This window comes from Phenylobacterium sp., from assembly GCF_046463815.1.
Lineage (GTDB): Bacteria > Pseudomonadota > Alphaproteobacteria > Caulobacterales > Caulobacteraceae > Phenylobacterium.
In genome coordinates this window covers 1-53,970 of sequence record NZ_JBKBRO010000019.1, presented here as the reverse complement: position 1 = coordinate 53,970, position 53,970 = coordinate 1, and the positions used below count along the sequence as shown (strand labels likewise).

The following is a 53,970-nucleotide window of genomic DNA, read 5'->3' as shown; positions in this document are numbered from 1 at the left end:
CGAGGGCAGCCGTCGTTCCGGCCTCGGGGGCTTGCGGCGCCTCGGGCGGAGCCAGCGGCTCCTCGGGCAGCGGCGGCTTCGGGGCGGGCTTCCTCGCCTTCGCCTTGCCTGGCTTGGCCGTCGTCTCGCTCATCGAAGCGGTCCTCCCGTGGACGAAAGACTTCTCACGCTCTTCCGCCTTTGGCGATCATCGCATAAGAGCGTGGACAATATGAATGCGCCGCGTCCGCTTTTTCCGAACGTCCGCAGCGCCGTCCGGCTCATCGCGGCCTGCGGCGCGGGCGCTCTGCTGTCCGGCTGCATCGGCAATCCACTGGTCGACGCCAAGGTGGACCCGGCCTCGCCGGTGGCCGCGGACGTCGCCCGCCTGACCCGCGCCAACCGCGACTACCCCAGCTTCCGCGACATCCCGAAGTCGCCGCAGGATCTGCGCCCGGTTGCGGCCTATGGCCGCGAGGCCGACGCCATCAAGCTGGCCGGGGACAAGCTGGTGCGCGAGACCGGCCCCGAGACATGGACCCTTGAGAACACCGAGGCCTTCGCCGCCAAGGCGCGGCGGGATTCGGGCCCCGACATCCAGCCGCCACAGCCGGGCGAGGCGGAAGCCTTCGCGCGCGAACTCCGGGAACGAGCTACCCCGCCTCCGCCGCGCTGAACGCGTGCGCGGAGGCGCAAAATTCCCGCAACCCGGCTTGGCGGACTCCGGCCCGGAGTCTATCGATGCCCGTTCCTCAGCTCACCATCCGGCCGCACCGGGCAGTTCGCGGCGCAAGAGCTTCCAGATGACTCCCGAGTTCCATCGCATCCGACGCCTTCCTCCCTACGTCTTCGAGGAAGTGAACCGCATCAAGGCCCGCCTGCGCGGGCAGGGCGTCGACATCATCGACTTCGGCATGGGCAACCCCGACATGCCGACTCCCAAGCACATCGTCGACAAGCTGATCGAGACGGCCCGCGACCCGAAGGCGGGCCGTTACTCCGCCTCCAAGGGCATCCCCGGCCTGCGCAAGGCCATGGCCAACTACTACGGCCGCCGCTTCGGCGTGAAGCTGAACCCCGACACCGAGGTGATCGCCACGCTGGGGTCTAAGGAAGGCTTCGCCAACCTCGCCCAGGCGCTGACCGCCCCGGGCGACGTTATCGTCTGCCCGAACCCGGCCTATCCGATCCACGCCTACGGCTTCATCATGGCCGGCGGCGTCATCCGCCATGTGCCGGCGCCGTCCCCCGAGGAATACCTGTCGGGCATCAGCCGGGCGGTGAAGCACTCGGCGCCGCCACCCAGCGTGCTGATCGTCAGCTATCCGTCGAACCCGACAGCCCAGTGGGTCGACCTCGACTTCTACAAGGAGGTCGTGGCGCTGGCGAAGAAGCACGACATGCTCGTGCTTTCGGACATCGCCTATTCCGAGATCTACTTCGACGACAACCCGCCGCCGTCGATCCTGCAGGTGGACGGGGCCAAGGACATCGCCGTCGAGGTCAATTCGCTGTCCAAGACCTACGCCATGGCCGGCTGGCGGGTCGGCATGGTGGTCGGCAACGAGCGCATGTGCGCGGCGCTCGCGCGGGTGAAGTCCTACCTCGACTACGGCGCCTACATGCCGATCCAGGTGGCGGCCGCCGCCGCGCTGAACGGGCCGCAGGACTGCGTCGACGAGATCCGGGCGATCTACAAAAGCCGCCGGGACACGCTGATCGACTCCATGCGCCGGGCCGGCTGGGACATCCCCGCGCCGCCGGCCTCGATGTTCGCCTGGGCGCCGCTGCCGGAGCAATATAAGGAAGCCGGCTCCATGCTGTTCTCCAAGCTCCTGGTCGAGGAAGCGGGCGTCGCGGTCGCGCCGGGCATGGCCTTCGGCGAGTACGGCGAGGGCTACGTGCGCATCGGCCTGGTCGAGAACGAACAGCGCATCCGCCAGGCGGCCCGCAACGTGAAGAAGTTCCTGACCAACGCCGACGAGATCCTGGCCCGGCACCACAACACGATGGCCGCCCAATGACCGGCCAGGTGACGGGCAAGACCTGGAAGATCGGCGTCGCGGGCCTCGGCACCGTCGGCGCGGGCCTGCTGAACTTCCTTTCGGAGCGCCCGGGCTTCGCGCCGGCCGGCGGGCGGGCCGTGGTGAGCGGCGTCTCGGCGCGCTCGCGCTCCCGGCCCCGGCCGTTCGACATCTCGAACCTGCCCTGGTTCGACGATCCGGTGGCGCTGGCCCAGAGTCCCGAGACGGACCTTTTCGTCGAGCTGATCGGCGGCTCGGACGGCCCCGCCAAAGCGGCGGTCGAGGCGGCGCTGGCCGCCGGCAAGCCGGTCGTCACCGCCAACAAGGCGCTGATCGCCGAGCACGGCGCGGAACTCGCGGCCCTGGCCGAGTCCAAGGGCGCGCCGCTGCTGTTCGAGGCCGCCGTCATGGGCGGCACGCCGGCGGTGAAGATGGTCCGCGAGGCCCTGGTCGGCGACGACATCAAGTCGGTGGCCGGCATCCTCAACGGCACCTGCAACTACATCCTGACCGAGATGGAGGCCACGGGCCGCTCGTTCGAGGAGGTGTTGGCCGAGGCCCAGCGCCTGGGCTACGCCGAGGCCGATCCCACCATGGACGTCGGCGGCTTCGACGCCGCCCACAAGATCACCATCCTGGCCGCGCTCGCCTTCGGCTGCGCGCCGAACTACGCGGCCGCCGAGGTCGAGGGCATCGATCAGATCGAGCTCCTGGACATCCAGCTCGCCAAGGACCTGGGCTACCGGATCAAGCTGGTGGCCTCGGCCGACCGCTCCGAGGACGGCGTCCTGGTCCGCGTGCACCCGTCGCTGGCCCCGCTGAACCATCCGCTGGCCCAGGCCGGCGGGGCGCTGAACGCGCTCTTCATCGAGGGGACCCGCGTTGGGCGAATCTTCGTGCAGGGCCCAGGCGCGGGCGCCGGTCCGACCGCGGCGGCCGTCGCCGCCGACATCGCCGACGTGATGACGGGGGCGGTGCGGCCCGTGTTCCAGGCGCCGGCCCAGACGCTGGCGCCCTTCGAGCCGGTGGAACCGTCGCGCAGCCTGAGCCGCGCCTACCTGCGCTTCCTGGTGAAGGACGAGCCGGGCGTCATCGCGGCGGTGTCGGAGACCCTGGCCGAGGCGGGCGTGTCGATCGAGAGCTTCCTGCAGAAGCCGGTCGAGAACGCGAGCGGCGTTCCGATCGTTCTGACAACCCACGCCGTGGCGGAATCGGTGCTGAACGCCGCCATCGAGCGCATCGCCGGGCTTTCGGCCGTGCTGGACAAACCCAGGATGTTGCGTATCGCGCGCATCTGACATTGACGATGGCCGCGCCTCTGGCTGGAGGCGCCGCCAAAATGGGCGGGAGACGCTGAAGAGATGAGTTCGCAAGGTCTGGATCGCGGTCTGGTGCTGGATGCGGCGCGGGTGACCGAGATCGCCGCGATCGCCGCCTGGAAGCTCGCCGGCCGCGGCGACGAGAAGGCCGCCGACCAGGCGGCCGTGGACGCCATGCGCACGGCGCTGAACGACCTTGAGATCGAGGGCGAGATCGTCATCGGCGAGGGCGAGCGCGACGAGGCGCCGATGCTCTACATCGGCGAGAAGGTTGGCCGGGGCGGCAAGGCGAAGATCGACATCGCCCTCGATCCTCTGGAAGGCACCACGCTCACCGCCAAGGCCATGGCCAACGCGCTCGCCGTGATGGCCTGGGCGCCGAAGGGGACGCTGCTGAATGCCCCCGACACCTACATGGACAAGATCGCCTGCGGTCCGGGCTACCCGGCGGGCGTCATCGACCTGGACGCCTCGCCCGCCGACAACGTCAAGGCGCTGGCGAAGGCCAAGGGGGTGAGCGCGGAGGAGATCACCGTCTGCGTGCTGGACCGACCCCGCCACGCCGAGATCATCGCCTCGTGCCGCGAGGTGGGCGCGCGCATCCACCTGATCACCGACGGCGACGTGGCCGGCGTGATGAACACCGCCGATCCCGACACCGGCATCGACCTCTACCTGGGCCAGGGCGGCGCGCCTGAAGGCGTGCTGGCCTGCGCGGCGCTGAAGTGCGTGGGCGGCCAGTTCCAGGGCCGGCTGGTGTTCCGCAACGCCGACGAGCGGGCCCGCGCCGCGCGGGTGGGGATCACCGACCTCGACAAGAAGTACGACCTGCACGAGATGGTCCGCGCCGACGCGATCTTCGCGGCCACGGGCGTGACCAAGGGCGCGCTGCTGGATGGCGTGCGGTTCCAGGGCGGCTTCGTCCACACCCACACCATCGTCATGGACAGCGCCTCCCAGACGGTGCGCGAACTGCGGATGAAGCGTCCCGCCTGACCGGCGTCCGCTCCTGACGTAGCCGGGAGGTAGCTGCGGCCTCGGACGGGTGGCGACTCAGGAAGCGCCGCCCGATACTCTGCCCGGAAGCGGAGGGGCGAAGCGCAGCATGGCGGAAGGCAGCGGTTACTCGGCCTATCTCGGGGTCAGCCGCTCGCTGAGCGGCCGCCAATGGCGCGCCCGGCCCGCCGACGCCGACATCGTGCGCCGCCACCAGCTCTCCCTCGGCCTCTCCGAGCCCCTGGCCCGGGCTCTGGCCTCGCGCGGCGTGGGCGAGGGGGAGGGGGAAACCTACCTCAATCCAACCCTCAAGGCGCTGTTCCCTGATCCATCGTGCTTCTCGGACATGGATCGGGCCGCCGAGATCCTCGTGGACGCGCTGGAGCGGCGCCGGCGCGTGGTCGTGTTCGCCGACTACGACGTGGATGGCGCGTCATCGGCGGCCCTGCTGGTGCGCTGGTTCCGGGCCATGGGCCTGGAGATCGCCATCTACGTCCCCGACCGGATCACCGAGGGCTATGGCCCGTCGCCGGCGGCTTTCCGCCGCCTGAAGGACGAGGGGGCCGAGCTGGTGGTCACGGTGGACTGCGGGGCCGCGGCGCACGACGCGCTCGCCTGCGCGGCGGAAATCGACCTTCCCGTGGTGGTCATCGACCATCACCTGATGCGGCCGGGCGAGATCCCGGAGGTCGCAGCCCTGGTGAATCCGAACCGCCCCGACTGCGTCTCGGGCCAGGGCCACCTGGCGGCGGCGGGGGTCACCTTCGTCCTGCTGGCCGCCCTGAACCGCGAGGCCCGGAGACGGGGCCTGAAATCCATGGGCGCGAGCGAACCCGACCTTCGCGCCTGGCTCGATCTGGCGGCCATGGGCGCCATCTGCGACGTGACGCGGCTCACGGGCTTCAACCGCGCGCTGACGGCCCAAGGGCTGAAGGTGATGTCCGGCTGGAAGAACCCCGGCCTCGCCGCCCTTATGCAGGTGGCCAAGGCGCAAGGGGCCGCCTCGACCTTCCACGTGGGCTTCCTGCTGGGCCCCCGGATCAACGCCGGCGGGCGGATCGGGCGCTCGGACCTGGGGGCCAGGCTCCTTTCCACGGACGATCCCGAGGAAGCCGCCGCGCTGGCCGCCGAGCTCGACGGGCTGAACGCGTCGCGCAAGGAGGTGGAGCGCGAGGTGCTGGAGGCCGCCGTGGCCAGCATCGAGCGGAGCAACGCCGCCGACGCGCCCTGCCTGATCGTCGCCGAGGACGACTGGCATCCTGGGGTCATCGGCATCGTCGCCGGCCGCCTGCGCGAACGCTACCGCAAGCCCTGCATCGTCATCGGCGTGGACCGCGCCGCCAATGTCGGCAAGGGCTCGGGCCGGTCCCAGCCGGGCGTGAACCTGGGCGCGGCCGTCCAGGCGGCTTTCGAGGAAGGGCTGCTGCTGGCCGGGGGCGGGCACGCCATGGCGGCGGGCCTGTCGGTGCGGCCGGACGCCATTCCCGAGCTGCGCGCCTTCCTGTGCGAGCGGCTGGCCGGAGAGCAAGCCCAGGCCGCCGCCGAGGACGCCCTGGAGATCGACGCCCTGGTCACCGCGCGCGGCTGCGATCGCACCCTCTGGGCCGAGTTCCAGCGACTCGCGCCGTTCGGTCCCGGCAACCCCGAGCCGACCTTCGCCGCGGCCGACGTCCGCATCGAGCGGCCGGTGGCGCTGAAGGGGGGCCACGTGCGCTGCACATTGGCCGATTCGTCCGGCGGGAAGCTCAAGGCCGTGGCGTGGCGGATGGCCGAGACGGACGCCGGCCGCAGGCTCCTGCAGGAGGGCGGCGCGGTGCATGTGGCAGGCCGCCTGAAGCCCGACGACTGGCAGGGCCGGGAGGGCGTCGAGCTCGAAATCGAGGACGTCGCCGATCCGCGCAGAATTTCGGAATAGGGCCTCTTGCGTGGGTGGGGGAGGGCGGATATAGAGCCGCCTCTCGCGCACGCGGTCCCTTCGTCTATCGGTTAGGACGCCAGGTTTTCAACCTGGAGAGAGGGGTTCGACTCCCCTAGGGACTGCCACGCGATCCCCCCCCCGACAGTTCGCACGCTCGACGCCCGCCCAGGTTGCGCGCGCGATTCCCCATTGACGCCGCTCAAGTTACAAGAACAGTGTTATAGTTGGCCTGAGCCGAATGTTTCGGGGGGTAGTGGGCCGAGGGGCGAATGGCTGGTTTCGAATTCGAGCAGGTTGAGGCGCCGCCGCCCGTGCGCATCAGCGGCCGGGTCAAGTGGTTCGACGCGGGCAAGGGCTACGGTTTCATCGTTCCCGACGACCCGTCCCAGACCGACCTGAAGGACGTGCTTCTGCACGTCACCAGCCTGCGCAATTCCGGCCGCGAGCACTGCCTGGAAGGCTCCGTCATCACCTGCGACGTCGTCCGCCGGCCCAAGGGCTGGCAGGTAGCCGAGGTGGTGGAGCTGGATGAGAGCACGGCCACGCCCGCCGAGCGGCCGCGCGTCGACGGCCACGCCCGACGGGAGAGCGGGGTCGCCGCCTCGCGCCCGCCGCGCCGCGCCCTGGAAGCCACGGGTCCCCTGGAGCAGGCCAAGGTGAAGTGGTTCAACCGCGCCAAGGGCTACGGCTTCGTGATCCGCGACAGCGAGCCGGGCGACATCTTTGTCCACATCGAGACCCTGCGCCGTTCCGGCATGGAGGACCTCCAGCCGGGTGAGAATGTCATGGTGCGGTTCGCCGAGGGGCCGAAGGGGCTCGTCGTCGCCGAGATCGAAGCGTCTGGCCTCGTCTGACGATTGGCCCGATAGTCGGCGGACGAACCACCCGGAGCTTATCGCACGTGTTTCCAGAGTTCTTTGGCCGGCGCGGCCTGCTCGCGCTGGGGGTCGCCCTCGCGCTCGCCGGCCAGGCGGCAGCCATCCCCCGGATGTCGCCTGACGCCTGCAAGGGCCAGCCCGAGCTGAAGCCGCTCCAGCCGCTGCAGGTCGTCACCGACAAGGGGGTGCACAGCTTCCAGGTGGAGGTTGCCGACAGCGCTCAGGAGCGGGAATACGGCCTCATGTGCCGAAAGAGCCTGGCGGCGGACCGCGGCATGCTCTTTGTTTTCCCCAAGGCGGACTATCAGGCGTTCTGGATGCGGAACACGCTGATCCCGCTCGACATCGTCTACATCGGCGCGGACGGGAAGGTGGTCTCGATCGTGCGCAACGCCCGGCCGCTGGACGAATCCCCGCTGCCGTCGAGCGGTCCGGCCCTGGGCGTGCTCGAACTGCCCGCCGGCCGTGCGGGCCAGATCGGCCTGCTGCCGGGTGACAGGATCATCCACCGGGCCTTCCCCAAATGACCGACGAAATCCCGGAGCCGCCGGAGGGCTTCGTCCGCTCGGAGGTCAGGGGACCGTTCTCCACCCACAACGGGCCCTATTTCCATCGCCCGGCCAGCGAGGACGGCACGGTGGGGCAGGCGTTCTACGCCTTGCCGCGCCACGCCAACGGCATCGGCTTGGTGCACGGCGGCATGCTCTCGGCGTTCATGGATGGCCTGCTGGCCCAGGCCGTGGGTCGCGGGACAGGCCTCGTGGGCGTCACCATCCACCTCTCCATCGACTTCCTGCACATGGCCCGGGAGGGCGACTGGATCGTCGGCGAAGCCAGGATGACCCGGGCGACCAGGGACGTCGCTTTCGTGGAAGGGGTGGCCCGGGCCCGCGGCGTCGACGTCGTGCGAGCCTCGGGCATATTCAAGCTGATGGCGAAGCGCCGCTGAGGCCTCGCAGCGTTTGCGGAAATCCCGAAACCCCCATATTGCAGGCCTCTCCGACGCGTCCGGGGCGTAGCGCAGCCTGGTAGCGCATCTGCTTTGGGAGCAGAGGGTCGCAGGTTCAAATCCTGCCGCCCCGACCAGCGTTGGGGCCGAAAGAGGAATTCGAGAGCATGCTCGCGCGCATCTTCCGCCCGTCCAAGACCGCCATGCAGTCCGGCCGCGCCAAGACCAACGAATGGGTCCTGGAGTTCGAGCCGAAGGACGCGCGCAGACCGGATCCCCTGATGGGTTGGACTCAGACCTCCGACACCGAAGGGCAGGTCCGCCTGCACTTCGACACCAAGGAAGAGGCCGTGCGCTACGCCGAGCACCACGGCATCGCCTTCCAGCTCGTCGACCCCAAGCCGGCCAAGCGGATCATCAAGGCCTACGCCGACAACTTCGCCTTCGGGCGCCGGATCCCCTGGACGCACTGATTTTCGGCGGGTCTTCGGCCTCCTGAACCGGTATGCAGGTCGTCCGAGGCCCTGACGGGCGCCCGTAGCTCAGCTGGATAGAGCACGTGCCTTCTAAGCATGTGGTCGCAGGTTCGAATCCTGCCGGGCGCGCCATCCCCAAATCCGAGAGGACGCCATGACCCGCCCCGAATCCGACCCGGACGCCGTGACCGTGGCCGAGACGGGGATCGGCAAGTTCCAGGTGGAGGTGCTGGCCGGCGGCGCGACCTTCATGGCCGACGAGCCGGTTGAGGCGGGCGGGCTGGATTCGGGACCCAATCCCTACGATCTGCTGGCCTCGGCGCTCGGAGCCTGCACCGCGATGACGCTCAGGCTCTACGCGGACCGCAAGGGCTGGCCGCTGACGCGAACGATCGTGCGCGTGCTGCATACGCGGACGGCCGACGGCCGCGACCGCTTCGCCCGGGAGATCACCCTTGAGGGCGCGCTCGACGACGACCAGCGCCGGCGTCTGCTGGAGATCGCCGAGCGCTGCCCCGTCCACAGGACTCTTGAGAAAGGGTCGGAGATCATCACGGTGCAGGCGTCGCCCCCGGACCTTGGCGCGCGGGAGCGCTCTGGCGTCTGTCACCTGGCGGCCATGACCGAGGCCTGCGAAGACTAGCCCACGAGATGGCCTGGACGCGCCGATACGACGGCCCCGAGCCGCAGCGGGTGAACAAGTGGCTCGCCCAGAGCGGGGTCTGCTCGCGCCGGGAGGCCGAGGGCCTGATCACCGACGGCCTCGTCAGCATCGACGGGGAGACGGTCGCGGACGCCGGCCGCAAGATCCTGCCCGGCCAGACCTTGACCCTCGCCGACCGGGCGGCGGTGGCGCTCGCCGGCTTCACCGCCGTGCTGAACAAGCCGGTCGGCTATGTTTCCGGCCAGCCGGAGCCTGGCCATGTCCCGGCCGTGCGGCTGCTGACCGGGGCGAACCTCCGGGGCGAGGGGAGCGCGCCCGATCCCAAGGCCAGCCTGCCGCCGCTGGGACGGCTCGACGAGGACAGCCGGGGCCTGCTGATCCTCTCGAACGACGGGGTGCTGGCGAAGGCCGTAATCGGGCCGGAATCCGACCTCGACAAGGAGTACGTGGTCCGCGTCGCCGGGCAGGTGGACGAGCGCAAGCTCGCCCGGCTGCGGCACGGCCTGGCGCTGGACGGCCGCAAGCTGAAGCCGGCCAAGGTGACCGTGATCGAGGGAAACACCCTGCGCTTCGTCCTGAAGGAGGGCCGCAAGCGTCAGATCCGCCGCATGTGCGACCTGGTGGGCCTCAGGGTCGTGGACCTGCTGCGCGTGCGGATCGGGCCGCTCAAGCTGGGCGACCTGCCCGAGGGGCGCTGGAGGCTGCTGAGCGCCGACGAGCGCGAGGCCATGATCCGGGCCTCTACGCCTTCCGATCCGCCTGGTCGATAAGGCCTACGTGCAACGGTCGGCGCTCGGGATCGAGTTCCACGACCATATCGGCGCGGGCCGGCATCTCCGCCAGTATCCAGCGGGTCAGGCGTTCGTAATGGGCGACGAAGCGCGCGAGTTCGGCCTCGCTCATGCCGCGGCCGGTGCGGGCGATGAGCTTGTGCTCCTGCTCCGCGCGCCAGGCCTGCACCACCTCGAAGCCCGGAGCCGCGAGCAGGGTCAGCATGTGCAGCCGCCCGAACAGGGCCTGATAGGGCCCGGCGAGCTGGGCGTTCACATAGGCCCGCCAGCGGCTGTCGGCGTCCGCTTCGGCCTCCAGGGCGTTGACGGGTTCGGCCAGCGCCGCCGCGGGCTGGGCCTTCGCGCCCACGCACCAGCCCTCAAAGATCACCACGTCGACGGGACGGTGGAGCGTCCGCCATTGCGATCTGGGCCGCCGCTCGTCCATCCCCTTGTCGAAGGCCGGCAGGGGCGTGGGCTCCGGCCGGGCCAGGTTGTCCAGGACTCCGCAGGCCAGGGCCACGTCGTGGGTCCCGGGCGGCCCGCGCGTGGCCAGCAGGGGATGGACCTTTCCCGCCAGCCAGGCCCGCGCCTCGCGGCCGAGATAGAAGTCGTCGAGGGAGAGGGCCACGGCAGAGCGCCCCTCGGCCTCCAGCAGGCGCACCGTGGCCGCGGCGATGGTGGACTTTCCGGACCCCTGCGCGCCGCACATGCCGATGACGGCCGTGCCGCGGACCTCAGCCAGCCGCGCGGCGCGATCGGCGAGGGGGCGGCAGACCCGCTCGACCGTCTCGGCGAAGCGTCCGGGCAGGCGCTCCGTCTCCAGGAACTGGTCGAGCCAGGCGGACATGTCGCCTGAACTAGCCAACCGCCTTTGCGTAGGCGTCGAGGCCCTTGCGCAGGTCGGCGATAAGGTCGTCCACCGGCTCCAGGCCGACATGCAGCCGGATCATCGGCCCGCCATAGTCGCGCTTCACGTGGCGGGGCCCCAACTGCTGGTCGCAGCCGATCGCCAGGCTCTCGAACCCGCCCCAGGAGAAACCCAGGCCGAAGACGTCGAGGGCGTCCAGGAAGGCGTCGACGGCGGCCTGGGGCGCGGGTTTCAAGGCGAAGGCGAAGAGGCCGCAGGCGCCGCTGTAGTCGCGCTTCCAGAGCGCGTGGTCCGGGCAGCCGGGCAGGGCCGGGTGGTGGAGCGCGGCCACCTCTGGCTGGTCGGCGAGCCAGGCGGCGACCTTCAGGCCGGCCTCGCCCTGGACCCTCAGGCGCGTGGGCAGGGTCCGGAGCCCCCGAAGCATCTGGTAGGCCTCGTCGGCCGAGACCGCCCAGCCCAGGTGGTCCACGCCGTCCAGGAGCCGGCGGACCAGGGCGGGATCACGCGCGGCGGCGGAGCCCATGAAGACGTCCGAATGGCCGCCCGCGTACTTGGTGAGCGCCTGGAGCGAGAGGTCGACGCCATGCTCCAGCGGCTTGAACAGGAAACCGGCCGCCCAGGTGTTGTCGACGGCGGTGAGGATGCCCCGCTCACGGGCCAGCTCGGCGAAGCGGGGGACATCCTGCATCTCGAAGGTGAGGGAGCCGGGAGATTCCAGGAGGATCAGGCGCGTCTTCCCCGAAGCCCGGCCGACAACCTCTTCGGGCGGCGTGCGCGGATCGAAATAGGCGACGCCCACGCCGAAGCGTTTGAGCACCTGGTCGCAGAACCGGCGGACGGGCTTGTAGATGTTGTCCACGACAAGGATCTCGTCGCCGGCCGCCAGCACCGCCAGCAGCGCGCCGGAGATGGCCGCCAGGCCCGACGGATAGAGCGCGACGCCCACGGCCCCCTCCATCGCCGCCAGCGCCTCCTGCAGCGCCTTCTGGGTGACGAGGCCCGCCCGGCCGTAGGTGGTGCAATGGTCGTTGTCGTACAACGAGGCGGCGTCCGGCAGCAGGACCGTCGAGCCCTTCTGGATGGGCGGCCCGACCGTGCGGCACAGGGGCTCGGGCTTGCTCCCGGCGTGGATCAGGCGGGTCTCTTCGGACATGCGGGGTTGCGGGCCCAGGCGACGCTGGCGAAAGTGCCTGTCGCACTTAGACCTTCGGGTTTCTCCGTTTCAAGGAGCTGGAATGAGAGCGCGCCTCGGGTTGGCGGCGGTGGTGGGCCTGTTGCTCGCGGGCTGCGGGGAACGGACGACGCCCGCGCCGGAACCTGCGCCGCCTCCGCCCAAGGCCGCGGTGACCGCGCCGCCGGCCTACAAGGCCACGCCCAGCCCGACGCTGGCCGCCGTCCGCAAGCGCGGCGTGCTCGCCTGCGGCGTTCACCCGGGGCTGCCGGGTTTCGCCTTCCCCGACGCGCGGGGACAGTGGCGCGGATTCGATGTGGACATCTGCCGGGCGGTGGCCGCCGCCACCCTGGGCGACGCGTCCAAGGTCAGGTTCGTCACCATCGACGCCAAGGACCGGTTCGGCGCGCTGAAGGCTGGGCGCATCGACATCCTGTCGCGCAACACCTCGCTCACGCTGTCCCGGGACGCCGGCCTTGGCCTGACCTTTCCGGCGACGACCTATTATGACGGCCAGGGCTTCCTCGTGCCGCGGGCCCTTGGTCTGAACAGCGCCGAGGAACTGGGGGGCGCGCGGGTCTGCGTCCAGGCGGGCACGGCCAGCGAGGCCAACCTCGCCGACTTCTTCCGGGTGAGGGGCCTGACCTACCGCCCGGTCGTCGCCGCCTCCGAGGAGGAGGCGCGACGGCTCTACGAGAGGGAGAACTGCGACGCCTTCTCGGCCGACGTCTCGGCGCTGGCGGCCTCGCGGTCGGTCATGACCAATCCGGGCGCCCACGAGATCCTGCCCAACGTGATCTCAAAGGAGCCGCTGGGGCCGGTCGTGCGCCAGGACGACCCCGCCTGGGCCGACATCGTGGCCTGGACCGTCCACGCCGTGGTGCTGGCCGAGGAGCTGGGGCTGTCGTCCCGCACGGTGGAGCAAGCCCGCGAAACGGCCACCGATCCCGAAACCCGGCGCCTGCTGGGCGTGGAGGGCGACCTGGGCGCCCTGCTGGGTCTGTCGCCGGACTGGGCCTATCAGGCGATCCGGCAGGTGGGCGCCTATCACGAGCTCTTCCGGAAGGACCTGGGCGCCGACTCCGCCCTCAAGCTGGACCGGGGGCTCAACGCGCTCTGGACCGCTCCCAAGCCGGGCCTGATGTACGCCCCGCCAGTGCGCTAGCCGGTGACGACCGCGGTGTCGGGGCGGCCGCCCCATTCGGTCCAGGAGCCGTCGTAGACCGCGACGTCCTCACGGCCCAGTCGGGCCAGCGCGAGCGCCAGGACGGCGGCCGTGACGCCCGAACCGCAGGTGGTGACGATCGGCTTCGTCAGGTCCACGCGGGCCTCCAGGAAGGCCTCGCGCAGCTCGCCTTCGGACTTCAGCGTGCCGTCGGGGTTCACGACCTGGTCGAAGGGCAGGTTGAGGGCGCCGGGCATGCGGCCCGAACGCAGGCCGGCGCGGGGTTCCGGCGTCTCGCCCCGGAACCGGCCGGCCGAGCGGGCGTCGACGAGCTGGGCGTCGCCGGCGGCGAGGTGGCCCTTCACCTGTTCGATGTCGCGCACCAGTTCGGGCCGGAACGCAGCGTCCACCGGAACGGGCGCGGGCTGCGGCGCCTCGACCGTGATGAGGCGATCCTCCTCGCGCCACTTCCGAAGACCTCCGTCGAGGACGAAGACCTTCGGGTAGCCCATGGTCCGGAGCGTCCACCACACCCGGGGGGCGGAATAGATTCCGTGGGCGTCATAGACGACGACAGTCGCGTCCCGGGACAGGCCGAGCTCCCGCGCCGCCTGGGCGAAGGCATTGGGCGAGGGCAGCATGTGAGGCAGGTCCGTGGCGAGGTCCGCGATCCCGTTGATGTCGAAAAACACCGCGCCCGGGATGTGGCCCTGCTCGTAGAAGTCGAGCCCCCGGCCGGGCTGACCCACCAGCGGCAGGGTGGCGTCCACGATCCGGACGTCCTCGTCGTAAAGGTGCTCGTCCAGCCAGTCTGTGGAGACCATCGGGTCCATGCGGTTACTCCAGCCAGCGCGGAACGGGCAGGCCCTTCTCGCGCAGGAAGGGCGGATTGAAGATCTTGGACTGATACCGCTGGCCGTGGTCGCAGAGCATGGTGACGACCGTGTGGCCGGGGCCCAGGTCCTTCGCCATGCGGATCGCGCCGGCTACGTTCACGCCCGACGAGCCGCCCATCACCAGGCCCTCGTACTCCATGAGGTCGAAGATGGCCTGCATCATCTCCTCGTCCGAGATGCGGTAGGCCTGGTCGATGTTCAACCCTTCGAGGTTGGCCGTGACCCGCCCCTGGCCGATGCCCTCGCTGATCGAGCTGCCCTCGGCCTTGAGTTCCCCGTCCGTGTAGTAGGCGAAGAGGGCCGAGCCGTGCGGGTCGGCCAGCCCGATCCTCACGTTCGGCTTCTTCGCGCGCAGCGCCTGGGCCACACCCGCCAGCGTGCCGCCCGAGCCCACGGCGCAGATGAAGGCGTCCACCTTCCCGTCGGTCTGGCGCCAGATCTCGGGGCCGGTGCCATGGACGTGGGCCTCGCGGTTGGCGACGTTGTCGAACTGGTTGGCCCAGACCGCGCCGGCCGGCTCCTTGGCGTCAAGTTCCGCCGCCAAGCGGCCGGAATAGCGAACATAATTGTTCTCGTTGGAGTAGGGAACGGCGTCCACCTCCACCAGTTCGGCCCCGTAGAGCCGGATGGCGTCCTTCTTCTCCTGGCTCTGGGTGCGGGGAATGACGATGGTCGACCGGTAGCCCAGCGCCTTGCCAACCATGGCCAGGCCGATGCCGGTGTTGCCGGCCGTGCCCTCCACGATCCGGCCGCCCGGGCGCAACAGGCCCTTCCGCTCGGCGTCGCGGACGATGTAGAGCGCGGCGCGGTCCTTCACCGACTGGCCCGGGTTCATGAACTCGGCCTTGGCCAGGATCTCGCAGCCGGTCATCGCGCTGGCGCGGCGCAGGCGGATGAGCGGGGTGTTCCCGATGGCGTCGAGAACGCTTTGGGCGACTTGCATGGGCGCTACTTAGGCAACCCCGACCGATTGCGACAGGGTCAGAAATCCTAAGCTCGGGACAAGCTGAGCTGAACCACGTCCGTGCGCGCCGTCCGGAAACCCGCCTCGCAGTAGCTGAGGTAGAACTTCCACAGCTTGCGGAACCGCTCGTCGAAGCCCAGGCGGCGGATGTCGTCCCAGGCGCCCTCGAAGCGCCTGGCCCATTCGGCGAGGGTGTCGGCGTAGTTCTGGCCGAAGCGGCTGATCCCCGCCCAGGACAGGCCCGCCCGGGCGGTCTCGGCCTTCAGTCGCGCCTCCGAGGGCAGCATGCCACCCGGGAAGATGTAGCGCTGGATGAAGTCGGCGTGGCGGCGGTAGTGGTCGAACAGCTCGTCGCGGATGGTGATGATCTGCAGGCCCGCGCGCCCGCCGGGTGTCAGGCTCTCGCGGATCTTGGCGAAGTAGGCGGGCCAATAGCGCTCGCCGACCGCCTCGAACATCTCGATGGAGGCCACCCGGTCGAAATGGCCGTCGACGTCGCGATAGTCGACGAGACGGATATCGGCCCGATCGGCCAGGCCCTGCCGGAACATCCGCTCCCTGGCGAACCGGTACTGCTCCTCGGAAATGGTGATGCCGGTGACGCGGGCGCCCACCTCGCGGGCGGCGTACTCGGCGAAGCCGCCCCAGCCGCAGCCGATCTCCAGCACGTGCTGGCCGGGCTTCAGGTCCATGCTTTCGGCGAGGGTGCGGTACTTGCGGCGCTGGGCCTCGGACAGTGGCTCCCCCGGCTTCTCGAACCGCGCCGCGGAGTAGGTCATGGTCGGGTCCAGCCAGCGGGAATAGAAGGCGTTCCCCAGGTCGTAGTGGGCGTGGATGTTGCGCTTCGATCCCGCCTTGGTGTTCCCCCGCAGCAGGTGCGCCAGATAGTGGATGGCGGCCATCAGCGGGTTGCCGGTGGCCACCCGGTCGATGTTGTTGAAGTTCAGGGCCAGGACCTCCAGCAGGGCTGAAAGGTCCGGGGTGTCCCATTCCCCCGCCATATAGCCCTCGGCGAAGCCGATGTCGCCCGAGGCCAGCACGCGGCGCATGAAGCGGTAGTCATGGACGACCAGTCGCCCGTCCGGCCCCGGCGCCTCGCCCTCCAGCCGCAGCTCGCGGCCGTCCGGCAGCGCGAAAGCCAGCGAGCCCGCCTGCCAGTTGCGGGCGATGAGCCGCGCGGCCGCCTTGAAGGCGGCGGGCGCGCCGGCGAGGTCCTGCACCTTTCGATCCAGGCTCATGGTCGCTTCCCCCTCAAGCTTCGCGGTCACGATAACACCGATCTCGCAACGCGCGAATCACGCCGGAAGGTACGGCCGCGCCGGGGCCGCGGATGCGCTGCGGGCTTGTGGAGTCGGCGCGCCCACGTCACTTAGGCGCCTCAGCCAAACGAGGAGACGTCATGGCCGTCCTGAAGCTCGACCGTTGGAACATCGCCATCGGCGACGGCCAGCCGCTGACGGTCATCGCCGGCCTGAACGTGCTGGAGGACGAGGCCCTGGCGCTCGATACCGGCCGGCGCCTGAAGGCGGTCTGCGAGGGACTGGGGCTGCCGTACGTCTTCAAGGCGAGCTTCGACAAGGCGAACCGCTCGTCCATCAACAGCTATCGGGGACCGGGCCTGGAGAAGGGCCTGGCCATGCTGCGGGCGGTGAAGGCCGAGCTGGACGTCCCGATCTGCACCGACATCCACGAACCCGATCAGGCCGAGCCCCTGGCCGAGATCGTGGACCTGTTGCAGATTCCCGCCTTCCTTTGCCGTCAGACCGATCTGGTGGTGGCCTCGGCCCGGGCGATCCAAGCCGCGGGCGGCCTGCTGCACGTCAAGAAGGGCCAGTTCCTGGCGCCCTGGGACGCCCGGAACATCGTCTCCAAGGTCAGGGAGGCGGTGGACGGCGCCGACATCACCATCCTCTGCGAACGCGGCGTCTCGTTCGGCTACAACAACCTCGTCGTGGACATGCTCGGCATCGGCGAGATGAAGAAGCTGGGCTGTCCCGTCACCATCGACGCCACCCACGCCGTCCAGCTCCCCGGCGCCGACCCGCGCACCGGCGGCGCCTCGACGGGCGGCCGCCGCGAAGGCGTGGCGGTGATCGCCAAGGCCGCCGTGGTCTCGGGCGCGGACGGGGTGTTCCTGGAGTTCCATCCGGACCCCGACAAGGCGCTGTGCGACGGCCCAAGTTGCCTGCCGCTGGACGGGGCCGAGGCCCTCCTGCGCCAGCTCAAGGCGCTGCACGAAGTCAGCCGGGCCGCTTGACCCGCCACCCAACGCGCCGCACAGGCTAGGGCCATGGATCTGGCGGCACTCCAGCACCTGCTCAACGAGCTTCCGGGCAAGCGCGTCGCCTGCGTCGGCGACCTGATGGTGGACCGGTTCGTCTACGGGACCGTCAACCGCGTCTCGCCCGAGGCGCCCATCCCGGTCCTGGCCCGCAGCCGCGAGACGGTGATGCTGGGCGCTGCCGGCAACGTGGCGCGGAACGTCGCCGCCCTCGGAGGCTCGGTGGCCTTGGTGGGCCTGATCGGCGGCGACGCCGAGGGCCATGAGGCGTCCCGGCTGGTGGGCGAGGAGACGGCCGTCGAGGGTTATCTCGTCACCGATCCCACGCGGCCGACGACGCTGAAGACCCGCTTCGTCTCGGGCGGCCAGCAGCTATTGCGGGTCGACCTGGAGGAGAGCCGTCCGGTCGAGGGCGAGTGCGAGCAGCGGCTGGTGCGCACGATCAAGGACGCCGCCAAGGGCGCGGGCGCGATCCTGCTGTCGGATTACGGCAAAGGCGTCGTGACCGATGCGGTGATCGCCGCCTGCCGCGCCGCGGCCGCCGAGACGGGCGCCAAGGTCGTGGTGGATTCCAAGGCGCGGTCCTTCTCGCGCTACGGCGAGGTGGACCTGATCAAGCCCAACGCCGCCGAACTGGCCCACGCCACCGACCTGCCCACCGAGACCGACGCCCAGGTTGAGACGGCGCTCAGGCGGGCGCTGGAGTTGTGGCCGGCCAGGGGCGTGCTGGTGACCCGCAGCGGCAAGGGCGTGTCGCTGGCGCTGCGCGGGGCGCCCGTGCGGCACTTCCCCACCGTGGCGCGCGAGGTGTTCGACGCCTCGGGCGCCGGCGACACGGCGCTGGCGGCCCTGGGCTTGGCGCTCGCCGCCGAAGCGGACCTGGAGGCGGCCATCGCCTTCGCCCAACTCGCCTCGGGCGTCGCGGTCGGCAAGGCCGGCACCGCGACCGTCAACCCGGAGGAAATGGTGGAGGCCGTCCTGACCGCCCACATGGCGCCGGCCGAGGCCAAGGTCGTGACGCCCCAGCGTATGGTCGAGGAGGTCGCCCGCTGGCGCGCACAGGGCCTGCGCGTGGGTTTCACCAACGGCTGTTTCGACATCTTGCACCGCGGCCACGTGGCCTATCTCACCCAGGCCAAGGCGTGGTGCGACCGGCTGATCGTGGGCCTGAACTCGGACGACTCGGTGAAGGCGCTGAAGGGCGAGGGCCGCCCGGTGAACGACCTGGAGAGCCGGGCCCTGGTGCTGGCGGGCCTTCAGAGCGTCGACCTCGTGGCGCCGTTCGAGGAGCTGACGCCCATCCGGCTGATCGAGGCCGCCAAGCCCGACGTGCTCATCAAGGGCGCGGACTACGCCGAGGACCAGGTGGTCGGCGGCGATCTGGTGAAGTCCTGGGGCGGGGAGGTGAGACTGGCCAACCTCGTGGATGGCTATTCCACCACGGCCGCCATCGCCCGGATGAAGAAAGAAAAGGCATGAACCGCAGGATCGTCTTCGTCACGGGCGGCGCGGGCTTCATCGGCTCGAACATCGCGGCCAGGCTGGCCGAGGACCGCACGCTGGACATCGTGGTCTGCGACCGCCTGCGCGAGGCCGAGCTCGGCAAGTGGCGCAACATCGCCAAGCATCCGATCGGCGACTTCGTGGCCCCCGAGAACATGTTCGACTGGCTGGAGAAGCGCTGGCGCGACGTGGAGGCGGTGATCCACATGGCGGCGGTGTCGTCAACGACCGAGCCGGACGCCGACAAGATCATCCACTCGAACTTCACGCTCAGCCGCGACCTGTTCCGCTGGTGCGCGGACCGCCAGCGGCGGCTGATCTACGCCTCCTCGGCGGCGACCTACGGGGCGGGCGAGCACGGCTTCGTGGACGATAATAGCTATGAGGCCCTGGCGAGGCTGCGGCCGCTCAACACCTATGGCTGGTCGAAGGCGTTGTTCGACCTCTTCGCCGTGCGCCAGGCGGCCCGCGACTACGCTCCGCCGCAGTGGGTGGGCCTGAAGTTCTTCAACGTCTATGGGCCGAACGAAGAGCACAAGCACAGCATGAAGTCCGTGGCGGCCCAGATCTGGCCGCAGGTCCGCGAGGGCCACGGGGTGCAGCTTTTCAAGAGCTACCGGTCCGACGTGCCCGACGGCGGCCAGAAGCGCGACTTCGTCTATGTGCGCGACGCCGCCGACGTCACCCGCTGGCTGGTCGACAATCCCCAGGTGAACGGCGTCTTCAACCTGGGCTCGGGCCAGGCGCGGACCTTCGAGGAGATGGCCCGCTGCGTCTTCGAGGCGGCCGGCAAGCCCGCCCAGATCGAATACACGCCCATGCCGCCGGCGATCCGCGACAAGTACCAGTATTTCACCCAGGCCCAGATGGACCGCCTCTACGAGGCCGGCTACCCGGCCGCCATGACGCCGCTGGAGGAGGGGATCACGGACTACGTGACGAACTATCTCGCCCAGCCGGACCCCTATCGCTGACCATGCCGGGGCCGGCGGCGCGCGCCCGGTGGCTGGTGGCGGCCCTCCTGGGGCTGGTCCTGCTGGTGGGCGCGGGCGTGGGCTACTACTGGGGCGACCTGGTGCGGACGGGACTCGATCCCAAGGTCCCGTTCCAGACCTATGAGCCGCCCCCCGCGCCCGACTATTCGAAGCCTGACGCGTGGGCGCTGCTGCCGCGCGACCACGTCCGGGCGAACCTGCCGGCGGACATCTTCTTCGTCGGGCCCACCACCTATGACGGCGGCCGGGACTGGAACGCCCCGATCGACGACGCCAAATCCAACGCCCAGTTCCGCGAGGTGATGGCCCCGAACTATGTGGGACCCTTCGTCAATGTCGGGCGGACCTATGCGCCCAGGTACCGGCAGGCCAGCCTCTATAGCCTGCTCACCCTGCGCGAGGACGCCCGCGAGGCGCGGCGGTTCGCGTACGGCGACGTCCAGGAGGCCTTCCGGACCTACGTCCAGCGCTACAACCGGGGCCGGCCGTTCTTCATCGTGGGCGTGGAGCAGGGCGGGACGCTGGCGCTGCGCCTGCTGGAGCAGGAGGTGGCGCGCGATCCGACCCTGCGCCCGCGGCTTGTCGCGGCCTATCTGATCGACACCGTCGCGCCCGCCGACCATCCGCCCGTGCAGCCATGCGTCCGCCGCGACGAGGCCGGGTGCCTGGCCGCGTGGAGCCGCGTCTACGAGGGCGAGTTCGACGCCGCCAAGCGCAAGCTGGACCGCGCGCTGGTCTGGAACGCCCGCGGCGACTTGGAGAACCTCCAACCCCGACCCGCCCTCTGCTTTAATCCCGTGCTGGGCGCGGTGACGGACGCGCCCGCACCGGCGCGCCTGCACATGGGTGCGGCCAATGCGACGGGCCTGGAATGGGGCGCGCGGCCGGCCTTCCTGGCCCGGCAGGTGGCGGTCCAATGCAAGGGCGGGGTGCTGCACGTCACCCGGCCCAAGTCCTCGGCGCTTCGCAAGACCGGGTCGTGGGTCGACCGGCGTAAGGTTCCGGGCTTCAACCTGTTCTACGCGGACCTGGAGGCCGACGCGAAGGCGCGCCTGGCGGCATACGTCGCCGGAACGGCGGCTAGAGCGCGTTAGGCGAAAGTGTGAGCGGTTTCGCCGCCAGAACGCGCTGTACACTTTTGAATCTAGAGCACGATTCAGCGGTCAGATGACTCCATCTGACCCCATCGTGCTCTAGCCCGCGTCCTTGAGGGCCATGCCGGCCTTCCAGTCGAACAGCTCCTGAAGCACCTGGAGGGCCTTGCCGCGCTCGGACGTGAGCTCGGGATCTCGCGTCACGATCAGGCGCGCGTCGTCGCCGGCCGCGGCGATCAGGTCGCGGTGGGCGAAGGGGTCGGCGAAGGCGTAGTCCGGGAACCCCGACTGGCGCAGGCCCAGCACGTCGCCGCCGCCGCGCAGCTCCAGGTCCTTCTCGGCGATGACGAAGCCGTCGTCGGTGCGGCGCAGGATGTCGAGGCGCTGCTGGGCGGTCTCGGACAGCGGCGGGTCGTAGAGCAGGACGCAGGCGCTCTCCCGCCGCCCCCGACCCACGCGCCCTCGGAGCTGGTGGAGCTGGGCCAGGCCGAAGCGTTCGGCCTGTTCGATGACCATGATGGTGGCGTTGGGCACGTTGACGCCGACCTCGACGACCGTGGTGGCGACCAGGACGGAAAGCCTACCCTCGGCGAACTCGGCCATCACCGCGTCCTTGGCCGCGGGCGGCAGGCGGCCATGGATCAGGCCGACGCCGGGGCCGATCCGCTCGGTCAGCTCGGCGGCCCGGCGCTCGGCGGCGGCAAGGTCGGTGGCCTCGGATTCCGCAACCAGCGGGCAGATCCAGAAGGCCTGGGCCCCGCCCTGGACAGCTTCGCGGAGGCGGGCCTCCACCTCATGCGCCCGGGTCATCGGCGCCGCGCGGGTCGCCACCGGCGTGCGGCCCGGCGGCTTCTCGTCGATTCGGCTCACGTCGAGGTCGCCGTAGACGGTGAGCTCCAGCGTCCGGGGGATCGGGGTCGCCGACATGGCGATCAGGTGGACGGCCTCGCCCTTGGCCTGCAGCCGCTGGCGCTCGGCCACCCCGAAGCGGTGCTGCTCGTCGATGACCACGAGCTGGAGCCGGTGGAACCCGACATCGTCCTGAAACAGCGCATGGGTGCCGACCGCCACCTTGGCCTCGCCCGAGGCGAGCTTCGCCAGCTTCTCGCGCCGCGCCGCGCCCTTGTCGCGCCCGGTCAGGAGGACGGCCTCGATCCCGTGGGCGGCGAGGGGGCCTGAGAGGGTTTCGTAATGCTGGCGGGCCAGGATCTCGGTCGGAGCCATCAGGGCGCTCTGGCCGCCGGCCGCGGCCACGTCGGCCATGGCGCACATGGCGACGACCGTCTTGCCCGAGCCCACGTCCCCCTGGATCAGGCGGCTCATCCGCTCGCCCGCGGCCAGGTCGGCGCGGATGTCGGCAAGCGCGCGGGTCTGGGCCCCGGTGAAGGCGAAGGGCAGGTCAGCCTGGACCTTGCCGGCGATCTCACTCGCAGCGATGCGGGCGGCCGGTTCGCGGCGGCGGGCCGCCTTGCGCTGGGCCATGGCGAGCTGGTGGGCCAGGAGTTCATCATAGGCCAGCCGGCGCCGGTGCGGAGACAGCTCGGACAGGTCCGCCTCGCTCTCGGGATGGTGCAGCCGCTCCAGCGCCTCGCGCCAGGTCGGGAACCGCTCCTGGAGGAGGAAGGCGGGGTCCTGCCACTCGGGAAGGTTTGGCGCGCGCTCCAGCGCTTCCTCGACGAAGGTCCGCACCCGCCGTGGCGGCAGGCCTTCGGTGGCGGGATACACGGCCTCCAGCTCGGGAATTTCGGCCGCCTTGTCGGGGGCGAGCATGTAGTCCGGATGGACGATCTGGAGCCCGAAGCCCTTGTCCTCCACCCGGCCCGAAACGATCCGCTTCGAATTCACCGGGTGGCGCTGTTCGAGCTGGGCGCCGTAGCTGCCGAAGAAGACCAGGGACAGGAAGCCGGTCTGGTCGAAGACCCGGACCCGGGTCGGCTGTGTCTTCACCCGGGGCTTCTGATAGGATTCGATGGTGACCTCGAAGGTCATCACCTCGCCGTCCACGGCGCGCGAGATGGTGGCCGCCGTGCGGCGGATCACCGAGTGCGGCTTCAGCCACAGCACGTCGCGCACCAGCGGGCCGGCCAGCTTCCGGAGCAGGGGCGCGACGCGGGGACCCACGCCTTTCAGCGAGTCCACGGGCGCAAAAAGCGGGAACAGAATCTCAGGCCGCATATCGGAAGCCTACAATACTGGCGCCCGGACGAGGGGGGCTCTATATCCGCGACCTTCAGATGACGATCGAAGATGCACGGCTGAAGAAGCTGAAGCTGCGCGCCTGGCGCCGCGGCTTCCGGGAAGCGGACCTGATCCTGGGCCCGTTCGCGGACAAGCACGTCTCGGGCTTCACGCCCGACGAACTGGATTGGTTCGAGACCCTGCTGGAGCAGCCGGACCAGGACCTCTACGCCTGGATGCTCGGCATGACGCCGACCCCGCCCGAGTTCGACGGCGAATTGATGAACCGGCTCAAGGCTTTCCGGGACGAAGTTTACGCCAAGGGGATGCGCGGTGGCGGCTGACGGATCGCGTCCGGTGACCGCGGCGCAGCTTCGGCGCGTCGCCGACGACCCCGGCCGCCTGGACCTGGTGGGCGCGCCCGAGGGCTTCGACGCGCTCGCCATGGCCGACATCGTCAAGGCGCGCGGCGGCCTTTCGGTGTTCGTGGCCCGCGACGGCGCCCGGCTTTCGACCTTCGCGGACGCCTTCCGGTTTTTCGCGCCGGGCGTCGAGGTCCTGCCGTTCCCCGCCTGGGACTGCCTGCCGTACGATCGGATCGGCCCGTCGCCGGCCGTCGCCGCCCAGCGGATGGCGACGCTGTCGCGCCTGGCCCAGGGCCTGGACGCGAAGGCGCCGGTGCTGCTGGTCACTTCCGTGCCGGCGCTGATCCAGCGCGTGCCGCCGAAGAAGGCGGTCCAGCGGGCCAGCTACTCGGCCCGGGTCGGCAACAGCGTCGAGATCGCCGACCTCGAGCGCTATTTCGCCGTCAACGGCTACAGCCGGGCCTCGACGGTCTCGGACAAGGGCGAGTTCGCCATCCGCGGCGGCGTCATCGACGTCTTCCCGCCGACCGCCGAGGAGCCGGTCCGCCTGGATCTGTTCGGCGACACCCTGGAAAGCATCCGCGGCTTCGATCCCGAGACCCAGCGTTCCACCCGCCAGCTCAAGGACGTGAGCCTGCTGCCGGTCAGCGAAGCCCTGCTCGACACCGACGCCATCAGCAGGTTCCGCACGGGCTATCTGGAAACGTTCGGCGCACCGGGCGACGACCCGCTCTACGCGGCGATCTCCGAGGGCGGCCGCCGGGCTGGCATGGAGCACTACCTGCCGCTGTTCTACGGCGAGATGGCGACGCTGTTCGACTATCTCCCGCCCGATGCCGTCGTGGCCCTGGACCACCTGGCCCGCGACGCCCGCGACGAGCGCCTGGCGATGATCGGCGACGCCTACGAGGCCCGCACGGCCGCCGAGCGGCGCGTGCAGTACCACCCGCTGGAGCCCACGCGCCTCTACCTCGACGAGGCCGAGTGGTCCGAACTGCTGGCCAAGCGCCCCACGCGCCGGTTCTCCGCCTTCCAGGAGGCCGAGGGCGAGGCGGTGCTCGACATGGGCGCCCGGCAAGGCCGCGACTTCGGTCCCGAGCGCAAGCTGGACAGCGTCAACCTCTTCGAGGCGACGGTCGATCACGCCAAGGCGCTCTCGGCGGGCGGCAAGCGCGTCCTCTTCGCCTCGTGGTCCGAGGGCTCGTCCGACCGCCTGGGCCACATGCTGGCCGACCACGGGCTGAAGAGCCTGCCGTTCGCACCCTACTGGGACGCGGCCAAGGCGGCCGATCCCAAGACCCCGCAGCGCGTGGTCCTGCCGCTGGACCACGGCTTCGAGACCGACAACCTGGCGGTCATCTCCGAGACCGACATCCTGGGCGACCGCCTGGCCCGGCCGCGCAAGCGCCGCCGCGCGGCCAACTTCCTGGCCGAGGCCTCGGCCCTGACGCCTGGCGATCTCGTCGTCCACATCGACCATGGCATCGGCCGGTACGACGGCCTGAAGACCCTGGACGTGCAGGGCGCGCCTCACGACACCCTGGAGCTTCAGTACGGCGGCGAGGCCAAGCTCTACCTGCCGGTCGAGAACATCGACCTGCTCACCCGCTACGGCGCGGATTCCGAGGGCGTGCAGCTCGACCGCCTGGGCGGGGCGGCCTGGCAGGCGCGCAAGGCCCGCGCCAAGGAGCGCCTGCGGGCGATGGCCGACGGCCTCATCCGCATCGCCGCCGAGCGCGCCACCAAGACGACCGACCCCGTGGAGCCGCCGCACGGCGTGTTCGACGAGTTCTGCGCCCGGTTCCCCTACGAGGAGACCGAGGACCAGCTCATGGCCATCGGCGACGTGCTGGAGGACCTGTCCGGCGGCAAGCCGATGGACCGCCTGATCTGCGGCGACGTGGGCTTCGGCAAGACCGAGGTGGCGCTGCGGGCCGCCTTCGTGGTCGCCATGAGCGGCCAGCAGGTGGCCGTGGTCGCGCCCACGACCCTGCTGGCGCGCCAGCACTACAAGACCTTCACCGAGCGCTTCGAGGGCTGGCCGGTGCGGGTGCGCCGCCTGTCGCGCCTGGTCAGCGCCAAGGAGGCCGCCGAAACCCGCGAGGGCCTGGCCAAGGGCGAGGTGGAGATCGTCGTCGGCACCCATGCGGTGCTGTCGAAGCAGGTCTCGTTCAAGGACCTTGGCCTCGTCATCGTCGACGAGGAGCAGCACTTCGGGGTCAAGCACAAGGAGAAGCTCAAGGAGCTTCGGGCCGATGTGCACATGCTGACGCTGACCGCCACGCCGATCCCGCGCACCCTGCAGATGTCGCTGTCGGGCATCCGCGAGATGTCGATCATCGCCACCCCGCCGGTCGACCGGCTGGCCGTGCGGACCTACATCACGCCCTGGGACCCGGTCGTCATCCGCGAGGCCCTGCTGCGCGAGAAGTACCGCGGCGGCCAGGCGTATTTCGTGGCCCCGCGCATCAACGACCTGCCCGAGCTGGAGCGGTTCCTGCGCGAGCAGGTCCCGGAGGTGAAATTCGTCGTCGGCCACGGCCAGATGGCGCCGACCCAGCTCGAGGAGGTGATGAGCGCCTTCTACGACGGTCAGTACGACGTGCTCTTGTCGACCACCATCGTGGAGAGCGGCCTCGACATCCCGACGGCCAATACCCTGATCATCCACCGCGCCGACATGTTCGGCCTGGCCCAGCTCTACCAGCTCCGGGGCCGGGTGGGGCGGTCGAAGGCGCGGGCCTACGCCTACCTGACGACGCCGGCCGAGAAGCAGATCACCCTGTCGGCCGAGAAGCGGCTGAAGGTGCTGCAATCGCTGGACAACCTGGGCGCAGGCTTCCAGCTCGCCAGCCACGACCTCGACATCCGGGGCGGCGGCAATCTGCTGGGCGAGGAGCAGTCGGGGCACATCCGCGAGATCGGGGTCGAGCTCTACCAGCAGATGCTGGAGGACGCCGTCGCCGAGCTGAAGGAGCGGGCGGGCGCCGAGGGCGAGCTCCTGGACCGGGGCTGGTCGCCGCAGATCAACACCGGCGCCGCCGTCCTGCTGCCCGAGGAATACATACCCGACCTCAACGTGCGGCTGGCCATCTACCGGCGCATCTCGGACGCCGAGAAGTCGGACGATCGGGAGGCCCTGGCCGCCGAGCTGATCGACCGCTTCGGCCCGCTGCCGCCCGAGGCCGACCAGCTCCTCAAGGTCGTGGCCATCAAGGGCCTGTGCCGAGAGGCCAACGTCGCCAAGATCGACGTGGGGCCGAAGGGCGCCGTCGTCACCTTCCGCAACGACCAGTTCGCCAAGCCGGAGAACCTGCTGCCGTTCCTGGCCAAGAACCAGATGGCCTGGAAGCTGCGGCCCGATCACAAGGTCGTCGTCAAGGGCGAGTGGGAGACCCCGGTCCAGCGGCTGAACGCCGCCGAGAAGGTGCTGCGGGAACTGGCCAAGCTGGCGGCCTGATCTCAGCCCGCCTTGCGGCCCGCCGCCGCGGCGGCGGCCTCCTCCAGCGCCCGGCCCACGCCCTCGGGCGAGGTGATCTCGGCCGCGCCCACGTCGAACTCCACCACGAACGGCTGATTTCCTTCGCCCGCCTCGAAGGCGGTGCAGCCGATGACGGCGGCGATCCGCTCGCCCGCGGCCCGGCCGGCGTGCAGCGGCGTGGCGGGGAGGGCGAGCGCGAACACCTCGGGCCCCAGGCGCGCGGCGGTGTCCTCGACGCGGACCAGGCGGCCGATCATCGAGCCGATCTGCGGAATCGCCCGGGACATCCAGCCCCCAGCGCGAGGCGCGCGCAGATCGGGCTTCTCGGCCACCTTGAGCACGCACACGCTCAGGGGACGGTTGCGGGCCCGTGCGGCCCTGGCCAGGCGCATCAGGTGCTCGGCGAACAGGTCGCGGGTGAAGAGGCCCGTGGCCGCATCCATCAGACCCGACCTGCGCGCCTGCTCCAGCGCTTCTCGCACGGCCCGCTGACGGCGATGGGACCGCGCCAGCTCGACGACCCGCCGCGCGGTCTCGTCCTCGGCGGTCTCGGCGCTGGCAACGTCGGTCACGCCGCGATGATAGGCCTCCGCGCTGGTCGTGCCGGCGTCCGCCCGGAGGTAGAGCAGGGCGGGGGTGTGGTAGAGCCGGGTGTTGCGCCGCATGCCGCCGGTGATCGACAGCGCCTCGTTGGGATTGTCGCCTTCCCAGAGCACGACGGCGTCGAACGGCCGCTCGTGCAGGTAGTCGAAGGCGGTGAAGGCCGTGAAGGCCCCGACGACATCGGCGCCGTTCCGCCTCAGCGCGTTGGAGAGCGCCAGGAACTGGGGCGCCGGCTCGCCGATGGCCAGCACGCGGAATGGGGTGGTTTCGGGCCTGGGCAGGTCGAGGCCGAGGCCGCGATCGGCGAAGGTCTCCAGCCGCAGCTCGAACTCCTCCTCGGAAACCGCTGTCCGCACGAGGGTTTCCAGCCGCATCGCGGCCTGGGCCGGATGCAGCGGCGGGGCGATGGCGAGGTCGAAACCGAGGTCCGCCAGCGCTGGATCCGGCGAGGCGATGGCCACCACGGGCATCCGCCGCGGGGCGCAGGCGGTCTTAAGCCGCGCGGCGACCGCCTCGGCCTCCGCGCCGAAACTGGCCATGTCCACGATGGCGGCCTCGATCTGCAGGTCGGCCAGGGCCGCCTCGGCGGCCGCCAGGCGCCGCGCCGTCACGGTGCGCCAGCCCAGGCGATCCAATCCCTCGGCCAGGGGACCGGCCGTGGAATCGTCCGCGGCCGCGATCAGCACCCGCGCCTGTACGCCTGACGCCATTTCCCCATCCCAAAACGCCCGACCGTGTCCTAAGCACGGAATCGCGCCGGCCCGAAACGGCTTCTGACTAGGCGCGGAATGGTTGCAGAAACGCTGAAGCGTCGCGGGGGAGATGGAATGAGGGGACAACTGGACGGCGTCGTCGCGGTCGTGACGGGCGCGAGCGGCGGCCTGGGCGAGCACTTCGCCCGACTGCTGGCGCGGGAAGGGGCGGCGGTGGCCCTGACCGCCCGGCGCGCGGACCGCATCGCGGCGATCGCCGAGGATTTGGCCCGCGGCGGGACGCGCGCGATCGCGGTCCCGCTCGACGTTGCCGACGCCCATGCCATCGGCCCGGCCTTCGACCGCATCCAGGAGGCGCTCGGCCCCATCGGCGTGCTGGTCAACAACGCCGGAGTCGGCGGGGAGGGGCTGGCCCTGGACCTCTCGGTCGAGGCCTTCGACAACACCTTCGCGGTCAATGTCCGCGGGACCTATTTCGCCGCCGTGGAGGCTGCCCGGCGGATGATCGCCGCCGGCGTCTCGGGGCGGATCGTCAACATCGCCTCGATCGCGAGCCACACCGTCCTGCCCGGCCTCTCGGCCTACTGCGGCTCGAAGGCGGCGGCGGCCATGCTGACCAAGAGCCTGGCCCGCGAATGGGCCCGCAAGGGGATCGCGGTCAATGCCCTGTGCCCCGGCTACATCGAGACGGACATCAACGCCGAGTGGTTCAGGACCGAGGGCGGCCAGAAGCAGATCCGCGGCTTCCCCCGCCGGCGCCTTATGGAGCCCACGGACCTGGACGCCGCGCTGCTGATGCTGGCGGGGCCGGCGGCGGGTTCGATCACCGGCAGTGTCATCACCATCGACGACGGCCAGTCGCTGCCCGGCGGAGGCTAGCTCTTGGCTGACCGAGCGTCAGCGACCCTAGTTTCCGCGTAACGAGGAGGAACACATGCGCCAAGGACCGCTCACCGGGCTGAAGATCGTCGAATTCGCCGGCATCGGGCCGGGGCCCTTCTGCGGCATGCTGCTGTCGGACCTGGGGGCCGACGTGGTGCGGATCGACCGCAAGGGCGGCGGTCGGGGCGGCGCACCCTCGGACATCACCTCGCGCGGGCGCCGCTCGGTGGCCCTGGACCTGAAGTCGCCCGAGGCCGTCGAGGCCTGCCTGAAGCTGATCGAGAAGGCCGACGTCCTGTTCGAGGGCTTCCGTCCCGGCGTGATGGAGCGCCTGGGCCTCGGCCCCGAGGTGGCGCTGAAGCGCAATCCGAAGCTCGTCTACGGGCGCATGACCGGCTGGGGCCAGACGGGCCCCTACGCCCAAGCCGCGGGCCACGACATGAACTACATCGCCATCACCGGCGCGCTGCACGCCATCGGCACGAAGGACAAGCCGGTGCCGCCGCTCAACCTCGTGGGCGATTTCGGAGGCGGCGCGCTCTATCTCGCCTTCGGCCTCCTGGCCGGGGTGATCCAGGCGCGCGAGACCGGCAAGGGCCAGGTCGTGGACTGCGCCATGAGCGACGGGGCCGCCTCGTTGATGGCGATGTTCTACGGCTTCAAGGCGGCGGGCATGTGGAGCGACGAGCGGCGGGCCAACATGCTCGACGGCGGCGCCCACTTCTACGACACCTACCAGTGCTCGGACGGCAAGTGGGTCTCGATCGGCTCGATCGAGCCGCAGTTCTACGCCCTGCTGCTGGAGAAGACCGGCATCACCGATCCCGACTTCCAGCGCCAGATGGACCGCTCCGCCTGGCCGCAGCTCCGCGAAAAGCTGGCGGCGGTGATCGCAACCAAGACCCAGGCGGAATGGTGCGACCTGATGGAGGCCACCGACGTCTGCTTCGCCCCGGTGCTTGACCTCAACGACGCGCCCAAGCACGCCCACAACGTCGCCCGACAAACCTTCGTCGAGGTCGCCGGCGTGACCCAGCCAGCGCCCGCGCCGCGCTTCTCGGCCACGCCGGGCGCGATCCAGGGGCCGCCGCCGGCCATCGGCGCACATACGCGTGAGGCGCTTGCCGACTGGGGGTTCTCGGCGGCGGAGATCGACGCCTTGGCAAGCTGAAGCCGCGACAAGTCGAAGCCAGGGAAGCTGAAGGCGATGTTCAGCCTGGGTTCAGCCGCCGCGACGCAACCTGCGCGTCGGTAAGCCGCCGCACTCTCCCGTCCCTCGAAGCGGTGGCGAACCCGGATGGAACGACACGCCCATCGGCGGCGCGTCACCCGAAAGGGTGGCGCGCCGTTATGGCTTTTGAACGGCGCCTTCGCGGACTCCTTGCGAGTCAGGACGCGGTTCACCACCCTGCGCGCGATGAAGACCTCCGCCATTCGCACCCTCGCATGAAGACCCTGGGGCGGCGCCTGCGATCCCTGGACTGGGACCCGAGCCACTGGGGCCGTGTGGCGCTGGGCATCGTGGCCAAGGCCCTGACCCGGCTCTGGGGACGCGATGTCATGCTCTACACGGGCGGGGTCAGCTTCTTCGTCATGCTGGCCATCTTCCCGGCCCTGGCCATCCTGATGGGCGCCTACAGCCTGTTCTCGGACCCGGCCCAGGCCGCCCGCCAGGGCGAGCACCTGGCCCGCATCATGCCCGACGCGGCGCGGCTCATCTTCCAGAGCGAGATGCTGCGGCTGAGCCGAGCACCCGATGAGGCCATTTCGGTGCAGAGCGGCGTGGCCCTGGTGATCGGCGGCTATGCGGCCCACCGAGGATTCAAGGCTCTGCTGGCCGGCCTGTCGTTCATCCACGACGAGGACAAGCCCCGGGGCTTCGTGGGCTTCAACCTGCTGGCGCTCGCCGTGCTGATCGCGACCTTCGCCATGCTGGGAGTGCTGTCGGCCGTCTTCTTCGGCTTCCGGATCCTGGGTGAGACCTTCGAGCTGCGGCCGCTGCGAGGCGCGCCGTGGCTCTACAGCGAATGGACCTGGGCCAGCGCGGGCATGACCGCGGGCATGACGCTGATCTACCGCTGGGCCATGTCGCGCGACCCGGTGGATTGGCGCGCCTCGGCCCTGGGCGGAGTCGCCGCCGCCGCGCTCTGCATCTTCGCCTCCTGGGCGCTGGGCTTCTACGTCGAGCAGATCGCCCACCTTGGCGCGACCTACGGCTCCATCGCCACCGTGGTGATCTTTCTGATCTGGCTGTCGTGGAACGTGAACGCGCTTTTCTTCGGGGGCGCGCTGGCCACCGAGGTGGAGCTGGCGCTCCACACCCGGCCTCATCCCCCTAGGATTTCGCCACCAGGAAGCTGAGGCCGCCGTCCACGTCGCCCTGCTCCAGCACGCGTGCGCCGATCTGGGCGGCGAAATGGGGCACGTCGATCCGGGCGAGGGGATCGTCCGCAAGCAGGCGGACGACGGCGCCGGCCGGCGCGGCTTCCAGCGCCCGCCTGAGCTTCAGCGTCGGCACCGGGCAGCGATGGCCGCGGGCGTCCACCAGGATCTCATCCGAAGACATGGGCCGGGCCATACACCACCCGCGCCGCGGAACCCAGGCCGGACCTAGCCCGTCCGGCGCACGGGCGGGCGCCGCCCGTCCTTCACCACGGTCCAGCCGTCACGCGTGAGGAAGAAGACGCGCGCGGGCCCCTTCCATCCGTTGGCGGCCGCCACCCCGCCGGCCCGCTGCAGGAGCCCCAGGCCGCACAGCTTCATGCAGATCTCCTGACCCGCCGTGTCGAGGTGGGTCAGCGGGCCGTTCAGCGCCGCGTTGAGGAGGTTGAGATCTTCGGCGGTCAGGCCAGGCGGCGTCATACCCCTTGAACGCCGAGACCGCCGGTCTGTTGCGCGCCTCGGGCGCGGATCACCTGGAAAGGTGCAGGGCGGCGATCTGGCCGGCGATGCTCTGGAAGACGACGGCGAGCTCGGAGGCGTTCTGGACGTCGTAATAGTGGTCCGCCGAGCTGGCGCAGTTCTCAAGGACGGTGCTGTCGCCCGAGGTCACCTCGACCCTGATCGTATAGATCTCGATGTCCTTGGCGGGGGCCTTCATGTTCTCGCAGAGCTTTGCGAGGCGGTCATCCAGCGCCGCCGTGCGCTCCGGCTCGGTGGAGTTCTGGTCGATCGGGCGACCATCGGGTTGCAGCACCCGGCCCTGACGGGCGAATCCGACGCCCGTGTAGTCGGACCCGTTCGGCGTATCCACGGAGAGGATGGTGTTCTCGCCATCCGTCATGAGCACGACGATCTTCTTGTGCTTCTCGGTCAGGTACGGGACGCCGTCGCCGAACGGCGCCGTCGGCGACAAGGTGAACCAGCCCCAGGCCAGGCCCATCGGGATGTTGGTGCTGCCGTCGGCGTTGAGCTTGCCGATCTCGGTCCGCAGCAGGCTGAAGTTGGTCGTCAGCCGCATGATCGCGTGGATGTTGCAGCCTCGGTTGGGGCCCTTGCCGCCGTTGATGGAGCTCTTGACGTACTTGGCGACCGCCCCCTGACGCACCCGCCAGGTCCCGCTCGTCATGCCGTCGTAGATGTAGTTGTTGTTGAACTTGTCGAAGAACCATTCGGCCTTCACGTCCGGTTCGTCGGGCGCGAAATAGGGCGTGATCAGCGTCGCCGGCGTCGTCGTGGAGGGCGGGGTGTCCTGGATGTCGTAGGGCGCCTGGCGGTACTCGACGCATCCGCCCCAGGTCTGACCCAGGTTCGACAGGAGCGTGAAACGGTTGGCCCATTGGGTCCCGCTCTCGGTCGTGAAGATCTCGTTGTTGATCGGCGAGGCCCCGTTCTGGTCCAGCCACTCGGCGGTCCGGTAGGCGTCCGGGGTCACCCGCACCGTGTGGGAGAAGGGGACCAGCGAGATCTTGATGGCGTTGGGGATGACGTTCTTCGACGCCGCCGCCTCCATGGCGGTGACGAAGTCCTGGGCGGCTGTCTTCAGGTAGCCGAGCTTGCCGTTCTGGTTCATCGACCCGGTGTTATCGAGCACGAGGGCGATCTCGAGCTGCATGCCGGCGCGCACCACCTCCGTCGAGGTGGCGATCCGCATGTTGGGCGTGCCGATCAGGCCGGCGACATAGGGCTCGACCTGCACCTGGGCCCAGGCCGCCACCTTGCCGTCAGGGGTGAACCGGAAGGTGCTGCCGACCAGCTCGAAATCCGTCCCCAATCCCAGGTTCTGGCGCAGCAGGCGATCGCCCGCCGCCTGCAGGTCCGCGTCGGATGAGCCCGTGGCCCGGGCCGCACCCAGGGCCGCCGCGTCGAGGGCGTCCTGGAGCTGCACCTTGGCGCTCGCCGCGCGCGCGAGGTCGATCGCCGCCAGGGTGCTGAACGACAGCACCGGCATGGCCAGGGCCACCGTGATCGCGACATTGCCGCCGCGATCCGCCAGGCGCCGGAGCGCGCGGCGGATCCAGGACGACCGCTGCGTTGGCATTGGGCTTCACCGTCCGGTTCGAAATCCGAGCTCGTGGTCCCGAGGATGCCGGATCAGCGCTAACCGCCGATTAGTGGGGGTGGTTAAGCAGCGTCCACCATGCGCCGCCAGGGGTTAAGCAGCGTCCACCATGCGCCGCCAGGGGTTAACCCGCGTTTTTCCGCCATCCGCCAGACTGGGCGAAGGATATGGAGGGCGGAACCCGTGCGCGTGCGGCGGTTCGGACAGGACGAGCGGGGAGGGACGGCGATCGAGTACGCCTTGCTGGCGCCGATCCTCATATTCCTGCTGTTCGCGACGATCGAGGTGGGCCTGGTCGGCATGATATCCGCCGGGCTCGACAACGGCGTGACCCAGGCCGCCCGGATGATCCGCACCGGCCAGGACGACGGGCCCGTGGACGGCGCCGGATTCGAGGGGCTCGTCTGCGCCAGTCTTGGGGGCGACACGGCCGACTGCAGGAACCGGCTGCAGGTCAGCGTCCGGCGCTACGCCTCCTTTTCCCAGGCCCTGGCGGCGGCGCAGACGCCGCCCGACGGCGCGTTCGAAAAGGGTCAGGCCGGCGACATCATCATGGTGCGCGCCGCCTACCGCTGGCCGATGATCACCCCGATGCTGGGCATGCTCAGCGAACCCAGGCCTGGCCCGTTCGAGGTGACGCTGGACGCCCGTGCGGCCTTCAAGAACGAGCCCTACGAATGAGGCGCGCCATGCTTCGCTTCCTGCGCGACGCGCGCGGCGCCGCGGCGCTGGAGTTCGGCCTCATCCTGCCGTTCCTGTTCGTCATGCACCTGACGATCGTCGAGCTCGTGCAGGCGTGGCAGGTCCGGACCCGCATCACCCACATCGCCTCCTCCCTGGCGGACGTAACCTCCCAGGAGCGGTCCGTGAGCGACAGCGATCTCGCCGACATCCTGCTGGCGGGCGACGCCATGATCCGACCCTATCCGGCCACCCCCCTGGGCGAACGCGTGACCAGTCTGGTGAGCGACCCATACGGGGTCGTGCGCGTCGACTGGACGGTGAGCCGGAACTTCCCGTCCTCGCCGCCGGCCTCGGCGCCGGCGGGCTTCCTTCAGCCGAATGAGAGCATTCTGGTCGCCGACGTGGTCTACGACTACCAGCCGGCGCTGCACTTCTTCCTGAAGGACAACTTCCGCCTGAAGCACACCTCCTATGTGCGCCCCAGGATGTCGGCGAAGGTGGAGAAGCGCTGAGGCCGGCTCCTAGTCGACAGCGGGGGCCACTCGGGTCCAGATCTGCGATTTGCAGGCGATGTTGGCGATCAGGCAGCCCCGTGCGCGCAGCCGTCCCGCATCCAGCACCTCGGCCGATCCCGAGAAGGTGGCGTTGAGATCGGGCACGAACACCTTCCCCCGCCAGCGGCCGTCGGGCTGCTCGACGAGATTGCGGAAAAGCTCCAGGCCCACGAGGTTCTGGGTGCCGCCCTCGCGCGCGTCCGCCTGCGCCTTGGCGCTGGCCCAGACGACGAAGCCGCAGGCGCCCTTGCCGCAGGGGCGCACGTCCACGTGCACGCTGTCCTTCGGGTTGCGCCAGACCCCGAAGATCGAGGCGCCGGCCGGCTGGGCGAGGGCGGGGCCGGCCAGGAGGCTGGCGACGGTCGAGAGGACGAGAAGCAATCTCAGCATGCGCACCATCTGGGGGCGCCGACGCGGTTTGTCCATCTGCGGGCCGGTCGGCGGCTTGGGGCCGAGGGTCGCAGGAGGGGCGGAAGCGGCTTGCGCGCCATGCTCAACTCGCGCCCCAGGCCGCGGAGCGTCCCCGGAAGCATCCCTGCCAAGCCATGGCGAACGTATGGTATGGCGCGCGGCGCATCCCAGACGGACATCCACCTTGATCCACGCAGCCCTGAGCTTCACTCCCGACACGCTCCGCCCAGGCGGTCGAGCACTCGGCCGGCGGGTCGCCAACATGGCCTTTCTCCGCGCCGCCGTGGCCGGTCATGCCGGCCGACCGGTCGTCGGCTATGGCTATGAGGATCACCACGGTCCTGAGTTCCTGGCCGCGATCCGTTCGATCGACGCCGAGGCCCAGGCCAGGTGGCTGCTGACCAGTCAGGTGGAAGAGCTCGCGGCCCAGAAGGTCGTGCACCGGCTTGATCCGGCGTTCCAGGCGGAGATATGGGCTCGCGCCTGGGCCGGGGTCGGCAGGTATTCGATCACCGCCGTCGCCCACACCGTCTTCAATCACCTGCAGGACCTGGCTCGCCTCGTCCGCGAGCCCGTCATGCCCTGGGATGCCCTGATCTGCACCTCCCAGGCCCTGCGCGCTTCGGTGACGGCGGTCATCGAGGCGGAGCTGGAGTATGCCCGATGGCGGTACGGAGCGAAGGTCGCTCCGAGGCTTCCGCAGCTCCCGGTGATTCCCTTAGGCGTCCATACGAGCGATTTCGCGGCCGTCGGCGGTCAACGCGAGCCAGCGAGGGCCGCCTTGGGTATTGGCCCCGACGAAGTGGTTGCGCTGTTCGTCGGGCGGCTTTCGCTGATGTCGAAGGCTCACCCCGGCCAGATGTATCGCGGGCTCCAGGCGGCGGCCCGGACGAGCGGGCGGTCCGTCACCTTGGTCGAGTGCGGCTGGCCCAAGACGGGCAACGACGAAGAGGCCTTCCGGACCGGGCCGGCGCTCCTGGCGCCGGACGTGCGACACCTGCTGGTGGATGGGAACGATCCCCTGGCGAGGTCGCGCGCCTGGGACGCCGCGGACCTGTTCGTCTCCCTTTCGGACAACATCCAGGAGACCTTCGGCCTCACGCCGCTGGAGGCCATGGCCGCCGGGCTGCCCGTCATCGCCAGCGATTGGGACGGCTACCGGGACACTGTCCGCGACGGCGTGGATGGCTTCCTGATTCCAACCCGAAGCCCCGCGCCGGGCTTCGGCAAGCACCTGGCCTTCGCGCACCAGTCCCGCACGATCACCGACGACATGCTGAGCTGGGGCGCCGCGGCGGCCACATCGGTGGACCCGGACCGCCTGGCCGCAGCCCTTTCCGAGCTGATCGCAAGCCCCGACCTGAGGCGGCGAATGGGCGCGTCGGGCCAGGAGCGGGCCCGGACCGTCTTCGACTGGGCCCACGTGTATGCCCGGTATCAGGAGCTATGGGGCGAACTCGACGCCCGCCGCCGAACGGAAGGCCATGACGCGATCGCTCCCCGATCGGGCGGGCAGGTCGAACCGTTCACGGCGTTCGCTTCCTATCCGACGCACGGGATTTCGGGCGAGACCGTGGTGTCGCTCCGGCCCGGCGCCGCCTTCGCGGCCTATCAGCAGCTGGCGGGCCACGCCCTCTTCCCGGCCGGGGCGGCCGCTGTGGCCACGGCCGCGCCGCTGTGGACTCTCATCGAGCGGGAGCCGATGACCCTGAACGCCGCGGCCGACGCGATCGGGCAGCCCCTCGGCAGGATCGTCATGGCCGCCGGGGTGCTCGCGAAGATGGGGTTCGTGACGCTTGATATCCCATAACGCGCAATTGCCAGGCGCTCACCCCGACAGTAACGAGGCGGGATGCTCGACCTGACCATCGCCTACGGCCTCGACTTCCTCGTTCCGGCGCGGGACCAGACGATCGGAACCTTGCTCCGGTTTCATGGCGAGTTCGCCAAGCCAGAGATCGATTTCCTTCTGGCCTGCGCGACCGGAACAGGCGGCACGTTCATCGATGTCGGCGCGAACTTCGGCCCGATCGCCCTGCCGTTCGCGAAGGCGCGGCCCAACTGGAGCGTTCTTGCGATCGAGGCGCATCGCGGGATGGCGGGGCTGCTCGCGACCAACGCCTTCAACAACCGGCTGTACAACGTCGAGTCCTTCCACGCCGCCGCCGGAGCCGACGAGGGCTTGGCGCGGTTTCCGGCGGTGCCGCTCAGCGCCGCCATGCGCTTCGGCCTCCTCAGCTTCGATCTGGACGCGCCGAAGGAGACGGTTCGAATGCTGCGGGTCGATGACATCGCCCCGCCGGACACCAGGCTCGTGAAGGTCGATGTCGAGGGCTTCGAACCTCAGGTCGTCGGCGGGGCGGCCCGGCTGATCGACAGCCGTTCGGCGATCTGGCTGATCGAGGCCGTCGGCTCGCGGCCCGAAGCCCGGGCGGCGGTCAACAAGCGCTTTCGTGACGCCGGCTACGATCTCTACTGGTTCTATGCGCCCTTCGCGACGCCCAATTCGCCAAAGGCCAAGCCCGGGAACGTCGCCCCCGGCGACGTCAACGTCGTGGCCATGCCTTCCGGCGCCGCCCCTCCGTGGCCTCTTCAGGCCTTGCGGGAGGTCGATGAGCGGGCTCCAACGGGGATCGAGGGCTACGAGTATCTGAGAGCCTACGGCTACGTCGACCCGGCGAAGACCTAGCGTCGGACCGGAACGCCAAGGCCGGGCGATGGCGGATGGGGTGGGATTCGAACCCACGGTAGGCTTCCACCTACGGCGGTTTTCAAGTCCGCTGTCTCGTCCGAGAGGCGTGAAGTGGGGCTATGGGTCTGAAGGGGCGCTTGAAATCGTAGCGGTCTCGATTGGTGGTGTCCGGTTCCTACTGGTTCCGCGCGGATTGTCCCAACTTGTCCCGTGAACTGGAAGCGTTCTCTTGGCCGCTCAGCACGCCGAGCAGATTTTGGATGATGTTCTTGGGCGGCGGGTTGAAGTTGACCGGAAACCGGATCGTATCCGGAATCGGAGTGCCATTAACGAGTGTGGGCGTGAAGTCCGACACGAGGGCAATCTTCGTTGCCGCTTCACCAAACCCGAGGCCGGGTGGGTCTTCCGAGATCACGGTACAGTTGCTCGTCCGCCCTGTTTCGAGCACCACACACGTCATTACGACCTTGCCGCCAACGCCCCGCTCAAGTCCGGCCTTCGGATAGAAGGCCCAAGCCTGTTCGGCTGTGGGCTTCTGCTTCCAGTTCGCTCGTATAACCTGTGGCTGTTCGACCGCAGGGGGCGTCGTAGCAATCGCTGTTGGCCTGCTGGTCGGCCCGCTTCGCGGGGTGCAAAGCCTCAGGGCTTGCTCGGCCAGATCGAACTGGCCCGCCGCAACTGCAACGGCTTTCGCCTTTTCACAGTCCCCTGCGAGGATTGCTTGCGAGATGGAAGCTTTGAGATCGCTCGAAACTAGGACCGCTGGTTCAGCCGCGACGGCGAACCCGCCAATCAGGCTCGATAGAGCAACAGTCGCGCTGAAAACCGGCCGCAAGAACATCACGCCTCTCCCGTTCCGGCTGTGATAGCCGAATAACTCGCGCATGGCCATTGATCCACCGAACGTCGATTTTCGGGATCGGCAGTTACGTGGATTTAGGGGTTCGGGCCAGCCGTTTGGTACCTTCGGGGCCTGACCCTCTGGACCACCCGATGCCCAACCTGCCCACGATCCTCACCGACAAGGAACTTGCCGCCACCCTGCCCAACCTGTTCAGCGTCTCAATGCTGAAAAAGGCCCGTATGCCCGGTTCGACCGTCCAAGGCCCCCCTTGGCTGAAGTTCAACGGCTGCGTCCGCTACGATCTCGACGCTGTCTTGGCGTGGATCAAGACCCTTGAGCAGGCCGCGAACTCCGCCGGTACCACGGCGAAAGGCCGCTCGATTGCCGACGAGATCAGCCGTCGCGGGCGTGTTCGCTAACTAGCGTTATGCGTTGGATCGAGATCATCGGAGAAGCAGGCGGCGTGCAGTCGGAGACGTACGCTGGCGCGCGAGAACAGATCGCCGGGGCCGCTCACAAGCGGGCTGAGGCCAGTCGTAAGTACCAGAACGCCGTGCAACGGGCGGGCGAGGCCGAAAAGCGCAGCCGACAGGCGAGCTACGACGCCAACCGGCGAAAGCAGGCCGCGTCTGCCTCCTACCAACAGACCATGCAGAAAGTGAATGGCCAGGTCGCGGCGGCAAGCCGCGCCCTGGCCCAACCGGGCTCATGACGTGGTCAGATTCCCGGCTGACGTGGCCGGACATTGTCGCGCTCCAAGACGAGGCACAGACGCGCTTCGAAAGCACCCTCCCGGCCACGTCAGACGTGCTCGCCAACCTTCGCCGATGTGGGACCTATCCGGACGGTCGCTTCTGGGTGTGCCGTCAGGTCTCCTGCCGCCATTGCGGGCGCCGTTACGCGAAGGAGCAATTCCGGCGCAACGCGGTTCACTTCGCCCCTTATTCCAAGGAGCAGATGGCCTTCGCGACCGTCGTGCTCGACGCCGTGGAGGAGCCGTCCCAAATCGCTGGTGTCGTGGATAAGGCCCGAACCGCGATCTCGTACATCTTCCGCCGGGAACGCTCCCAGAGCACTCGGTGGGATGGCGTTCGGTTGACGGGGTGGCTGGAAACCGACGCTTTGGCCGGGTCCCAGTTGTCGATGATCGGTATTGAGCGCGGCGCCCTGACCGCCGCGCTCGCCCCGCAAATGAGCGGCCAGCATCCGGTCTTCTTCCCGACAATCCATGCGGTCGTGGGCTTACATCGGCTCGAATATCAGGAGTTCAGGGCCGCCTTTGCTTCGCGGTGGAGCCTGCCCGGCCAAGTGGACGTGCGGCCCTTCTACAAGGGCTTCAGCAAGGCCAAGAGCCTGTTCTGCACGACCCGTTACGCCATCAAGCGGAGCCGGTGGAACCTGCTGGGCAACCAGTACCAAGTCTGGCCTGCGGAATGGGTGGCCGCGTACGAGAACTGGCATCTCGGCTGGTCGAAGAGCTTCCAACGGACGAGGTTCACTTGCCGACCGTCAGCGGGTTGGCATTCGAACCGGATTAGCGAGGTCATGTATCGGGAATCATCTATTCTTGATTCCGGAATCACCACGTCTGATGCCACATGCAAACACGATCCCACAGACGAGTACGGTGCGATGCCGTGTGTGTTCTGATGGATGGAATTACAAGAGTTCCTATGGTGTATAACTGGTCTCTGATCACGTCTTGGGTGTCGATGCGTTGCGACTTCACCTCTGAAGCCGATACGCTTGACTATTGGCGCGCGCGGAAGTGGTGCGAGAAGCACCTTCGTGGCGCGCACGTCTGCCGCACCTTCGCGGCGGACGGGCGAGCCGACTTCGGCTTCCGGACGGGGCTAGACCAGCTTCGCTTCTGCATTCAGGCGAGCCGGTACCACTGGCTGGGCCGGATCATGCCGACGCCTTGTGGGCCGCCTCGCGATCTCGGACCATCCGGGCCGCATCCTCGGGCTTCAAGTTGATGTACCGGCTGAGAACGGCCACCGTCTTGTGGCCGCTGGTCCGCTGCAACGTCAGGACGTTGTCGTGATAGGCGGCCAACGCGGTCAGGGCGACGTGGCGAAGGTCGTGAAACGTCCGACGCTCCAAGCCAAGATGCTCTTCGGCCCATATGGCGGCGTCCCGATACGCTTGCTGAACCTGCCACTCGGTGAACCCGCCATCGGCGGAGAGGCGATCCGGGTCGCCAAAGACCCAGCCGTTCAACCGGCGCGGCAGGTCGCGCCTGATGTCTTCGATCACCTGTTCAGCTTCACGGGTGAGGGGCACGTCTCGCGGTTCCCCGTTCTTCGTTTCGGGGAGGTGCAACCACGTCCTGTGGATATGGCCCCAGTTAAGGCGGCGGATTTCGCCTTGCCGCATTCCCGTGGTGAGAGCGAGGCGAACTACGTAGGGCAGCCAATTCGGCCCGCGAGCGCACGCCTTCAGCAGTTTGGCCTTCTCGTCCGCGTCGAGGGTGGCAAACCGGGCCGGTCGCTGCTTCGGACGTTCTACTTCACGGCAAGGGTTCTCGATCCGGAAGCCCCAGTCAGCCGCCTTCTTGAACACGGCAGAGAGCAGGTTGATCTCGTTGCAAACCGTGCTGGGCGCCTTGCCATCGGCCATCCGGCTTTCGATCCACTCGGCGATGTCCGACCGTTCGATCCCGCCGATGGGGTAATTCGCCAAGTCGGTTCGCATCCACGCCTTGATGCGGTTCTCCTCCTGCCGCCGCCCCTTCTTCTTGGGAGTGACGCGAACGAGGTATTCGTCGAGCACGGTAGAGAGAAGCGTCCGTCGCTCCTTCGACTTGTCCACGAACTCGTGGGCGACGATCTTGCCGACCTGGACGCTCCGCCAGCGGCGGGCGTCCGCCATCGTCTCAAACGTCCGGCTCACCGAAACGCCGTTCCGGCGGATTTTCACTTGGTACTGCTTCGGCCCGCGCTTGTAGATGCCGGGGTCGGGGGTCTTGGTGGTGGTCATCAGTCTCTCTGTTTCCGGAGCCGATTGTCCCAAATCGTCCCCGCCGAAGGCGATATTCATCTTCGTTCAGAGGCCCGCCAGAAGCGGACGCAGACCCAACCCCTTATTCCACAAGGGAAAACTGGCGGACGGGGAGGGATTCGAACCCTCGGTAGGCTCTCACCTACGGCGGTTTTCAAGACCGCTGCCTTAAACCACTCGGCCACCCATCCGGAGCTGGCGCCTATAGCAGGGGCGGGCAGGCGGCTCCACCGCAACCCTCCGTTAACCCTGTCGCAAGCCTTGGCCGGCAAGCTCGCCGGTCGAACGCGGGGAAGGCGGCATGGCGGCGAAGCACACCCTGAACTTGGCGGTGATCCTCCTGGCGGGCGTTTCGCTGGCCGCCTGCGTGACGCCGCGCTACGCCGCCCGTCCCGGCGCCACGGCCCAGGCTCCTTCCAAGCCGGGCGGCTACAAGGTCGGCAAGCCCTATCAGGTGGGGGGCGTCTGGTACGTCCCCAGGGAGCAGCCGAACTACGACGAGATCGGCGTCGGCTCCTGGTACGGCGACGCCTTCCACATGAAGACCACGGCCAATGGCGAGCTGTTCGACATGAACCTGCCGTCCGCCGCCCACACCACCTTGCCGCTGCCCTCCATTGTCGAGGTGACCAACCTGGAGAACGGCCGGAAGATCCAGGTGCGGGTGAACGACCGCGGGCCGTTCGTGGGCGACCGGATCATCGACCTCTCCCGCGAGGCGGCGCGCCAGCTCGGCTACGAGCGGCAGGGCGTGGCCCGCGTGCGCGTGCGCTATGTGGGGCCTGCGCCGCTTCTGGGCCGCGACGCCGGCGTGCGGTTCGCCTCGGCCAGTCCGGTGGAGCCGCCGCCGAAGATCGTGCAGCCCGCGCCGGACGCGACCTTCGAGATCGCCGCGGCGCTTCCCCCGCCGCCCCAGACGGTGACCGCCCAGGCGCTCGCGCCGGCGGCCCAGGCGCCCATCGTCACCGTCGCCAGCGGCCTGCGGATTCAGGCGGCCGCCTTCGCCAACGAGGCCAACGCCAAACGCGCCGTAGGCCTGCTGTCGCCCGCCGGTCAGGCCGTGATCGAACCGCTGGAACGGGACGGGCTTATCCTCTACCGCGTCATGCTGACGGCCCCGGCCGACGAGGCCGAGGCGTTCGCCCTGCGGGATCGCGTGGCCGAGATCGGCTTCGCGGACGCCCGCGTCGTTCGCGCCTTCTAGACTTCTGCGGCGAACGGGCCATTTTGGCCCCGTGTCGCGCGGGCGGTTCATCACTTTCGAAGGCGGCGAGGGCGCCGGGAAATCCACCCAGGTGAAGCGCCTGGCCGTGCGCCTGCGCGCCCGCGGCCATGAGGTGGTGACGACGCGCGAGCCCGGCGGCTCGCCCGGCGCCGAGAGCATCCGCAACCTCGTGCTGAACGGCGACGCCGACCGCTGGAGCCCGGTCACCGAGACGCTGCTGATGTACGCCGCCCGCCGGGATCACATCGAGCGGGTGATCCGCCCGGCGTTGGCGCGGGGGGCCTGGGTGATCTCCGACCGCTTCGCCGACTCCACGCGCGCCTACCAGGGCGCGGCCGGCGGGACCGACCCCGACCTGATCGCGGCGCTGGAGGTCCATGTGCTCCAGGATGTCCGCCCAGACCTGACCCTCGTCTTCGACCTGCCGCCCGAGGTGGGGCTGGAGCGGGCCCACGCCCGGGCCGAAGGCGCCGAGATGCGGTTCGAATCCAAGGGCATGGCCTTCCATCAGCGCCTGCGCGACGGCTTCCGCGCCATCGCCGCGGCCGAGCCTGGGCGTTGCGCGGTGATCGACGCGTCGGCGGACATGGACGCCGTGGAGGCCGCCGTCTGGCAGGCGGTGGCCGAACGGCTCGCGGTCCATGGCTGAGTTCGCCGTTCCCCATCCCCGCGACGTCTACGGCCTGGAGGGCCAGGAGGCCGCCGAAGCGGCCTTCGAGGACGCCAGGGCGCGTGGCCGCCTGCATCACGCCTGGCTGCTGTCCGGACCGGAAGGGGTCGGCAAGGCCACCTTCGCCTATCGCGCCGCGCGCCGCCTGCTGGGCGCGCCGCCGGCGCCCGCCTATGGGACCCTGGGCGCGAGCCCCGACCACCCGGTGAGCCGGCAGGTCGCCGCCCGCAGCCATCCGGACCTCATGGTGCTGGAGCGCGAGGGGCCCGACGGCAAGCCGCGCAAGGTGATCCCGGTGGAGGACGCCCGGCGCCTGGGCGAGTTCTTCTCCAAGTCGCCGGCCAGCGCGCCGCACCGGGTGGCGATCATCGACGCGGCCGACGACCTGAACGTCAACGCCGCCAACGCCATCCTGAAGACCCTGGAGGAGCCGCCGCCCCGGGGCATCCTGCTGATGATCTCCCATTCGCCGGGGCGACTGCTGGCCACCATCCGCTCGCGCTGCCGCCGCCTGGCGTTCCGGCCCCTGGAATTGGAGGAGGCGGCCGAGTTCGTGCGGACCCGCGCGGATGTGAACGTCGAGGAATCGCTGCGCCTGGCCAGCATGGCGGGCGGCGCGCCGGGCCGCGCCCTGGCCCTCGCCGCAGCCCAGGCCATCGCCGTGGACGACGCCGCCCGCGATCTGCTGGCCGAGTTGCCCAAGGTCGACGAGGCCCGCGCGCTGCTGCTGGCCGAGAAGTTCCGGGGCGGCGAGGGGCCGCAGGCCTTCGCCCTGCTGTTCGACCGGCTGGCCGACCGCCTCCACGACATGGCGACCGAGCGGGCGAACCAGGGGATGGGATCGCTTGATCGCTGGGCCCAGGCGTGGGAGACGCTCCAGCGCCTCCCGCGCGAGGTCGAGGCGCTGAACCTCGACCGCACCGACGCGCTGTTCGCCGCGCTTACGGAACTGAAGCAGGCCGCCCAGGCCTAACGACCCCATGCTGATCGACAGCCACGTCAACCTGCACGCACCTCAATTCGACGACGACCGTGAGGCGGTCATCAGCCGGGCGCTGGCGGCGGGCGTGCGCCTGATGGTCAACATCTGCGACCGGGTGTCCAACTACGACAAGGTCCGGGCCGTGGCCATGCATCCGGACATCTGGTGCACAGTGGGCACGCACCCGCACGAGGCCAAGGAGAACCCGGACCTTTCGGCCCGGACGCTCGTCGACATCGCTCAGGACCCGCGGGTCGTGGGGATCGGCGAGTGCGGCCTCGACTTCCACTACGACCTCAGTCCCAGGGACATCCAGGCGAAGGTCTTCCGGGTCCACTGCGAGGCCGCCCGCGAGACGGGGCTGCCGCTGGTGGTCCACACCCGCGAGGCCGACGAGGTCATGGGCCGAATTCTGGAGGAGGAGTACGCCCGCGGCGCCTTCCGGATCCTGATGCACTGCTACACATCGGGCGCGGAGCTCGCGCGGCGGGCGGCCGACCTTGGGGCCTGGTTCTCGGTCTCGGGGATCGCCACCTTCAAGGCCGCGGACGATGTCCGGGCGCTCATCCGCGACATGCCGGCCGAGCGGATCATCCTGGAGACCGACTGCCCCTATCTGGCGCCGGTCCCTTATCGGGGCCGCCGCAACGAACCGGCCTTCCTGCCGCCCATCCTGGCCAAGCTGGCCGAAATCCGCGGCTGGACGCTGGAAGAGGCCGAGGCCCGCACCGAGGACGCCTTCTTCGCGCTGTTCGATCGGATTCCCCGGCCGTGAGCGGCCTCATCGAGATCGTGATCCTGGGCTGCGGCTCGTCCGGCGGCGTGCCGCGGGCCGACGGCGAGTGGGGCGTCTGCGACCCCGCCAATCCGAAGAACCACCGCACCCGCTGCTCGATCCTGGTGCGCCGCAAGGCCGACGATCCGGCGCGGGAGACCACGGCGCTGGTGGACGCCTCGCCCGAACTGCGCCTCCAGACCGCGCGGGCGGGCGCGAAGCGGCTGGACGCCGTCCTGCTCACCCACGACCACGCCGACCAGGTGCACGGCCTGGACGACGTGCGGGCCTTCTTCCTGCGCCAGCAGGCGCGGATCCCGTGCTGGATGGACCAAGCCACGCACCACACCATGATGCGCCGCTTCGGCTACATCTTCGAGGGCGAGGGCGGCTATCCGGCCATCTGCACGCCCGAGGCCCTGCCGCCGCACGGCAAGGCCTGGACCGTGGAGGGGCCGTCGGGTCCTATCCCCGTGCGCACCTTCGACCAGGATCACGGCGGCGTCCGGTCGGTGGGCTACCGCTTCGGCGGGGTGGCCTATTCCAGCGACGTGGTGGGCCTGGACGAGGCCGCGTTCGAGGCCCTGGCCGACCTCGACGTCTGGATCGTGGACGCCCTGCGTCGCCGTCCGCACCCCACCCACGCCCATCTCGACCTTGCCCTCGAATGGATCGAACGGGTGAAGCCGCGCCGGGCGATCCTCACCAACATGCATATCGACATGGACTTCGACACCCTGATCCGGGAACTGCCGACCGGCGTCGAGCCAGCGTACGACGGCCTCGTCGTCCAACATGAGCTCCGGGCGTGAAAGACGTGAAATCCTCCACCCTTAAGCTGGGATTCCTCGCGTCCGGGAACGGCTCCAGCGCCCTGGCCGTGGTGGAGGCCATCCGCGCGGGGACCCTGGACGCCGAGCCGCGCCTGATGGTCAGCAACATGAAGGCCGCCCCGGCGCTGGCCTGGGCGGAGGAAGCCGGGATCGCGGCCATCTGCGTGCCCACCAAGACCGATCCCGAGGCCGCCGACCGCCGGCTGGCCGACGAGATGGCCGCCCATGGCGTGGAGCTGATCGTCATGTCGGGCTACCTGCGCCGCCTGGGCCCCGCCGTCCTGAGCCGTTACGCCGGGCGCATCATCAACATCCACCCAGGGCCCCTGCCGGAATTCGGCGGGCAGGGGATGTACGGCCGCCGCGTGCACGAGGCCGTGCTGGCGGCCGGCCTCCCCGAGAGCAGCATCGTCATCCACCTGGTGGACGAGGAGTACGACCACGGGCCCGAACTCGCCCGGCGGAGCGTGCCCATCGCGCCCGGCGACACGCCCGAGATGCTGGAGGCGCGGGTGAAGGCCGCCGAGCCTGCGTTCTTCGTCGAGACGCTGCGCCGGATCGCGGCCGGCGACCTGGCGTTGCCCGACGCTGCTTGAGCGGCGGGAGTTCATGGCGGAGCTGGCCGCTACGGGCGCCATGCCCGGCTGTCTGAGCTACGTGGTCGCCCGGGATCCGATCCGGTCGGACGCCCTGTGAATCACCGAGGTCTGGGACAGCGCGGATAGCCACATGGCCTCGCTATCCCTTCCGGCCGCTCAGGCGGCCATCACGAAGGCCCGGCCGATCATCGCCGGCTTCGGCGAGCGATTCGAGACCGAGCCTCTCGGCGGCGTGGGCCTGGGGCAGGGGCCTAGCGCCCGCGCAGGAATTCCAGGGCCAGACGGCGCACGTCGCCCGGCGGGCGGCCCATCAGCTCGGCGAGCGACTGGCCGAACAGGCCGACGCCCATGGCCAGCGTTACGCTCACCAGCACAAGGTTCTCGGCTGCGGCCGGATCGATCCCGCCCGGCGTCATGCGCCTCTCGATCACGTCTCGCACGGCTTCGCGCACCATGGTCAGGCGGCGGGACTCGCCGGTGAGCTCCAGCCACGCCGCCAGTCGGGCCGCGCCGCGGGATTCGAAGGCGTCGAAAAGGGCGCGCAGGCCCGCGTCGGCCTCGTCCTCGGCGTGGGCCTTGGCCTCGAGGATCTGGGCCACCAACTGGCGGATCATCCGCTCCATGAGCGAGGCCTGCACCTCGTCGATCGATCCGAAGTGATGCAGCACCGTGGCGTGGGCCACGCCGGCCGCCGCCGCCACGTCCGCCAGTTTCAACGCCTGCGGGCCCTTCTCGATCAGCAGGCGCTCAGCGGCCGCCAGGATGTTTTCGCGCGCGGCCTCGGGCGAGCGTCGGGGCCGGGATCGAGGGCGCGGATCGCTTATTGACATTTTTGTCGACAATGGCAGACTTCGATCGAAGAGAGGGACGCAATGTCCCTTGGTAAGCGACCTGCGGAGCCCCGCCAATGACGCTGAAGACCACGCCCGCCGACGTCACGGTTCGGCCGCGCGACATCCACTTCGACCTGGATGAGGCGCGCCAGGGCCATTGGCTGAGCGGCGACCCCGTCGGCACGGCGGTGTTCAACGCGCTGTCGCTGACGTTTCCCGACGGGGAGCGGATGTTCATGGACGCGGTCAAGCACTACCGGCCGCAGCTCAAGGGCAAGCTTCTGGAGGACGTCCGGGGCTTCGTGGCCCAGGAAGCGATCCATTCGCGCGAACACCACGTCCTGAACCAGCTCATCGACCGCAGCCGCTATCCGGCGGCGACCGAGATCGAGGCGGCGGTCCGGGAGCGTGTGGCCGAGAGCCGCGAGCGCGGGCCCATGGCCATGCTGCTGTCGACCATCGCGCTGGAGCACTTCACGGCCATGATGGCCGAGATGCACGCCGTCCACCGCAACCTGTTCGAGGACACCGCGCCGGGCATCGAGCGCCTGTGGCGCTGGCACGCCGTGGAGGAAACCGAGCACAAGGCCGTGGCCTACGACGTCTTCATGGAGGTCACCAAGGACTGGCCGGCGTTCCGGCGGTACCGCGCCCGGGTGCTGATCATGATCCTTGTGACCAGGAACTTCACCCAGAATATCACGCGCTACGCCGCCAGCCTGCTGGAGTCCGACGGCTATTCGCCGGACGCGGCGCTGAAGGCGGTGAAGGATTACGTCTGGCGCAAGCCGGGCCTGTTCCGCCGCGGCTGGAAGACCTACTTCGCCTGGTACCGGCCGGGCTTCCATCCGTGGGACCAGGACAGCCGCGCCGAGGTGAGGGACTGGATGGCCGAGTTCGACGCCGCGGCCAAGCCCTTGGCGGCCTGAGCGGCCTCGGGTCCCGCCTGAAGGCGCATCCCTTATTTCCGATAATATTCCTTAGGCGATAATTGTGAGTGGCGCGGCGGGTGTCGCTGACTCAATAAGCTGCGACTCCCGGCCTGCTCGGAGGTTCTCGCCTCTTTTGCGGCGCAGATGGCGGCTTCCTGACTCCAAATCTGCGACGAGCAAGTCCACGGGCTGCCAGCTCATCTCGCTTTACCCCCTCTTCCCAGCGTTCCAGTCAGGACGTCGATAACGGGTCGGACGTCGAAGTCGGGTTGGATCTGCTGCGTCGAGGAGTGAAGATCCTGCGCTATCACACCGGGAACTGCCCCGTCGTGCGGGCTGACGCCACGCCGCACCTGTGACGTGGCCTATTGCTGGGCACGCACGGGCGTCGCATCCTACCGCGGTTCTTTGGGGGGTGTGGCGCGTGCGTATTCGATTGGCTTTGGCCGCAATCGCGGCTGTGGGACTGCTGCCGTTGGCGGCGCTGGCGGATTCCTGGGACACGTGGCGCTACGCGGTCAAAATGGGCCAGGAAGCCGAGGTCGTGCGGATGCTCGACGCCGGCCAAGATATCGACATGCAGAACGAGGAGGGCTGGACAGCGCTCCACGTGGCCGCAGAGGACGGCAATGAGCGCATGGTCCGCTATCTGCTCGCCCGCGGCGCGCGGACCGACCTGAAGACCACGCGCGGGCGTACGGCCTATGATGTGGCGGAAGGCTATTCGGCCATCCGAGCGGCGATCCGGGCCAAGATGGCGCCCCCGGCGGACCCCTTCGCGCCCTACCTCGGCGGCGCTGCGGCTGCGCCCGCGAAGCGGCCCCCGGCGGCGCCCGTGAAAGCGGGCCACGGGGCCTGCGCGGCCGCGAATGCGAACCCGGCCAACGACGGCCGCACGCCGGCGACGCGGCCGCGCCTGCAAGCTCGGGACGCCGTGTGGTACAACCAGCCTGAGGAGCTCGCCGCACTCCTCGACGACTGCGTCGGCGTCAACTCCAAGGACACGGACGGGGGCACGCTCCTGCACGTGGCCGCCGAGCGCAACCGGATCGATATCGCGAAGCTGCTGATCGCCAGGGGCGCCAGCCGGACCGCTACGGACAACAGCGGCAAGCGGCCCGCCGACTATGCGGCGTCACCCGAGATGCAGGCGCTCTTGGGGGCGCGATCGCCAGGCGGCCCGTCCACGCCTGTCCCGGCGAGCGGCGCCAATGAAGCTTACTGCAAGCAGATGTGGCACGAGGCGACTGCGCTTTGCGGTTTGGGCGCGGCGCGCTGCACGAACACGGCGAGCATCCGGTACAGCGCCTGCCTGAAGAAGGGCACCTGGTACTAAAGAAGGCCTTCGATCCTGACGGTCCGCTGTCAGGCTGGATGGCCAGTCCGAGTTTCGACCCGAGGCCGAAGTTCGCTTGGTTGAGAGCCAGGCGACCTACTTCGGCTCACGTTCGTCCCGACGCTGCTTAGCCCGCTGATCTGGTGAGAGCGGCTTCTCGGTTGCCAGGTTGCGCCAAATCTCCGCGATCTTCAGGAAGTCAGCCCGCTCTGCCTCATTGCGTGCGTACTTCGCCAGCCGCTCTGCCTCTTCAGCACGCTCGAGATATTGGTTCTGCAATGCACTTCCCCTGCTCGGGGTGAGCGGCGCGCGTGGCTGGTCAGCACGCACATGTATATCACCGTTCATTCGCCCCCAGGTCGCCTCCCGTCCCTACCCCACAACGCGGACTTCGACCAAAGTGACGTACCGGGGCCCCCCGGGCCCAGACCCCGCAGGGTCGGCGTTCGCCCGGAGGTCGTCAGGCCGCCCGTGCAATGTGCGCTTCGCCCATGTGGATCAGGACCGCGGTGTAGACGATGTCGCTGATCACCATGTCGCGTTCGTCTGCCAGTTCGCGGACGCGGCCGACGACAGGCTGCGCCAGCGCAAGCGTCACGGACGGCGAAGACGTCGGACCCGTCAGCAGGTACTTGCGAAAGCCGTCAGCCTCCTCGTCGAGGAAGCGCTCCAGGACGGCGGCGTAGTGGTCAGCCACGGTCTTGCCGGCGAGTTTGGCCTCGCCCTTCATCCGCTTATGCGCCCAGCGGGGCAGACGCATCGAGAGGTTCGTCCGGTGGACGTACTGCGGGGCCCCGTCGCTCTGGCCGACCTCGTGTTCCATCGATCCCATCGACCTCCAACTCGCAAATCAGAGAATCGCCCATGGCGGACTCCCCGTCCAGTCGGTTGTCAACGCGAAGATTCTTCAGGCGAAGCCGGAGAACGCCGCGACAGTGGCGGCGGCCCGCCATCGGGCCTCGCCGTGAGGCGACCAATGCTCCGCTCGAGCGCCCATGAGGTGGAACGACGTCACGGGCAACGCCAGCGCAACCAGGACGAGCGGATCCAGTGAGGCGTATTTGAGAGCCCGTTGGCGCGCCTTCGGGACGCTGAGCCTGGCGCACTCTTCCACCCATTGGGTAAGCGCCGGGTCCGGTGTGGGCGGACAACCGGGCGCGCCCAGGATCCTCATGGCCGCGCGAACGTGGGAGAGCCGAGCCGCGGTGGAAATCTCGTAGGCTGCTGCGGTTCGCAGTTCGGGTGAGCCGCCGCGCGTGGAGACCTGCCCCCACCGCATTTCCAGGCCCGACATCAAGGGCCCGCGTCCCATGCAGATGTTCATCTGGGTACAAAGGGCGTCGACCACGTCGAGCACTTCAAGGGTCCAGACGCGGAGGAGGTCCTGCGCCGCGGGCGAGCGTGACTCGATCAGCGCTGCGGCCGCTTCGCCGAGACGCAGCTCCTCCGGCTGCATGCGGGCGATATTCAGGTCCAGGGGTTCGGAAGCGCGGGTCCAGCCCTCATTCGTCGGGTCGCCGACCAGGTCCACGCCGGCTTGGCCGTGCGGGACCAGGGGCTCGCGATGCGTCGGACAGCAGGTGGCCAGAGGGTGCGTCCAGTTCACCCGTACATGGGGCGGCCGCTCCATCGCCACGTCTTCCTGCAGGCAGGACCGACAGACGGCCCAGGCCAGCGGGACCGGCAGCCCCGCCGGCGCGGCCGCCTTGAGGAACGCAGGGTGCACCATCGCCTCGAGCTCGGCGATACTGCGGCCCGTGCGGGCTGTGATACCGGCGAGCGCGGCGCGATCCGGGTTGCGATCGGGCTCGTGGAGTTCGACCCCGATCTCCCAGCCGACCTCGTGCAGGGAGAGCAGCTGCCGATGGGCAATCCGCACCAGCCAGGACGACAGCGCCTCGCCAGGCACGGGCTCGACACGCGGAAGGGCCAGGGTCGGAGTAATGGGAGCCTCAAAGCCCATGTTCCACCTGCTCGCGCTGCGCCACGATCTGTTCGAGCAGGCCGACCGTGATGCATTCGGTTCCTGTCCGGATGGCCTCCTTCGCGGCCTTCTCCAGCAGCGCGAACATCGCGCCCATGTTGCCGGCGAGCACATGGAGGGTGTTCATCAGGGCCTTGTCCACCTTGGTTGGCTTGCGGAGCGGCAGGTGCGCCACGCGCTCCCGGACGAGCTCGACGACCCACCGCTCCTTCTTTGCCCACCGAGGCAAGCCGACGATCTCGAAGCGCTGCGCGAGATGTTCGTCGGCCTTGATCAGCGCCCTCGCCTCGCCGCTGCCAAAGCCCGCGACGGCGATCGACAGCTCGTTCGACAGGTACTTCAGGGTGTTCAGCACGATCTGCTGGGCAGACGCCCGCTGATCAAGAATGTGCTGCATCTCGTCGATGATCAGCAGACGCACGGTCCGCGCCTCCATGTGACGGACAACCATGGCCCGCAGGCGCGGCACGGTGACGTCCGGCATCGGCGCCTGCATCCCGCGCAGGATCTCCAGGTAGAGCCGCTTCTCGTCGACCGTCGGAGGCGCCTGGATGGCCACAACCGAGCCCGGCTCGATCTCCTGCCGCGCCTCCTCCTCCAGATAGAGATCGAGGAAACGGCGGATGATCCGGGTCTTGCCGCTGTTCGGCGGCGCATAGACCAGAAGCGACGGCATACGGACCCGCTTCGGCATCCGCACCAGCTCCAGTAGCCGCTCCACAACCGCCTCGCCGGGCGGATAGGGCAGCCAGGCGTCCGATTCGATCGCCCGCAGGCGTTCTGCATCATCGGCGGTGGCGAGGTGGCGCATGCTGGGGTCGAGGTGGTCGAAAGCCCCGCAAGTGTCTGTCTGGGACATCAGAACGCTCCTCCCCAACTGTCGTTGATCTCGGCGCGCGGCTGTGTGGCCTTGCGCGCGTCGGCGAGCCGCTCCTGCATGCGCCGGGCGCGCTGGGAGGTCTTGGCGCTGGCGGCGAGCTCGGCTTCGATCTCCGCCATGGCGCGCCGGGCCAGAAGGCCCTGCGCGGGCCCGCGTTCACCACGCGTCGCGCGCGCCATCGCGCGGTAGAGCGCCAAGGTGGGCGCGCGCCCAGGTTCGTGTGCGAACCGGTAAGGGGCGATCACGTAGCGGCCATGCTCCAGCCGCACCCAGACCTTGGACAGGTCGCGGGGGTCGAACTTGACCTCTACCTTCCCCTTGCGCTCGGCGTAGGCGAGCTTCAGCTCCTCACAGGCATAGTCCTGGCCGAACAAGCGAATGCCGTGGCGGGTGACCTGTCGAACCGAGGACGGCAGCATGTCCAGCCGGAAGGCTTCCGGGTCATCGGGCATGCGCGGCGTCTTGCCGGCCGTCGCCGCCTCCCAGGCCTGCAGCGGCGTCTTGCCGAGCGCCGAGTGGACCGTGTTGTGGTAGACGCCGAGGATCTGCTTGGCGAACCAGTCGTCGAGCTCGGCCAAGGTGAGCCTCGCCGAACCTACGCTGTCGTAGTCGCCGCGGGCGCTCGGGCTTGAGTGCGTGGCACCGGGCAGCATGCGGCAGGCGCCCATCATGGTCCCGATCATCCGCTCGATGTGGCCGCCCCAATGCGGGCTGCCGGCAGGCCTCAGGAAAGTCTCGACGCCCTGGTTCTTCAGGCCCCGCACGAAGACGTCGGCGCGGAACTCCGCCGCCCGGTCGCTGTGGACCAGCCGCGGAAGGCCGCGTGCCGGCCAGGGGTAGCCGTATCCGCGGGCGCTGAGCCAGGGACCCTTGTCGGCCACAGCGAAGGAGATGGCGATCGCCGCGCGCAGCAACGAAGGCGGCTCGAGCGAGACGTAGTAGCCAACGATCATGCGGGTGGCGACGTCGAAGACCAGTGGCCTGCCCCCGAGGGGTGATCCGGGTTCAATGTTAGTGGATGGCGTTTACTGACGCCACGGTTGGGGTGGGCGAGCGCGCGCCCTCCACAGCTGGCGCGCTCGCCCATGGCACGACGG

55 protein-coding genes and 4 tRNA genes are annotated in these 53,970 nt (G+C 69.5%); 39 read left to right on the top strand and 20 right to left on the bottom strand.

From position 1 onward, the window contains the following. The first annotated feature begins 211 nt into the window (after positions 1–211). From ACK4TT_RS13670 to ACK4TT_RS13605, 14 genes are all read left to right on the top strand, one after another. Positions 212–655, top strand: a complete 444-nt coding sequence (locus ACK4TT_RS13670; protein WP_409639970.1) for a hypothetical protein — start codon at positions 212–214, stop codon at positions 653–655. Positions 656–782: 127 nt separating this feature from the next. After that, entirely contained in the window at positions 783–2,003 is a 1,221-nt protein-coding gene (locus ACK4TT_RS13665) for an LL-diaminopimelate aminotransferase (protein ID WP_409639968.1), read from the top strand. Between the two features lie 8 nt (positions 2,004–2,011). After that, a complete protein-coding gene (locus ACK4TT_RS13660; protein ID WP_409640054.1) occupies positions 2,012–3,301 on the top strand; it encodes a homoserine dehydrogenase in 1,290 nt (429 codons plus the stop codon). Between the two features lie 63 nt (positions 3,302–3,364). Continuing rightward, positions 3,365–4,318 carry a class II fructose-bisphosphatase gene (gene glpX, locus ACK4TT_RS13655; RefSeq protein ID WP_409639965.1) on the top strand — a complete coding sequence of 318 codons (954 nt, stop codon included), beginning with the start codon at positions 3,365–3,367 and terminating at the stop codon, positions 4,316–4,318. Positions 4,319–4,427: 109 nt separating this feature from the next. Then, positions 4,428–6,233, top strand: coding sequence for a single-stranded-DNA-specific exonuclease RecJ (recJ, locus tag ACK4TT_RS13650; protein ID WP_409639962.1), 1,806 nt, complete (start codon positions 4,428–4,430; stop codon positions 6,231–6,233). A gap of 53 nt (positions 6,234–6,286) precedes the next feature. Next, positions 6,287–6,361 (top strand) — tRNA-Glu (locus tag ACK4TT_RS13645). Positions 6,362–6,505: 144 nt separating this feature from the next. Beyond that, positions 6,506–7,090 carry a cold-shock protein gene (locus ACK4TT_RS13640; RefSeq protein ID WP_409639959.1) on the top strand — a complete coding sequence of 195 codons (585 nt, stop codon included), beginning with the start codon at positions 6,506–6,508 and terminating at the stop codon, positions 7,088–7,090. Positions 7,091–7,137: 47 nt separating this feature from the next. Then, complete coding sequence (locus ACK4TT_RS13635; protein ID WP_409639956.1) at positions 7,138–7,641, top strand: DUF192 domain-containing protein; 504 nt, start codon at positions 7,138–7,140, stop codon at positions 7,639–7,641. Beyond that, positions 7,638–8,063 carry a PaaI family thioesterase gene (locus ACK4TT_RS13630; RefSeq protein WP_410213212.1) on the top strand — a complete coding sequence of 142 codons (426 nt, stop codon included), beginning with the start codon at positions 7,638–7,640 and terminating at the stop codon, positions 8,061–8,063. Before ACK4TT_RS13635 ends, ACK4TT_RS13630 begins: the two co-directional genes overlap by 4 nt. Positions 8,064–8,123: 60 nt before the next feature. After that, positions 8,124–8,200 (top strand) — tRNA-Pro (locus ACK4TT_RS13625). A 30-nt stretch (positions 8,201–8,230) separates the two neighbouring features. Continuing rightward, the gene (locus ACK4TT_RS13620; RefSeq protein WP_410213211.1) at positions 8,231–8,536 is read left to right on the top strand and encodes an ETC complex I subunit; all 306 of its coding nucleotides are present in this window, start codon (positions 8,231–8,233) and stop codon (positions 8,534–8,536) included. A gap of 58 nt (positions 8,537–8,594) precedes the next feature. Then, positions 8,595–8,671 (top strand) — tRNA-Arg (locus ACK4TT_RS13615). Positions 8,672–8,693: 22 nt separating this feature from the next. Further along, the gene (locus ACK4TT_RS13610) at positions 8,694–9,182 is read left to right on the top strand and encodes an OsmC family protein (RefSeq protein ID WP_409639946.1); all 489 of its coding nucleotides are present in this window, start codon (positions 8,694–8,696) and stop codon (positions 9,180–9,182) included. An 8-nt stretch (positions 9,183–9,190) separates the two neighbouring features. Beyond that, positions 9,191–9,973 carry a pseudouridine synthase gene (locus ACK4TT_RS13605; RefSeq protein WP_410213210.1) on the top strand — a complete coding sequence of 261 codons (783 nt, stop codon included), beginning with the start codon at positions 9,191–9,193 and terminating at the stop codon, positions 9,971–9,973. On the opposite strand, the gene ACK4TT_RS13600 is transcribed toward ACK4TT_RS13605, so the two are convergent. Then, a complete protein-coding gene (locus ACK4TT_RS13600; protein ID WP_410213209.1) occupies positions 9,945–10,823 on the bottom strand; it encodes a kinase in 879 nt (292 codons plus the stop codon). The genes ACK4TT_RS13605 and ACK4TT_RS13600 overlap by 29 nt on opposite strands. Positions 10,824–10,833: 10 nt before the next feature. Further along, positions 10,834–11,997, bottom strand: a complete 1,164-nt coding sequence (metC, locus tag ACK4TT_RS13595; protein WP_409639937.1) for a cystathionine beta-lyase — start codon at positions 11,995–11,997, stop codon at positions 10,834–10,836. An 82-nt stretch (positions 11,998–12,079) separates the two neighbouring features. On the opposite strand from metC, the gene ACK4TT_RS13590 reads away from it, so the two are divergent. Further along, positions 12,080–13,180, top strand: coding sequence for an amino acid ABC transporter substrate-binding protein (locus ACK4TT_RS13590; protein ID WP_410213208.1), 1,101 nt, complete (start codon positions 12,080–12,082; stop codon positions 13,178–13,180). Here ACK4TT_RS13590 and sseA read toward each other — a convergent pair. Genes sseA through ACK4TT_RS13575 form a run of 3 tightly spaced genes read right to left on the bottom strand, consistent with a single transcriptional unit; the run spans position 13,177 to position 16,278 of the window. Then, positions 13,177–14,013 (bottom strand): 3-mercaptopyruvate sulfurtransferase, encoded by an 837-nt coding sequence (sseA, locus tag ACK4TT_RS13585; protein ID WP_410213207.1) that lies wholly within the window; start codon positions 14,011–14,013, stop codon positions 13,177–13,179. The two genes, ACK4TT_RS13590 and sseA, sit on opposite strands and share 4 nt — an antisense overlap. A 4-nt stretch (positions 14,014–14,017) precedes the next feature. Then, entirely contained in the window at positions 14,018–15,019 is a 1,002-nt protein-coding gene (locus ACK4TT_RS13580) for a cysteine synthase A (RefSeq protein WP_409639928.1), read from the bottom strand. Between the two features lie 47 nt (positions 15,020–15,066). Continuing rightward, entirely contained in the window at positions 15,067–16,278 is a 1,212-nt protein-coding gene (locus ACK4TT_RS13575; protein ID WP_409639926.1) for a class I SAM-dependent methyltransferase, read from the bottom strand. Positions 16,279–16,439: 161 nt separating this feature from the next. Here ACK4TT_RS13575 and kdsA point away from each other — a divergent pair, with 161 nt between their 5' ends. Genes kdsA through ACK4TT_RS13555 form a run of 4 tightly spaced genes read left to right on the top strand, consistent with a single transcriptional unit; the run spans position 16,440 to position 20,913 of the window. Beyond that, positions 16,440–17,297: a 3-deoxy-8-phosphooctulonate synthase gene (gene kdsA, locus ACK4TT_RS13570; protein ID WP_409639923.1), complete on the top strand. Its 858-nt coding sequence runs from the start codon at positions 16,440–16,442 to the stop codon at positions 17,295–17,297. A 33-nt stretch (positions 17,298–17,330) separates the two neighbouring features. Further along, complete coding sequence (gene rfaE2 / locus ACK4TT_RS13565; RefSeq protein WP_409639920.1) at positions 17,331–18,800, top strand: D-glycero-beta-D-manno-heptose 1-phosphate adenylyltransferase; 1,470 nt, start codon at positions 17,331–17,333, stop codon at positions 18,798–18,800. Further along, a complete protein-coding gene (gene rfaD / locus ACK4TT_RS13560) occupies positions 18,797–19,798 on the top strand; it encodes an ADP-glyceromanno-heptose 6-epimerase (protein WP_409639917.1) in 1,002 nt (333 codons plus the stop codon). Before rfaE2 ends, rfaD begins: the two co-directional genes overlap by 4 nt. A gap of 2 nt (positions 19,799–19,800) precedes the next feature. Continuing rightward, entirely contained in the window at positions 19,801–20,913 is a 1,113-nt protein-coding gene (locus tag ACK4TT_RS13555; protein WP_409639915.1) for a DUF3089 domain-containing protein, read from the top strand. A 99-nt stretch (positions 20,914–21,012) separates the two neighbouring features. On the opposite strand, the gene recG is transcribed toward ACK4TT_RS13555, so the two are convergent. After that, the gene (gene recG, locus ACK4TT_RS13550; RefSeq protein ID WP_409639912.1) at positions 21,013–23,088 is read right to left on the bottom strand and encodes an ATP-dependent DNA helicase RecG; all 2,076 of its coding nucleotides are present in this window, start codon (positions 23,086–23,088) and stop codon (positions 21,013–21,015) included. Positions 23,089–23,147: 59 nt separating this feature from the next. Here recG and ACK4TT_RS13545 point away from each other — a divergent pair, with 59 nt between their 5' ends. Together ACK4TT_RS13545 and mfd are read left to right on the top strand one after the other, a co-directional pair. Beyond that, positions 23,148–23,435, top strand: a complete 288-nt coding sequence (locus tag ACK4TT_RS13545; RefSeq protein ID WP_409639909.1) for a succinate dehydrogenase assembly factor 2 — start codon at positions 23,148–23,150, stop codon at positions 23,433–23,435. Positions 23,436–23,448: 13 nt separating this feature from the next. Beyond that, on the top strand, positions 23,449–26,916 hold the full coding sequence (gene mfd, locus ACK4TT_RS13540; protein ID WP_410213206.1) for a transcription-repair coupling factor: 3,468 nt from the start codon (positions 23,449–23,451) through the stop codon (positions 26,914–26,916). 2 nt (positions 26,917–26,918) lie between these two features. Here the strand turns inward: mfd and ACK4TT_RS13535 are convergent, their stop codons facing one another. Continuing rightward, positions 26,919–28,250: a diguanylate cyclase domain-containing protein gene (locus ACK4TT_RS13535; RefSeq protein WP_410213205.1), complete on the bottom strand. Its 1,332-nt coding sequence runs from the start codon at positions 28,248–28,250 to the stop codon at positions 26,919–26,921. A 117-nt stretch (positions 28,251–28,367) separates the two neighbouring features. On the opposite strand from ACK4TT_RS13535, the gene ACK4TT_RS13530 reads away from it, so the two are divergent. From ACK4TT_RS13530 to ACK4TT_RS13520, 3 genes are all read left to right on the top strand, one after another. Next, positions 28,368–29,132: an SDR family NAD(P)-dependent oxidoreductase gene (locus ACK4TT_RS13530; protein ID WP_409639899.1), complete on the top strand. Its 765-nt coding sequence runs from the start codon at positions 28,368–28,370 to the stop codon at positions 29,130–29,132. Positions 29,133–29,187: 55 nt separating this feature from the next. Continuing rightward, a complete protein-coding gene (locus ACK4TT_RS13525; RefSeq protein ID WP_410213204.1) occupies positions 29,188–30,306 on the top strand; it encodes a CaiB/BaiF CoA transferase family protein in 1,119 nt (372 codons plus the stop codon). A gap of 275 nt (positions 30,307–30,581) precedes the next feature. Beyond that, positions 30,582–31,496, top strand: coding sequence for a YihY/virulence factor BrkB family protein (locus ACK4TT_RS13520; RefSeq protein ID WP_409639893.1), 915 nt, complete (start codon positions 30,582–30,584; stop codon positions 31,494–31,496). Here ACK4TT_RS13520 and ACK4TT_RS13515 read toward each other — a convergent pair. Genes ACK4TT_RS13515 through ACK4TT_RS13505 form a run of 3 tightly spaced genes read right to left on the bottom strand, consistent with a single transcriptional unit; the run spans position 31,471 to position 33,615 of the window. After that, positions 31,471–31,701, bottom strand: a complete 231-nt coding sequence (locus ACK4TT_RS13515; RefSeq protein WP_409639890.1) for a sulfurtransferase TusA family protein — start codon at positions 31,699–31,701, stop codon at positions 31,471–31,473. The two genes, ACK4TT_RS13520 and ACK4TT_RS13515, sit on opposite strands and share 26 nt — an antisense overlap. Positions 31,702–31,745: 44 nt before the next feature. After that, the gene (locus tag ACK4TT_RS13510; protein ID WP_409639887.1) at positions 31,746–31,997 is read right to left on the bottom strand and encodes a hypothetical protein; all 252 of its coding nucleotides are present in this window, start codon (positions 31,995–31,997) and stop codon (positions 31,746–31,748) included. A 49-nt stretch (positions 31,998–32,046) separates the two neighbouring features. Continuing rightward, complete coding sequence (locus ACK4TT_RS13505) at positions 32,047–33,615, bottom strand: pilus assembly protein TadG-related protein (RefSeq protein ID WP_409639884.1); 1,569 nt, start codon at positions 33,613–33,615, stop codon at positions 32,047–32,049. 210 nt (positions 33,616–33,825) lie between these two features. Between ACK4TT_RS13505 and ACK4TT_RS13500 the strand changes: the two genes are divergently transcribed. Continuing rightward, positions 33,826–34,317: a TadE/TadG family type IV pilus assembly protein gene (locus ACK4TT_RS13500; RefSeq protein ID WP_410213203.1), complete on the top strand. Its 492-nt coding sequence runs from the start codon at positions 33,826–33,828 to the stop codon at positions 34,315–34,317. Positions 34,318–34,325: 8 nt separating this feature from the next. Then, a complete protein-coding gene (locus tag ACK4TT_RS13495) occupies positions 34,326–34,832 on the top strand; it encodes a TadE/TadG family type IV pilus assembly protein (protein ID WP_409639878.1) in 507 nt (168 codons plus the stop codon). A gap of 9 nt (positions 34,833–34,841) precedes the next feature. Here ACK4TT_RS13495 and ACK4TT_RS13490 read toward each other — a convergent pair whose 3' ends face one another. After that, positions 34,842–35,264, bottom strand: a complete 423-nt coding sequence (locus ACK4TT_RS13490) for a DUF2147 domain-containing protein (RefSeq protein ID WP_409639875.1) — start codon at positions 35,262–35,264, stop codon at positions 34,842–34,844. Positions 35,265–35,469: 205 nt separating this feature from the next. Between ACK4TT_RS13490 and ACK4TT_RS13485 the strand changes: the two genes are divergently transcribed. Both ACK4TT_RS13485 and ACK4TT_RS13480 read left to right on the top strand, forming a co-directional pair. After that, positions 35,470–37,095, top strand: coding sequence for a glycosyltransferase family 4 protein (locus ACK4TT_RS13485; protein WP_409639872.1), 1,626 nt, complete (start codon positions 35,470–35,472; stop codon positions 37,093–37,095). A 42-nt stretch (positions 37,096–37,137) separates the two neighbouring features. Next, positions 37,138–37,974 carry an FkbM family methyltransferase gene (locus ACK4TT_RS13480; RefSeq protein WP_409639869.1) on the top strand — a complete coding sequence of 279 codons (837 nt, stop codon included), beginning with the start codon at positions 37,138–37,140 and terminating at the stop codon, positions 37,972–37,974. A gap of 178 nt (positions 37,975–38,152) precedes the next feature. Here the strand turns inward: ACK4TT_RS13480 and ACK4TT_RS13475 are convergent, their stop codons facing one another. Further along, positions 38,153–38,863 carry an energy transducer TonB gene (locus ACK4TT_RS13475; protein ID WP_410213202.1) on the bottom strand — a complete coding sequence of 237 codons (711 nt, stop codon included), beginning with the start codon at positions 38,861–38,863 and terminating at the stop codon, positions 38,153–38,155. 107 nt (positions 38,864–38,970) lie between these two features. Here ACK4TT_RS13475 and ACK4TT_RS13470 point away from each other — a divergent pair, with 107 nt between their 5' ends. The 3 genes from ACK4TT_RS13470 (at position 38,971) to ACK4TT_RS13460 (ending at position 40,471) form a co-directional block, all read left to right on the top strand. Further along, entirely contained in the window at positions 38,971–39,240 is a 270-nt protein-coding gene (locus ACK4TT_RS13470; protein ID WP_410213201.1) for a hypothetical protein, read from the top strand. An 8-nt stretch (positions 39,241–39,248) separates the two neighbouring features. After that, positions 39,249–39,533 carry a hypothetical protein gene (locus ACK4TT_RS13465; protein ID WP_410213200.1) on the top strand — a complete coding sequence of 95 codons (285 nt, stop codon included), beginning with the start codon at positions 39,249–39,251 and terminating at the stop codon, positions 39,531–39,533. A 245-nt stretch (positions 39,534–39,778) separates the two neighbouring features. Further along, the gene (locus ACK4TT_RS13460) at positions 39,779–40,471 is read left to right on the top strand and encodes a hypothetical protein (protein WP_410213199.1); all 693 of its coding nucleotides are present in this window, start codon (positions 39,779–39,781) and stop codon (positions 40,469–40,471) included. A 258-nt stretch (positions 40,472–40,729) separates the two neighbouring features. Here ACK4TT_RS13460 and ACK4TT_RS13455 read toward each other — a convergent pair whose 3' ends face one another. Next, the gene (locus tag ACK4TT_RS13455; protein ID WP_410213198.1) at positions 40,730–41,803 is read right to left on the bottom strand and encodes a tyrosine-type recombinase/integrase; all 1,074 of its coding nucleotides are present in this window, start codon (positions 41,801–41,803) and stop codon (positions 40,730–40,732) included. A gap of 122 nt (positions 41,804–41,925) precedes the next feature. Next, a tRNA-Ser gene (locus ACK4TT_RS13450) sits at positions 41,926–42,015 on the bottom strand. Between the two features lie 110 nt (positions 42,016–42,125). Here ACK4TT_RS13450 and ACK4TT_RS13445 point away from each other — a divergent pair. Genes ACK4TT_RS13445 through ACK4TT_RS13420 form a run of 6 tightly spaced genes read left to right on the top strand, consistent with a single transcriptional unit; the run spans position 42,126 to position 46,905 of the window. Then, positions 42,126–43,028 carry a septal ring lytic transglycosylase RlpA family protein gene (locus ACK4TT_RS13445; RefSeq protein WP_409639866.1) on the top strand — a complete coding sequence of 301 codons (903 nt, stop codon included), beginning with the start codon at positions 42,126–42,128 and terminating at the stop codon, positions 43,026–43,028. Between the two features lie 31 nt (positions 43,029–43,059). Next, complete coding sequence (tmk, locus tag ACK4TT_RS13440; RefSeq protein WP_409639863.1) at positions 43,060–43,698, top strand: dTMP kinase; 639 nt, start codon at positions 43,060–43,062, stop codon at positions 43,696–43,698. Then, positions 43,691–44,692, top strand: coding sequence for a DNA polymerase III subunit delta' (locus ACK4TT_RS13435; RefSeq protein WP_409639860.1), 1,002 nt, complete (start codon positions 43,691–43,693; stop codon positions 44,690–44,692). The genes tmk and ACK4TT_RS13435 overlap by 8 nt, the downstream gene beginning before the upstream one ends. A 7-nt stretch (positions 44,693–44,699) precedes the next feature. Further along, on the top strand, positions 44,700–45,476 hold the full coding sequence (locus ACK4TT_RS13430; protein WP_409639857.1) for a TatD family hydrolase: 777 nt from the start codon (positions 44,700–44,702) through the stop codon (positions 45,474–45,476). Next, entirely contained in the window at positions 45,473–46,288 is an 816-nt protein-coding gene (locus tag ACK4TT_RS13425; protein ID WP_409639854.1) for an MBL fold metallo-hydrolase, read from the top strand. Before ACK4TT_RS13430 ends, ACK4TT_RS13425 begins: the two co-directional genes overlap by 4 nt. Then, on the top strand, positions 46,285–46,905 hold the full coding sequence (locus ACK4TT_RS13420) for a phosphoribosylglycinamide formyltransferase (protein WP_409639850.1): 621 nt from the start codon (positions 46,285–46,287) through the stop codon (positions 46,903–46,905). Before ACK4TT_RS13425 ends, ACK4TT_RS13420 begins: the two co-directional genes overlap by 4 nt. A 254-nt stretch (positions 46,906–47,159) precedes the next feature. Here ACK4TT_RS13420 and ACK4TT_RS13415 read toward each other — a convergent pair whose 3' ends face one another. Beyond that, entirely contained in the window at positions 47,160–47,738 is a 579-nt protein-coding gene (locus ACK4TT_RS13415) for a TetR family transcriptional regulator (RefSeq protein ID WP_409639847.1), read from the bottom strand. A 77-nt stretch (positions 47,739–47,815) separates the two neighbouring features. Between ACK4TT_RS13415 and ACK4TT_RS13410 the strand changes: the two genes are divergently transcribed. Together ACK4TT_RS13410 and ACK4TT_RS13405 are read left to right on the top strand one after the other, a co-directional pair. Beyond that, complete coding sequence (locus ACK4TT_RS13410; RefSeq protein WP_409639844.1) at positions 47,816–48,670, top strand: metal-dependent hydrolase; 855 nt, start codon at positions 47,816–47,818, stop codon at positions 48,668–48,670. Between the two features lie 427 nt (positions 48,671–49,097). Continuing rightward, positions 49,098–50,009, top strand: coding sequence for an ankyrin repeat domain-containing protein (locus ACK4TT_RS13405; RefSeq protein WP_409639841.1), 912 nt, complete (start codon positions 49,098–49,100; stop codon positions 50,007–50,009). 96 nt (positions 50,010–50,105) lie between these two features. Here the strand turns inward: ACK4TT_RS13405 and ACK4TT_RS13400 are convergent, their stop codons facing one another. From ACK4TT_RS13400 to ACK4TT_RS13380, 5 genes are all read right to left on the bottom strand, one after another. Then, entirely contained in the window at positions 50,106–50,288 is a 183-nt protein-coding gene (locus ACK4TT_RS13400) for a hypothetical protein (RefSeq protein ID WP_409639838.1), read from the bottom strand. Between the two features lie 181 nt (positions 50,289–50,469). Then, positions 50,470–50,841 (bottom strand): hypothetical protein, encoded by a 372-nt coding sequence (locus tag ACK4TT_RS13395; RefSeq protein WP_410213197.1) that lies wholly within the window; start codon positions 50,839–50,841, stop codon positions 50,470–50,472. Between the two features lie 75 nt (positions 50,842–50,916). Beyond that, positions 50,917–51,972 (bottom strand): TniQ family protein, encoded by a 1,056-nt coding sequence (locus ACK4TT_RS13390; protein ID WP_410213196.1) that lies wholly within the window; start codon positions 51,970–51,972, stop codon positions 50,917–50,919. After that, a complete protein-coding gene (locus ACK4TT_RS13385) occupies positions 51,962–52,852 on the bottom strand; it encodes a TniB family NTP-binding protein (protein WP_410213195.1) in 891 nt (296 codons plus the stop codon). Before ACK4TT_RS13385 ends, ACK4TT_RS13390 begins: the two co-directional genes overlap by 11 nt. After that, positions 52,852–53,826 carry a Mu transposase C-terminal domain-containing protein gene (locus ACK4TT_RS13380; RefSeq protein WP_410213194.1) on the bottom strand — a complete coding sequence of 325 codons (975 nt, stop codon included), beginning with the start codon at positions 53,824–53,826 and terminating at the stop codon, positions 52,852–52,854. The genes ACK4TT_RS13385 and ACK4TT_RS13380 overlap by 1 nt, the downstream gene beginning before the upstream one ends. Positions 53,827–53,970 lie beyond the last annotated feature (144 nt).

Excerpts from the sequence above, each read along its gene's own strand:
- ACK4TT_RS13670 (WP_409639970.1), top strand. The coding sequence starts at position 212 with ATGAATGCGCCGCGTCCGCTTTTTCCGAACGTCCGCAGCGCCGTCCGG.
- ACK4TT_RS13665 (WP_409639968.1), top strand. The coding sequence starts at position 783 with ATGACTCCCGAGTTCCATCGCATCCGACGCCTTCCTCCCTACGTCTTC.
- glpX (WP_409639965.1), top strand. The coding sequence starts at position 3,365 with ATGAGTTCGCAAGGTCTGGATCGCGGTCTGGTGCTGGATGCGGCGCGG.
- recJ (WP_409639962.1), top strand. The coding sequence starts at position 4,428 with ATGGCGGAAGGCAGCGGTTACTCGGCCTATCTCGGGGTCAGCCGCTCG.
- ACK4TT_RS13640 (WP_409639959.1), top strand. The coding sequence starts at position 6,506 with ATGGCTGGTTTCGAATTCGAGCAGGTTGAGGCGCCGCCGCCCGTGCGC.
- ACK4TT_RS13630 (WP_410213212.1), top strand. The coding sequence starts at position 7,638 with ATGACCGACGAAATCCCGGAGCCGCCGGAGGGCTTCGTCCGCTCGGAG.
- ACK4TT_RS13620 (WP_410213211.1), top strand. The coding sequence starts at position 8,231 with ATGCTCGCGCGCATCTTCCGCCCGTCCAAGACCGCCATGCAGTCCGGC.
- ACK4TT_RS13610 (WP_409639946.1), top strand. The coding sequence starts at position 8,694 with ATGACCCGCCCCGAATCCGACCCGGACGCCGTGACCGTGGCCGAGACG.
- ACK4TT_RS13605 (WP_410213210.1), top strand. The coding sequence starts at position 9,191 with ATGGCCTGGACGCGCCGATACGACGGCCCCGAGCCGCAGCGGGTGAAC.
- ACK4TT_RS13600 (WP_410213209.1), bottom strand. The coding sequence starts at position 10,823 with ATGTCCGCCTGGCTCGACCAGTTCCTGGAGACGGAGCGCCTGCCCGGA.
- metC (WP_409639937.1), bottom strand. The coding sequence starts at position 11,997 with ATGTCCGAAGAGACCCGCCTGATCCACGCCGGGAGCAAGCCCGAGCCC.
- ACK4TT_RS13590 (WP_410213208.1), top strand. The coding sequence starts at position 12,080 with ATGAGAGCGCGCCTCGGGTTGGCGGCGGTGGTGGGCCTGTTGCTCGCG.
- sseA (WP_410213207.1), bottom strand. The coding sequence starts at position 14,013 with ATGGACCCGATGGTCTCCACAGACTGGCTGGACGAGCACCTTTACGAC.
- ACK4TT_RS13580 (WP_409639928.1), bottom strand. The coding sequence starts at position 15,019 with ATGCAAGTCGCCCAAAGCGTTCTCGACGCCATCGGGAACACCCCGCTC.
- ACK4TT_RS13575 (WP_409639926.1), bottom strand. The coding sequence starts at position 16,278 with ATGAGCCTGGATCGAAAGGTGCAGGACCTCGCCGGCGCGCCCGCCGCC.
- kdsA (WP_409639923.1), top strand. The coding sequence starts at position 16,440 with ATGGCCGTCCTGAAGCTCGACCGTTGGAACATCGCCATCGGCGACGGC.
- rfaE2 (WP_409639920.1), top strand. The coding sequence starts at position 17,331 with ATGGATCTGGCGGCACTCCAGCACCTGCTCAACGAGCTTCCGGGCAAG.
- rfaD (WP_409639917.1), top strand. The coding sequence starts at position 18,797 with ATGAACCGCAGGATCGTCTTCGTCACGGGCGGCGCGGGCTTCATCGGC.
- ACK4TT_RS13555 (WP_409639915.1), top strand. The coding sequence starts at position 19,801 with ATGCCGGGGCCGGCGGCGCGCGCCCGGTGGCTGGTGGCGGCCCTCCTG.
- recG (WP_409639912.1), bottom strand. The coding sequence starts at position 23,088 with ATGCGGCCTGAGATTCTGTTCCCGCTTTTTGCGCCCGTGGACTCGCTG.
- ACK4TT_RS13545 (WP_409639909.1), top strand. The coding sequence starts at position 23,148 with ATGACGATCGAAGATGCACGGCTGAAGAAGCTGAAGCTGCGCGCCTGG.
- ACK4TT_RS13535 (WP_410213205.1), bottom strand. The coding sequence starts at position 28,250 with ATGGCGTCAGGCGTACAGGCGCGGGTGCTGATCGCGGCCGCGGACGAT.
- ACK4TT_RS13530 (WP_409639899.1), top strand. The coding sequence starts at position 28,368 with ATGAGGGGACAACTGGACGGCGTCGTCGCGGTCGTGACGGGCGCGAGC.
- ACK4TT_RS13525 (WP_410213204.1), top strand. The coding sequence starts at position 29,188 with ATGCGCCAAGGACCGCTCACCGGGCTGAAGATCGTCGAATTCGCCGGC.
- ACK4TT_RS13520 (WP_409639893.1), top strand. The coding sequence starts at position 30,582 with ATGAAGACCCTGGGGCGGCGCCTGCGATCCCTGGACTGGGACCCGAGC.
- ACK4TT_RS13515 (WP_409639890.1), bottom strand. The coding sequence starts at position 31,701 with ATGTCTTCGGATGAGATCCTGGTGGACGCCCGCGGCCATCGCTGCCCG.
- ACK4TT_RS13510 (WP_409639887.1), bottom strand. The coding sequence starts at position 31,997 with ATGACGCCGCCTGGCCTGACCGCCGAAGATCTCAACCTCCTCAACGCG.
- ACK4TT_RS13505 (WP_409639884.1), bottom strand. The coding sequence starts at position 33,615 with ATGCCAACGCAGCGGTCGTCCTGGATCCGCCGCGCGCTCCGGCGCCTG.
- ACK4TT_RS13495 (WP_409639878.1), top strand. The coding sequence starts at position 34,326 with ATGCTTCGCTTCCTGCGCGACGCGCGCGGCGCCGCGGCGCTGGAGTTC.
- ACK4TT_RS13490 (WP_409639875.1), bottom strand. The coding sequence starts at position 35,264 with ATGCTGAGATTGCTTCTCGTCCTCTCGACCGTCGCCAGCCTCCTGGCC.
- ACK4TT_RS13480 (WP_409639869.1), top strand. The coding sequence starts at position 37,138 with ATGCTCGACCTGACCATCGCCTACGGCCTCGACTTCCTCGTTCCGGCG.
- ACK4TT_RS13475 (WP_410213202.1), bottom strand. The coding sequence starts at position 38,863 with ATGCGCGAGTTATTCGGCTATCACAGCCGGAACGGGAGAGGCGTGATG.
- ACK4TT_RS13470 (WP_410213201.1), top strand. The coding sequence starts at position 38,971 with ATGCCCAACCTGCCCACGATCCTCACCGACAAGGAACTTGCCGCCACC.
- ACK4TT_RS13465 (WP_410213200.1), top strand. The coding sequence starts at position 39,249 with ATGCGTTGGATCGAGATCATCGGAGAAGCAGGCGGCGTGCAGTCGGAG.
- ACK4TT_RS13460 (WP_410213199.1), top strand. The coding sequence starts at position 39,779 with ATGGCCTTCGCGACCGTCGTGCTCGACGCCGTGGAGGAGCCGTCCCAA.
- ACK4TT_RS13455 (WP_410213198.1), bottom strand. The coding sequence starts at position 41,803 with ATGACCACCACCAAGACCCCCGACCCCGGCATCTACAAGCGCGGGCCG.
- ACK4TT_RS13445 (WP_409639866.1), top strand. The coding sequence starts at position 42,126 with ATGGCGGCGAAGCACACCCTGAACTTGGCGGTGATCCTCCTGGCGGGC.
- ACK4TT_RS13435 (WP_409639860.1), top strand. The coding sequence starts at position 43,691 with ATGGCTGAGTTCGCCGTTCCCCATCCCCGCGACGTCTACGGCCTGGAG.
- ACK4TT_RS13430 (WP_409639857.1), top strand. The coding sequence starts at position 44,700 with ATGCTGATCGACAGCCACGTCAACCTGCACGCACCTCAATTCGACGAC.
- ACK4TT_RS13415 (WP_409639847.1), bottom strand. The coding sequence starts at position 47,738 with ATGTCAATAAGCGATCCGCGCCCTCGATCCCGGCCCCGACGCTCGCCC.
- ACK4TT_RS13410 (WP_409639844.1), top strand. The coding sequence starts at position 47,816 with ATGACGCTGAAGACCACGCCCGCCGACGTCACGGTTCGGCCGCGCGAC.
- ACK4TT_RS13395 (WP_410213197.1), bottom strand. The coding sequence starts at position 50,841 with ATGGGATCGATGGAACACGAGGTCGGCCAGAGCGACGGGGCCCCGCAG.
- ACK4TT_RS13390 (WP_410213196.1), bottom strand. The coding sequence starts at position 51,972 with ATGGGCTTTGAGGCTCCCATTACTCCGACCCTGGCCCTTCCGCGTGTC.
- ACK4TT_RS13385 (WP_410213195.1), bottom strand. The coding sequence starts at position 52,852 with ATGTCCCAGACAGACACTTGCGGGGCTTTCGACCACCTCGACCCCAGC.
- ACK4TT_RS13380 (WP_410213194.1), bottom strand. The coding sequence starts at position 53,826 with ATGATCGTTGGCTACTACGTCTCGCTCGAGCCGCCTTCGTTGCTGCGC.